This window comes from Flavobacterium sp. 103, assembly GCF_003096795.1.
Lineage (GTDB): Bacteria > Bacteroidota > Bacteroidia > Flavobacteriales > Flavobacteriaceae > Flavobacterium.
In genome coordinates, this window is the sequence record NZ_QENX01000001.1 from 3609558 (window position 1) to 3667228 (window position 57671).

Consider the following 57671-nt stretch of genomic DNA (forward strand, 5'->3'; position numbering starts at 1 on the left):
AAGAGAAGCTAAATTATTTCATTATTTCTGATGAGGAAACCCATTTTAATTTAACCGAAGATTATAAAGCCTTTTGGATTCCTGGTGATTTTGATACCAATGAATATCCTTATAGTGAGACCAAACTTTCTGAAATTGACAATGCAAAATTGGATAAAAATACAGGAATCGGGATGACAACGGATCTTGGTAAAAGCAGAGTTCAAGCACCTTTAATGATGAAATCTCCTTCGGGTTTGTATGTCAATATATTTGAAGCTGCTGTTGTGAACTATCCAGTCATGCATTTGGATGTTGATGTTACCAATTATAAACTTACTTCACATTTGGTACCGAATGCAATTGGCGACAAAGCCTATTTGCAAGCAGCTTGTGTATCTCCTTGGAGAACAATTATGATAAGCAAAGATGCCCGTGACATTGTGGGTTCACAAATGATTTTGAATTTAAATGAGCCTTGTAAATTAGACGATGTTTCATATATAAAACCAATGAAATACGTTGGGATTTGGTGGGAAATGCATGTTGGAATATCAACTTGGGATTATGCAGGTTCACAAAACGCACAAAATTTATCTTCACAAGATTTGATTCCTACAGGTAAACACGGCGCAACAACAGCAAATACCAAAAGATATATTGATTTTGCTGCCAAAAATGGATTTGACGGCGTATTGGTTGAAGGTTGGAATGTAGGTTGGGAAGATTGGGCAGGCAACTGGAAAGAAGAAGTATTTGATTTTACGACTCCTTATCCTGATTTCAATTTGGCAGAGGTTACGGCTTACGCCAAAGAAAAAAACGTAAAAATGATTATGCATCATGAAACTTCGGGTTCTGTGGCTAATTATGAACGTCATTTAGACCGTGCCTTCGATTTGATGAAAAAATACGATTATCCAGCTGTAAAAACGGGTTATGTTGGCAAAATTATTCCTCGTGGTGAATTTCATGACGGACAAACGATGGTGAACCACTTCAACTTTGTGGCCAGACGCGCTGCCGATTATAAATTAATGCTCAATTCACACGAATCATCTCGACCAACAGGTTACAGTCGAACGTATCCAAATTACATTGATGCGGAAGCCGCACGTGGTAATGAATTCAATGCTTGGAGTGTTGGTAATGCACCAAGTCACGAAACCATTTTACCATTTACAAGACTTCTTGGTGGACCAATGGATTATACGCCAGGTATCTTTGAAATCAAAATGAGCTATTATGATAAAAATAAAAAAGAACAAGTTCATACTACATTGGCCAAGCAATTAGCCTTGTATGTAACGATGTATTCGCCTTTGCAAATGGCCGCCGATTTACCAGAAAATTACGAAAAACGTATGGATGCCTTTCAATTTATAAAAGATGTAGCGGTAGATTGGGATGATACTAAAATTCTGGAAGCAGAACCTGGAGATTATTTGACTATTGCAAGAAAAACCAAAGGAAAAGAAACATGGTTCTTGGGCGCAATAACAGATGAAAATGCAAGAAAATCTGAAATAGCATTAGACTTTTTAACCAAAGGACAAAAGTATAAAGTTATTATTTATGAAGATGCCAAAGATGCCGATTGGAAAAATAATCCAATGGCTTACAAAATTAGAACTGTTGAGGTTACTAGCAAGTCTAAATTAAATTTGGTTTTGGCTCCTGGTGGAGGGACAGCCGTTAGTTTTGAACCTATTAAGTAATTAATTTAACTGCGATTTGATTAAATCCTGCAAACTTTTAAAGTGTGCAGGATTTTTTTTTGATTTTAACATCAATTTTATTTTAGAATTTCGAAATTGCACAACGATTAATTAAAACTATAAATTAAGAATAACCCAAAATGAAAAAAAACCTACTTCTTTCTTTACTTTTTGTAAATAGTGTTGCTTTGTTTGCCCAAAACAAAGACGAACAGTTTTTTAAGGAAATTTACAATTCAGCATTAACAAAATCACAATGTTATTCTTGGTTGGATCATTTATCTAATACTGTTGGATCTCGTTTATCGGGCTCAGAGGGAGCTGCAAAAGCGGTTCAATACACCAAAAGTCAAATGGAAACATTAGGTTTCGATAAAGTGTATTTGCAAGAGGTAATGGTGCCTCATTGGGTTCGTGGAGAAAAAGAAACTGCATATATTCAAGATAATAAAACGAAAATCAAAGTACCTATTTGTGCTTTGGGAGGTTCTATTGCAACTCCAAAAAATGGGTTAACTGCCGAAGTGATCGAAGTTCATAGTTTTGATGAAATGAAAGCTTTGGGTGCAGATAAAATAAAAGGTAAAATAGTGTTCTATAACAGACCTATGGATAATGGGGCTATTGAAGCCTTTGACGCCTATTCTGGAGCGGTTGATCAACGATATGCGGGTGCAAAAGAAGCTGCGAATTTAGGAGCAGTTGGAACAATCGTGCGTTCAATGAATTTGCGATTGGACGATTATCCGCATGCAGGAGGACAAAGCTATGGCGATATTCCAAAAGAAAAATACATTCCAACTGCTGCTATTAGTACCAATGGCGCCGAATTGTTAAGTAAGACTTTAAAAAGCAACCCTAATTTGAAATTCTATTTCAAACAATCCTGTCAGCAATTGGAAGATGCTCTTTCATACAATGTTGTTGGTGAAATTAAAGGAACAGAACATCCTGAAAATATTATGGTTGTAGGTGGTCACCTTGATTCTTGGGACTTGGCTGATGGTTCGCACGACGATGGAGCAGGGGTAGTGCAAAGCATGGAGGTGATGAATGTTTTTAAAAATTTAAATTACAAGCCTAAAAACACGCTTCGCGTAGTTCTTTTTATGAATGAAGAAAACGGATTAAGAGGCGGGAAAAAATACGAAGAACTGTCATTGATAAATAAAGAAAAACACATTTTTGCTTTAGAAAGTGATGAAGGAGGTTTTACTCCAAGAGGTTTTTCATTAGAATGTGACGATTCTAATTTTAATAAGATTACAAATTGGAAAACATTATTCGAACCTTATCTAATTCATAGTTTTGTAAAAGGGCATTCAGGATCGGATATTGGTCCATTAACAGGGAAAGGAATTGTGAAAGCTGGGTTAAAGCCAGATTCTCAGCGTTATTTTGATTACCATCATGCAGCAAACGATAAATTTGACGCCATTAACAAAAGAGAATTAGAATTAGGAGCAGGAACTATGGCTGCTTTGATTTATATGATAGACCAAAATGTGGTTGAATAATTTAGATATTTAAACCAAAATAAAGGAAATAGAAAACCTGTAAGTAACTCAAATACTTACAGGTTTTCTTTTGAAAAACAGTCTTATTTATAGTTCTTTTGACGATTTAGTAATTGAAAGAATGAATAGTTATAAATAAATGTGAAATTCCAAATTTTTAAAACGGACTTACTTTTTAATACACAAAATAAATCCTACTTTAGCATTCTATTAAAAGAATGAAAAAATGATTAGTGAAGCGCAGTTTCAAAACGAATTAAATAGCTTAATTGCAAATGCTATTAGAGAAGATGTAGGATCTGGAGATTACAGCTCATTGGCCTGTATTCCTGCAGATGCTCAAGGAAAAGCTAAGTTATTGGTAAAAGAAGATGGTATAATTGCAGGAGTTGCGTTTGCCAAAATGATATTTGAATATGTTGACCCTAAAATGCAAATCGAGACTTTTATGGAAGATGGATCTCCAGTAAAAAAAGGGGATGTTGTTTTTCATGTTTCGGGTAGTTCTCAATCTATTTTAAAATCCGAAAGAGTAGTATTAAACACAATGCAACGTATGAGTGCGATTGCTACCAAAACAAATAGTTTTGTGCAGTTATTGGAAGGTACAAATACAAAAATATTGGATACACGAAAAACAACACCTGGATTTCGTGTGGCCGAAAAATGGGCTGTTAAAATTGGTGGCGGGGAAAATCACCGTTTCGCATTGTATGATATGATAATGCTAAAAGATAATCATATTGATTTTGCCGGTGGTATTACATTGGCTATAGCCAAAACACAAGCCTATCTCAAGGAAAATAATTTAGATCTTAAAATTATTGTTGAAGCCAGAAATCTAGCTGAAATTGAAGAAATTTTAAAAAGTGAAGGAGTTCACAGGATTCTAATTGACAATTTTAATTATGAAGATACTCGCACGGCAGTGGCTTTGATAGGTGACAAATGCCAAACAGAATCTTCGGGTAATATCAACGAAGATACCATGAGGTTTTATGCTGAATGTGGTGTCAATTATATTTCATCGGGAGCGTTAACTCATTCTGTTTATAATATGGATTTAAGTCTAAAAGCAATTTAGAATTATGAGCTTAATAATTGAGGCTAAACTCGAAAAAATCCCTGTTGTAAGAAACTTAATGCGCGTCTTGAAAAAAGTTAAGGTTCCTGGTTTGGGAGGTTTTTCTTTCTATGATTTATTAGAATTGTATTTTGAGGGAATCATCGATGGAGCATTTTCTTATCACGCCAGTGCTGTTGCATTTAGCTTTTTTATGGCTTTATTCCCTTTTGCACTGTTTATTCTAAATTTAATTCCCTACATACCCATAGAAGGATTTCAGGACGATTTTCTTCAATTTGTTAAGGAAGGTGTTCCTCCAAATACTTATGATGCAATTGCTAATATCATAAACGATATCCTTAATAACAGTCACACAGGATTGGTTTCTTCGGGATTTTTGCTTTCTATTTTCTTGATGGCAAATGGTATAAATGGAATTCTTGGGGGATTTGAATCTTCCCGTCATGTAATAGAAAAAAGAGGTTTTTTTAATCAATATTTTGTTGCATTGGGAATTTCACTAATATTATCAATTCTTTTGTTATTGACTGTTTCTATTATAGTTGTTTTTGAAGTTTTTATTCAAAAAACAATTATTCAAGATGTATTAAGTGATCGAATTCCGTTAATTATTTTAGGAAGGTATATTTTCGTAATATTAATGATATTAATTACCTCTTCAATTTTACTGCGATATGGAACAAAACAATCGCATAAACCTCCATTTATTAGTGTGGGTTCGGTTTTTACAACTGTACTTATAATTATTTCTTCCTACTTTTTTGGAATCTGGGTGATTCGGTTTTCAAAATACAACGAATTGTATGGTTCGATAGGGACATTATTAATCATGATGTTTTACATCTGGATTAACTGTATGATTTTGTTGCTGGGATTCGAATTGAATGCTACGATACATAAGCTAAAAAAGACAAAGGAAAATATTAAAGTTTAGCAATATAATGAGATTGTTTAAATGGAATTTTGTATCCTTGTCGAAAGAAATCCAAGCGCTGTTTTTTTGCGGCGATTTGGAATAATAAAAAAGTGAGACAATAATTTAAGAAAAATGAAAAAAAGTATCGTATTTAGTTTAGTTGTGTTTTTTGCAATGATTTTTAATGTCCAAAGCCAAACTGTTTTTGGGAAATGGAAAACCATTGATGATGAGACAGGCCAAGCCAAATCTATCGTGGAAATCTATGAAAAATCAGGTAAAGTCTACGGAAAAATTATAGATGTATTAAATCCAGAAAAAAAGAAATCCCTTTGTACAAAATGTTCTGGTGAAGATAAAAATGCACCAATTATGGGATTAATAATCATCAAAGGTCTTGAGAAAGATGGAGATGAATATAATGGAGGCAAGATTTTAGATCCTTTAAAAGGTGAAGAATATAAATGCTTAATAGCACTTGATGGTAAAGATAAACTGAAAGTGCGAGGTTTTGTTGGTGTTTCTTTGTTTGGAAGAACACAATACTGGTATAGAGTGAAAAATTAATTTCTTAATATATAAAATGCGAAAAATAACAGCGATAATTTTATTTTTCATAGTGCTGTCAAATAGTTTTGGACAATCTAAAAATTCGCCTTTGCAAATAAGTCATCTTATAGGTGACTTTTATGTTTATAAAACTTTTCATGATTATAAAGGAACTCTCATTTCTGCAAACGCAATGTATCTGGTTACAGATAAAGGAGTTGTTTTATTTGACGCTCCGTGGGATAAATCTCAATTTCAGCCTTTGTTAGACAGCATAAAATTCAAACATAATAAAAATATTGTGATGTGTTTTGCAACGCATTCTCATGACGATCGAGCAGGAGGCTTGGAGTTTTTTAGACAAAAAGGAATTAAAACCTATACTATAAAATTAACTGACGAGATTCTAAAAAATAAAAATGAAAAAAGAGCTGAATTCGTAATTCCGAATGATACTATTTTTAAAGTAGGAGAATATAAATTTGAAGTTTATTATCCAGGAAAAGGACATGCGCCTGATAATATTGTAGTTTGGTTTGATAAAGAAAAAGTACTTTATGGAGGATGCTTTATTAAGAGTGCTGATGCAAAAGATTTAGGTTATTTGGGCGATGCCAATGTGAATGAGTGGGAGAACTCTATTAAAAAAGTACAGACAAAATTTAAAAATCCAAAATTTATTATTCCGGGCCATGAAGATTGGACTGATATAGGGTCTTTGGATCATACATTGAAATTGGTTCAGGAATATAAAAAAAATGCATCTGTTGAATTAAATAAAAAGTAATTTTACAGACTATAAAACCTTTACATGTATTTCGTCGAAGTCATTTTACCGCTTTCTTTAGCCAAAACATTCACCTATCGTGTATCTGAAGCTGAGTTTCTTTTTATAAAAAAAGGAATGAGGGTGACGGTACCTTTTGGAAAAAGTAAAATCTATACGGCTTTGGTGATTGAAATTCACAATAACAAACCTACACTATACGAAGCCAAAGAAATTCATCAAATTCTGGACAACAGTCCTATAGTAACCGAATTTCAAATCAATCATTGGATTTGGATCGCCGATTATTATATGTGCGCTCTTGGTGATGTATATCGCGGTGCTATGCCAAGCGCCTTGTTGCTGGAAAGTGAAACAGTGATTACTAAAAAGAACGATTTATTTGTTGATGAAAGTGTACTCTCGGATGATGAATATTTAGTTTACGAGGCTCTGCAAAAACAGAGTTCTTTAAAAGTTCAGGATATTATTTCAATTCTGAATAAGAAGAATATATTTCCTGTTATTCAAAAATTGATTGACAAAAATATTTTAGTACTGCAAGAGGAGGTTCAGGAAATCTACAAACCTAAATTAGTGCGATATGTTCGATTGCATGAAAAATACAATTCGAATGATGGTTTAAAGGAATTGCTTGAAATTCTAAAAAGTGCCAATAAGCAAAAGGAAGTAGTTTTGAATTATTTCCAATTAAGCGCTACTGAAAAAAAGCCGATTACTGTAAAAAAGTTGGTTGACACAGCTCAATCTTCTCCTGCTATTGTTAAAGCATTAGTTGAAAAAGAAATTTTTGAAGAGTATTTTTTACAGGAAGACAGAATCAATTTTGCTGGAAAAGGAAGGGATGGTGAACTTAAATTAAGTGCAGACCAACATATGGCTTTTGTATCCATAAAAGAAAATTTTGAACAAAAATCAGTATGTCTTTTGCATGGAATAACCTCAAGCGGGAAGACTGAAATTTATATTAAACTTATAGAGGAGTACTTAGCGACTGGGAAACAAGTATTGTATTTGTTGCCTGAAATTGCTTTGACTGCGCAATTGGTTTCAAGATTACGGGCTCATTTCGGAAATAAAGTAGCTGTTTTTCATTCGAAGTACAGTAATAATGAAAGAGTCGAAGTTTGGAACCAGGTTTTGTTAAATGCAGAAAAAGCCCAAATTGTAATTGGAGCCAGATCGGCTTTGTTTTTGCCTTTTAATGATTTGGGGTTTATTGTTATTGATGAAGAACACGAGCAGACTTTTAAACAATCTGATCCTGCTCCTCGCTATCATGCGCGTGATGCGGCTATTGTTTTGGCAAATGCACATCAGGCCAAAGTGCTTTTGGGCTCAGCTACGCCAAGTATTGAAACCTATTATAATGCAGTATCGGGCAAATTCGGTTTTGTTGAAATTTTGAAACGTTTTGGGAATGTAAGTTTGCCTGAAATTGAATTGGTGGATTTGAAAGACAAATACTTTCGAAAAAAAATGAATGGTCATTTTAGCGACGTTTTAATCGATGAAATTACGGCAGCTTTGTCTTTAGGTGAGCAAGTGATTTTGTTTCAAAACAGAAGAGGATATTCGCCAATTATCGAATGCATAACCTGTGGGCATGTTCCTCATTGTCAGTCGTGTGATGTGAGTTTGACATATCATAAACACAAGAATCAATTGCGTTGTCATTATTGCGGTTATGCTATTGCAAATCCTACTCATTGTCATGCTTGTTATAGTGTTGACTTGACAACCAAAGGTTTAGGAACGGAGCAAATTGAGCAAGAATTATTGACTATTTTTCCTAGTGCAAAAATTGGTAGGATGGATCAGGACACGACGCGAGGAAAATTTGGTTTTGAGAAAATTATCGATAGTTTCAAGAATAGGGAATTTGATATTTTGGTAGGAACTCAAATGCTTGCCAAAGGATTGGATTTTGACAATGTTAATTTGGTGGGCATTATGAATGCTGATACAATGTTGTATCATCCAGATTTTCGTGCTTTTGAAAGAAGTTTTCAAATGATGACTCAAGTAGCAGGACGTGCAGGAAGATCTGAGAAAAAAGGAAAAGTAATTATTCAGACTTATAATCCGAACCATAATACCATACAGCAAGTTACTAATAACGATTATGCAGGAATGTATAAGGAGCAATTGTATGACAGGCAAATTTATAAGTATCCGCCATACTTTAGAATTGTAAAATTAACCTTGAAACAACGTGATTTTGATAAGCTAAAGGAAGGCGCTATGTGGTTGTATCAAGTGTTGAGCCAAAATTTGGCTATGCCGGTTTTAGGTCCGGAAGAACCTGCAATCAGCAGAATACGAAATGAATACATTAGAACTATAATTATTAAGATACCTCAAAATACGTCAATTGTGAACACAAAAAAAACTATTCAGAAAATTCTAAATAGTTTTGAGGCTGTTTCACAATACAGAGCTATAAAAGTTACTGTAAATGTTGATTTTTATTAATGAGTAATTTTCTAAGAATAGGCAAGTGCTTTTACTAAATCTTCTTTTTTGTTTCGGCTCAAAGGAATTTTTGTTACTCCGATTTCGGCAAATTTACTGTTGAAACGATCAATCTTGTCAATATTTACAATGTAGGATTTGTGGACCCTTATAAATTTATCTTTTGACAAATCATTCTCAAATGATTTCATTGTCGAAAGCACAAGATTACTGTCGTCTTCCGTAACTACTTTTACATAATCACCAAAAGCTTCAATCCACTTAATCTTAGAAGTAAAAACTTTTAATTTCTTCAAGTTACTTTTGATAAATATATGTTCGCCTTCATCTTCTTTGTTTTCTTTCTTAAGAAGGTAGTGATCAATTGCTCTACGAACTGAGGCATTAAAACGCTCAATAGAAATAGGCTTTTGTAGATAATCTGTGGCATCATAGTCAAAGGCTTTCATTGCGTATTCGGCTTTTGAGGTGATGAAGATAATCTGGGGCTTGGTTTTTAAACCATCAAGGAAATCAAAACCACTAATAACAGGCATCTCAATATCAAGAAATATTAAGTCTACCGTATGAACAGTCATACAACTTTTGGCTTCTATTGCATTAGAAAAATCACCAATTAAATTTAAGTTAGTGTGATTATTAACTAACTTTGCAATAATCATTCTTTGTATTGAACTATCATCTACGACTACACAGTTTAGTTTCATAATTTCAAATTTTTGATTTGGTCAAGTAAAAATAGCTTTTTTTTTTTATAAAACTAAAAAAAGCAAATCTTTTTTTGTCATACGTCGATTATAGTATTTTTGTACTTGCATGTTCAAAAAAAAAGATTACTTTTGCAGCCAATTTAACAAATAAATAAATTTTTTATGAATCATTATGAAACTGTTTTCATTTTAAATCCCGTTTTATCTGAAGTTCAGGTAAAGGAAACAGTAAGCAAATTTGAAGATTTTCTTACTAGTAGAGGAGCAGAAATGGTGTCGAAAGAAGATTGGGGCCTTAAAAAAATGGCTTACGAAATTCAAAACAAAAAAAGTGGATTTTACCACTTGTTCGAATTCAAAGTATCAGGAGAAGTTCTTATTGCTTTTGAAACTGAATTTAGACGTGACGAAAGAGTTATGCGTTTCTTAACTGTAAGTCTTGACAAACATGCTATTTCTTGGGCTGAAAGAAGAAGAGCAAAACTTAAATCTCAAAAAGCTTAATTATCATGGCAACATTACAACAATCTGCTTCAGGAAAAAAAGACGGGGATATCAGATATCTTACGCCTTTGAATATAGAAACTAACAAAACTAAAAAGTATTGTCGTTTCAAAAAATCAGGTATCAAATATATCGATTATAAAGATGCTGATTTCTTATTGAAATTCGTAAACGAACAAGGAAAAATTCTTCCTCGTCGTTTAACTGGAACTTCATTAAAATACCAAAGAAAAGTGTCTGTAGCTGTAAAAAGAGCGCGTCACTTAGCTTTAATGCCATACGTGGCCGATTTATTAAAATAATTAAAAATTAACAGTTGTTGGTTTTCTGAAATATGAAACCTAACTTCTCAAATAAAGGACAACAACATGGAACTTATTTTAAGAAAAGATGTTCAAAATTTAGGATTTAAAGATGATGTAGTAACTGTAAAAAACGGATACGGTCGTAACTTCTTGATTCCTCAAGGATTCGCTCATTTAGCTACTTCTTCTGCAAAGAAAGTATTGGCTGAAAACCTAAAACAAAGAGCTCACAAAGAAGCTAAAGTTGTAGCAGATGCTAAAGCATTGGCTGAAGCTTTGAAAGCTATCGAAATTAAAATTTCTGCAAAAGCAGGTGGTGAAAAATTATTTGGTTCAATCACAAACATTGATATCGCAGAAGCTTTAGCTAAAGGAGGTCAAGTAATTGACAGAAAATTTATCACTTCAGGGATTGTAAAACGTATTGGTAAATATAGCGCTTCTGTAAGATTACACAGAGATGTTATTGTTGAATTACCTTATGAAATTATCGCTGAAAAAGCATAATCTCTAAATTATTATATCAAAATCCCGATGAAAGTCGGGATTTTTTTGTTTAACAAAAAATAATTCGTATTGCTTGTACTTTTTTAGAATAAAGTTTGAGCAGTTCAAATGCTAAGTGTTTAATTATGAAATACACCAGACTTACAAAAGAACAATTTGAAGAGTTAACACAGGAATTTACTAATTTTTTGGCAACTCAGGCAATTGATAAAACGGAATGGGACAAAATCAAAGCCGAAAAACCAGAGGTGGCAGAACAAGAATTGGATGTTTTTTCAGATTTGATTTGGGAAGGGGTACTTACAAAAGCTACCTATCTAGAGTTTTTCTCCAAAAACCATATTTTCCTTTTTCATTGTTTTGACACACATATAAAATCGATTGTTTTAAAATCTTTGGTTCCGGAAACTGATTTTTTGACAAAAGAAGGTTTGGAATGGCTTAGCGATAATATGTTTACAGAAACAATTGAAATGAAAGTGGGTAAAAAAGAATTTACTGAAGAGCGAAATCTTTCTATTTTTCAATTGATACAACAAGGCTCCTTTTTGAGTGATGGTCAATTATACAATCAAATTAATTCGATTATCGAGGGATAAATTTGATTTTTACAGTTTAAATTGGTTATTTTAGTAGATTATTTAATACACTAAAATAGCCAATTTTTTGTTTTATGGATATACTGCAAACCATCCAAACACTTAGGGAAGAACTCAATCTACACAATCATAATTATTATGTGTTGGATAAACCAACATTGTCTGATTTTGAGTTTGATATGAAATTAAAGGAACTTCAAGATTTAGAAAATAAACATCCCGAATTTTTTGATGCCAATTCTCCAACACAGAGAGTAGGTGGAACAGTGACTAAAAATTTTGAAACTATTCCGCATGAATATCGCATGTATTCGCTAGACAATTCCTATTCCAAAGAAGATTTGATTGATTGGGAAAATCGAATTCAGAAAGTTTTGGGTGATGTTCCATTAGAATATACCTGCGAATTGAAATATGACGGAGCATCGATAAGCATCACTTACGAAAATGGAAAATTAAAGCGGGCTGTGACTCGTGGAGATGGTTTTCAAGGAGATGATGTGACCAATAACATAAAGACAATAAAATCTATTCCTTTGCAGTTGAAAGGAAATTATCCTGAGCAGTTTGCTATTCGGGGTGAAATTATTTTGCCTTTTGCCGGATTCGAAAAAATGAATCAGGAATTAATTGAAATTGGCGAAACACCTTATTCTAATCCCAGAAATACTGCGTCCGGAAGTTTAAAATTACAGGATAGTGCTGAAGTGGCAAAACGCCCTTTGGATTGTTTGCTATATTTTTTAATTGGACCAAATTTACCTTTTAACACTCAATTTGAAGGACTGGAAGTTGCCAGAAAATGGGGATTCAAAGCTCCGACCGAAGCAAAGTTGTCAAAGAGTCTAAATGAAGTCTTTGAGTTTATTGACTATTGGGATGTACATCGTCATGAATTGCCTTATGAAACGGATGGTGTGGTTATAAAAGTAAATGATTTTCGCCATCAGGAAGAGTTAGGATATACTGCCAAATCTCCACGCTGGGCAATTGCATATAAATTCAAATCAGAGCAAGTTGCTACAAAACTAAATTCTATATCCTATCAAGTTGGAAGAACCGGAGCTATTACTCCAGTAGCAAATCTTGAACCGGTACAATTAGCTGGAACGATTGTGAAACGCGCTTCATTGCATAATGCCGATCAGATTGAAAAGTTGGATATTCGAATTCATGATACCGTTTTTGTTGAAAAAGGAGGGGAGATCATTCCCAAAATTATAGCGGTTGATTTAAGTAAACGTCCCGATAATTCAGAACCTACACAATATATAACCCATTGTCCTGAATGTGAAACCGAATTAGTACGGGGTGAGGGAGAAGCGAATCATTATTGCCCTAATTTTTATGGTTGTCCTCCGCAAATTATTGGTAGAATTCAGCATTATATTTCACGAAAAGCTATGGACATAGAAGGTCTTGGAGGCGAAACTGTGGCATTGCTATTCAATAACGGATTGGTTCACAATTATGCCGATTTGTATGAACTGAAAGTTGAGCAAATTCTGCCTTTGGAGAGAATGGCCCAGAAATCAGCTGAGAATTTAGTGAAGGGTGTTGAAAATTCAAAAAATATTCCTTTCGAAAGTGTTTTGTTTGCTTTGGGGATTCGATTTGTCGGGGAAACAGTTGCCAAAAAGTTGGCTAAGCATTATAAAAATATTGATGCATTGCGACAGGCAACTCTTATGGATTTGATTTTGGTAGATGAAATTGGAGAAAGAATTGCGCAAAGCGTAATTGACTTTTTTGAAAATAATGAAAATAAAATCATCATCGAAAGATTAAAAAGTTATGGCGTACAATTTGAAATTGTTGAAAAAGTAAATCCAAATGCAACGGAGAAATTCTTAGGGAAAACATTTGTCGTTTCTGGTGTTTTTTCTACTTTTTCTAGGGATGAATTAAAAAAGGCCATTGAAGACAACGGAGGAAAAGTGGGAAGTTCTATATCGGCCAAGACAGATTTTGTTGTTGCTGGAGATAATATGGGACCTGCTAAACTTGAAAAAGCCAACAAACTCAGCATAGCAATAATTTCTGAAGATCAATTTATAACCATGTTAAATGAAAGCTAGTACTCCATCACTTATATTGTTTTTTGTTACTTCAGCATTGGTCGTGCTATTTAAGTTGTTAGACTATGAAGGGTTGGTGCTATGCGGTAAGTCAATTATAATTCCCTCTTTGTTTATCTATTATTTGGTATCGAATAATTATAAAATTACCTTCTTCAAAGGATTGATTTTCTTGCTGCTTTTTGTGAGGGATATTTTTACCACACTAAATATTAGTGAATCTGCAATGGGTTCTTTTTTATGTGTATTGGCAGTTTATGTTTTACTTTTATATTTAGCCCAAAAAGATTTTAAATATCTGAAATTTAGTTATAGGGATAGTCTTTCGATTTTTATTTTGATTCTAGGTATTGGGAGTATTTGCTATTCCGTTTTAAACTTAGAGCTTGAAAACTTAGAGCTCGATTTTTCATTGTATGTGGCTTTTGGTATAATTCTAAGTATTTTGAGTATCGTTTCTATTATAAACTACATTAAAAGTGGTAGTTATGCTCTTTTTAATGCTATGCTAATGTGTATTTGTTTTATAATAACGGATATCTTTTTTGTGTTGTATAAATTTTATTTTTACAATTATGCTTTTATTCTGCTTAGTATTGTTACTCAATTTTTATCCTATTTCTTTATGGTAAATTATTTATTGGAAAAAGATAAAGTTTTAGATGATTTAAAAGAAGATTAATTTTTTTTACTTAAATCAAAAACATAAATAATGTTAAGAATATAACAAAAAGTTTTAAAAAGTCGTTATAGTTTTTTAGATTTGCCATCTCAAATGTAACTTAAATAATTAAATTTGTAATCTTTTAAAAGTGATATGTTTTTAAACTATATAAAGAGCTTTATATTAAAAAAAACTTTAAAAAAGAGTCTGCGTAATGTCAAGGATGAGTCATTAAACTCGGCTATTACTATGGTTGGTTTGATTGTTGATGAAAGCAATTTTTTGGAAACAGCAGCTTTGAAACAGGAAATTATTTCCAATGGAGTTTTAGAAAATAATATTAAAGTTATTGTTTTTCGAGACCTTTTAAAAAGTAAAGAAGTTTATCTAGAACCTACATTTGGGTTAAAGGATTTGAATTTAAAAAGTGAATTTACACAACAGCCAATAAATGAGTTTATTTCTGAAGAATTTGATTTATTGATTAATTATTATAATGAGGAGAAGCCCTTTTTGTTGCTTTTAACGAATAGTTCCAATGCAAAATTTAAGGTTGGTTTTTCAACTGTCGATAAAAGATTAAATCATTTAATGATAAATATTGATCCAGAGAATTACAAGGGATTTACAAAGGAGCTATTTCGGTACTTAAAAATATTAAACAAAATATAATTTAAAATATGCAATCATTAATAGGAACAGGTGTTGCCCTAATCACACCGTTTAAAGACGATTTTACAATTGATATTGATGCTTTAAGAAGAGTTGTGAATTTTTCAATAGACGGAGGAATCGAATATCTTGTTGTTTTAGGTACAACAGCCGAAAATGCAACCTTGTCTGAAGAAGAAAAAGAGCTTGTAATCGCAACAGTAATTGAAGTGAATGCAGGTAGATTACCTTTAGTTCTTGGTGTGGGAGGAAATAATACTTTAAATGTTGTTGAAGAATTACGTACTAGAGATTTATCCGATTTTGTGGCTATTTTGTCTGTTTCTCCTTATTATAATAAACCTAGTCAAGAAGGAATATACCAACATTTTAAAGCCGTTTCTGAAGCGTCGCCTATTCCTGTGATTTTATATAATGTTCCGGGAAGAACATCCAGTAACATGCTGCCGTCAACGGTTCTTAGATTGGCAAATGATTTTGATAATATAGTAGCAATAAAAGAAGCAGCTGGCGATTTAGTCCAAGCTATGCAGTTATTGAAAAATAAACCTAAAGATTTTTTGGTTATTTCTGGTGATGATATGATTGCTTTGCCAGTAGTTTTGGCTGGAGGTGCGGGAGTAATTTCGGTTATTGGACAAGGTTTTCCAAAAGAGTTTTCAGAGATGATTCGATTGGGTTTGAATAGAAAAGTAGATGATGCCTTTAAATTACATTATTTATTGGCGGATTGTATTGATATGATTTTTGAGCAAGGTAATCCTGCAGGTATAAAAGAAGTATTCAGTATTCTGGGTATTACGGAGAATGTTGTTCGTTTGCCATTGGTTTCTGTAGATGAATCTTTGGCAAGCCGATTGGATTCTTTTGTAAAGAAAATGGTTAAAAACTCATAAATAGCTGTCGTTTTTTTTAAATAAAGAAATATTTTGTAATAGCTAAATTAATAACTAAATTTGCCACCTAACTTTGGTGGCTTTTATTGCATATAATATTATGCTGTAAAAATAAAATCAGTGAATAAAATGAAGAAAATAATATCTGTATTGCTTGTTGCTCTCTTTTTGTACTCTTGTAGTGATTATCAAGCAGCATTGAAGAACGAAGATGTTGCAGCAAAGTTTGACGTTGCAACCAAAATGTACGAAGCTGGGAAATATACAAAAGCGATTCGTCTTTTTGAACAGTTGGCACCAGCATATAGAGGTAAACCATCAGGGGAAAAATTGTTTTACATGTATGCTCAATCATGTTACAAAACCAAACAATATTATTTGGCAGGATATCAATTCGATAGTTTTGTTTCCGGTTATCCTAAAAGTGAAAAATTAGAAGAATGTGCTTATTTAGGAGCTCAAAGTTATTCAATGTTATCGCCAGTTTACAGTATTGATCAAACAGATACGTTTAAGGCAATAGAAAAGATTCAAGGTTTTATTGATCGCTATCCAAATTCTAAATATATTGCTGAGGCCAATGCGACTTCTAGAAAGTTAAATGATAAGATTGAACGTAAAGTTTATGAAAATGCATTAGAATACAATAGAATTTCGAACTATAAATCGGCTATTATTGCTTTTGATAATTTTATAGCAGATTATCCAGGAACTCCTTTAAAAGAAAAAGCGTTGTATTATAAATTGGATTCTGCTTATTCATTGGCAATAAATAGTGTTCCTTCAAAAATGGAAGAGCGATTGATTACAGCCAAAACGAGTTACAATAATTTGGTTAAATTCAAACCAAATACAGAATACAAAAAGAAAGCTGACGAAATGTTAGCACAAATTGATGTTGAATTGCAAAAATATAATAAATAAATAAAGTCATGGATTTAAAAAAGACAAATGCTCCAGTAAATACAATAACTTACAATAAAACAGTTATTGAAGCACCTACTGGAAATGTGTATGAGGCGATAACAATTATGGCTAAAAGAGCAAATCAAATTAATTCTGAAATTAAAAAAGAATTAACTGAAAAATTAGAGGAATTTGCTACTTATAATGATAGTTTAGAAGAAGTTTTTGAAAATAAAGAGCAAATAGAAGTTTCAAAATTCTACGAGAAACTTCCAAAACCACACGCTTTAGCGGTTCAAGAGTGGTTAGACGGTAAAATTTACCACAGAGAAGCAAACAAATAATCAATCTAATGTCAGTTTTAAGTGGAAAAAAGATTTTGCTGGGAATTTCTGGCGGAATCGCTGCATATAAAACGGCTTCATTAGTTAGACTCTTCATAAAAGCAGGTGCACATGTCCAAGTGATAATGACACCTGCTTCTAAGGATTTTATAACTCCACTTACCTTATCTACTCTTTCCAAGAATCCCGTTTTTTCTGAATTTTACAATAAAGATGAAAAAAATGAGGAATGGAACAGTCATGTAGAATTGGGTCTTTGGGCTGATATAATGGTTGTTGCGCCTGCAACTGCCAATACTTTATCAAAAATGGCAAATGGGTTATGTGATAATCTTTTAATTGCCTGTTACCTATCGGCTAAATGTCCTGTTTATTTTGCGCCAGCAATGGATTTAGACATGTATATTCATCCTTCTACGCTTGAGAGTTTTAAAACTTTAAAGGAATTCGGAAATACAATGATACCAGCCGAAAATGGAGAATTAGCCAGTGGTTTATCTGGAGAAGGACGAATGGCAGAACCTGAAAATATTATTGCTTTTTTAGAAGCTGATCTCGAAAGTAAATTACCTTTAAAAGGTAAAAAAATACTAATTACCGCTGGGCCTACCTATGAAGCAATTGATCCAGTTCGTTTTATTGGAAATCATTCTTCTGGTAAAATGGGATTTGATATTGCCCAAAGTGCAGCTAATCTTGGTGCGTCAGTAATATTGATTTCGGGACCTACTCATTGTAAAATAAATCATCCTTTAGTTCAAGTAATTCCAGTGGTTTCTGCTCAAGAAATGTATGAAGCTTGTTATCAGTATTATCAAGAAGTGGATGTGGCAATTGCGGCTGCTGCCGTAGCTGATTATAGACCAAAGAATGTCGCTCTGCAAAAGATAAAAAAAGCGGCAGATGATTTTACTATTGAACTTGAGAAAACCAAAGATATTTTGGCTTCATTAGGAGAAGTTAAGAAAAATCAGTTTTTAATTGGCTTTGCCTTAGAAACTGAAAATGAAATTGAAAATGCTAAAGCGAAAATTCAGAAAAAAAACTTAGATTTGATAGTTCTTAATTCGCTGCAGGATGAAGGTGCAGGATTTGGGAAAAAGACCAATAAAGTTACCTTTATAGATAGTGCATTTCGAATTGAGCCAATGGATTTGAAATCTAAAGAGGCTGTGGCCGATGATATTTTAAACAAAGTAATAGCACATTTTTATGGTTAGATTTGTTTTGTTTTTATTTTTTAGTTGTGGCTTTATTCAGGCCCAACAGCTGAATTGTACCGTGACTTTAAATACCCAAAAAATAAGCAATGCCAATCAGCAAGTTTTTAAAACACTGCAAACTGCAATAAATGAATTTGTCAATAAAACAGATTGGACTGGACAAACCCTTTCACAAAAGGAAAAAATCAGTTGTTCAATGTATATTACCATTTCTAGTTATAGTTCTGATCAATTTGTAGCCAATATTCAGGTGCAATCTTCCAGAAATGTTTACAATTCGACCTATTCCTCTCCGGTAATAAATATAAATGACAAAGATTTTACCTTTAATTATACTGAATTTGAGAATTTAACTTATATACCAACAAGTTATGATTCAAATCTGGTTTCGGTATTGTCATTCTATAGTTACATAATTTTAGGAATGGATGCCGATACTTTTATTCCATTATTTGGAGATCGCTATTATAAAGAGGCATTGAATATTTCTAATTTGGCACAACAAGGTGGGTACAAAGGATGGAATCAGTCCGATGGTACATTGAGCAGATTTGTTTTGATTAATGATTTAATGTCGCCAACTTATAATGAAATACGACAATCCAGCTTTCAGTATTATTTAGGTTTGGATACGATGCACCAAGATCTTAAAAAAGCGAAAGAAATTGTGAAAGGCTCTTTAATGAATTTGTCTAAATTGAATAGCACTAAACCTAATTCCTATTTATTGCGAGTTTTTATGGATTCCAAATCAGATGAAATTGTTTCTATTTTTTCAGGAGGACCCAGTATTGCAATAAATGATATGGTCGATAGTTTAAACAAAACATCTTCATCAAACTCTGGTAAATGGCAATTGTTAAAATATTAGTCTTTTTATAATTTCTTTTATTTAATCCAACCTACTCGTAAAATTTCAAAAATGATAACTTCACTAGCTATAAAAAACTATGCTTTAATCGAAAAATTGACAATCGATTTTTCGAAAGGATTTTCAATAATTACTGGGGAAACAGGAGCTGGGAAATCTATAATATTAGGAGCTTTAGGTTTGGCTTTGGGGAAAAGAGCCGATTTGACTTCGCTTAAAAATAAAGAAGAAAAATGTGTGATTGAGGCCCATTTTGATATATCCAAATACAATTTGCTGCCTTTTTTTGATGCCAATGATCTGGACTACGAACCAGAAACAATCATTCGAAGAGAAATTTTACCTTCCGGAAAATCCAGAGCTTTTATAAATGACAGCCCTGTTAATTTGCAGGAGTTACAAGAGTTGAGTTTGTATTTAATAGATATTCATTCACAACAGCAAACTCAAGAGTTGTCTGATGAGAATGTTCAATTCAAAATTATTGATGCTATCGCTGGTAATTTAGATACAATTGTGACTTATCAATCGATCTTGAAAAACTATAAGGCGAATAAGTCCAAATTAAATGCCTTAACCAAAAGAAAATCTGAAGCCTCAAAAGAGCAAGAATACAATACTTTTCTTTTGGAAGAATTAATGTCTGCCAAACTAAAATCGGGTGAGCAAGAATTTCTGGAGGAAAATTATGAGCAATTGAATAATGTAGAAATTATCAAAGAAGCACTCGATAAATCGTTGGCTATTGCCAATGAAGAACAAATTGGGGTCTTTCATAATTTGAACGAAATAAAAAATGCGATTCAGAAAATTGCTCTTTTCTCTGCTGATTATAATTTGCTATTTGAAAGGATAACAAGTTTGAAAATCGAGTTTGAAGATATTACAACTGAGCTTAATCGCTGTTCCGAAAAATTAATAAATGATCCTGAGCAATTAAATTTGATTAATCAGAAATTGCAGTTGATTTATAATTTACAAAAGAAACATCAGGTAAAAACTGTGGATGAGTTATTGGACATTCAATCCAAATTGGAAAACTCAGTATTGGAATTGGGGAATATTGATGAAGAGATCGCAAAACTAACCGAATTGGTTGATGGTAATATCAAGGAACTAGACCAAATTTGTGACACTATACATAAGAATAGGTTGGAAGCGATTCCACTTTTGTCACAAAAATTAATATCCATTTTAGAGACCTTGGGAATGCCTAATGTGCGTTTCAATATGGAATTAAAAAGCACTTCAACATACTTTGAAAATGGAAAAGACGAGTTACAATTTTTAATTTCTGCCAATAAAGGAACTGATTTTGGGCTGTTGAAAAAAGTGGCTTCTGGTGGTGAAATGTCTAGAATTATGCTTGCTGTGAAGGCAATTTTAGCTCAATATTCAAAATTACCAACATTGATTTTTGATGAGATTGACACAGGTGTTTCCGGGGAGATTGCCAATAGAATGGGAGAGATTATGAAAGAAATGAGTACTCAGATGCAAATATTTGCCATAACCCATTTACCTCAAATTGCCGCTAAGGGTAATGAGCATTTTAAAGTGTTTAAATCTACTGTTGGAGATGATACTCAATCAGAATTGAAATTATTGACAGTCGATGAACGAGTTGTGGAAATTGCACAAATGTTGTCTGGAACTGTTATTTCAGATTCGGCCTTAAATCACGCAAAAGCCTTGTTGAACTAAATAATTGGACTATATTTGCCCATTCAATTTTAAAAGCTTTAAACGATTCAATTAATTGAAAATATATAATATAAATTAACGTACAGACTAATATGATTATAGAACCAAGAATGAGAGGATTTATTTGTTTGACAGCCCAACCAAAAGGATGCGAACAAAGTGTTAAAAATCAGATTGAATATGTAAAATCAAAAGGAACTATAGCCGGAGCTAAGAAAGTATTGGTTATCGGTGCTTCAACTGGTTTTGGTTTGGCTTCAAGAATTACAAGTGCTTTTGGTTCTGACGCCGCTACAATTGGTGTATTTTTTGAAAAAGAACCTGCAGAAGGAAAAACAGCTTCACCAGGATGGTACAATTCGGCTGCTTTTGAAAAAGAGGCTCAAAAAGCTGGTTTGTATGCAAAAAGTATTAACGGAGATGCTTTTTCAAATGAAGTAAAAAGACAAACCTTAGATCTTATTAAAGCTGATTTAGGTCAAGTTGACTTAATTATATACAGTCTTGCTTCACCAGTAAGATTAAATCCAAACACAGGTGTTTTACACCGTTCAGTTTTGAAACCTATCGGAAGTACTTTTACAAATAAAACGGTTGATTTTCATACTGGAAAAGTTTCTGATATTTCTATAGAACCTTGTACTGATGAAGATATTGCCAATACGGTAGCGGTAATGGGTGGTGAAGATTGGGCTATGTGGATTGATGCTTTGAAAGCTGAAAATTTATTGGCTCCAGGCGCTACAACTGTTGCTTATTCATACATCGGGCCATCATTAACTGAGGCTGTTTATAGAAAAGGAACAATTGGTCGTGCCAAAGATCACTTGGAAGCTACAGCATTCACGATTACTGATAGTTTAGCGGATATCAACGGTAAAGCTTATGTTTCTGTGAATAAAGCTTTGGTAACCCAAGCAAGTTCCGCTATTCCGGTTATTCCATTGTATATTTCTTTATTGTATAAAATAATGAAAGAAAAAGGAATTCACGAAGGATGTATCGAACAAATTCAACGTTTGTACCAACAAAGACTATATACAGGAGAGCCAATGATTACTGATGAAAAAGGAAGAATCCGTATAGACGACTGGGAAATGCGTGAAGATGTTCAGGCTCAAGTGGCAAAACTTTGGTTGGAAGCTACAACTGAGAATCTAGCTGAATTAGGAGATTTAGAAGGATACAGAAGTGATTTCTACAATCTGTTTGGTTTTGGATTTGATGGTGTGGATTATAAAGCAGACACAAACGAAATGGTTGCTATTCCAAGTATTGGGTAATTAGCAAACAATATTTATAATTTTCAAAAACACCTTATTACTTGATGGTTTAAAATCAAGAGAATAAGGTGTTTTTTATTGAGTAGATTCTAAGTTTCTAAGAGGCTAAGTCACTAAGATTTATTAGGAATTTAGAAAGACAAATTAATTATCTGGAGACTTGAGAATTTATATGCAAAAGTTTAGAAAAGTATGACTTTTTTCTAAGCTTAGAATCTTAGTGACTTAGTCTCTTAGCAACTATTAAAAAATCATTTATGTATAATTTATTAAAAGGAAAAAGAGGAATTATTTTTGGTGCTTTAGACGAAAATTCAATAGCTTGGAAAACAGCCGAACGTATTCATGAAGAAGGAGGGGTTTTTGTTTTGACAAATGCTCCTGCAGCAATGCGATTGGGAAATATTGATTCATTGGCAGAAAAAATTGGATGCCAAATAATTCCAGCTGACGCAACTTCGGTTACTGATTTAGAAGTATTGGTTGATAAAGCGGTTGAGATTTTAGGAGGTAAAATTGATTTTGTTTTGCACTCGATAGGTATGTCGGTTAATGTTAGAAAAGGAAATCATTACACGAATCAAAATTATGAGTATACCGAAAAAGGCTGGAATGTTTCTGCGGTTTCTTTTCATAAACTGATGCAGGTATTGTATAAAAAAGATGCCATGAACGAGTGGGGTAGTATCATTGCTTTATCCTATATGGCTGCGCAGCGTGTTTTTCCAGATTATAATGACATGGCAGATAATAAGGCTTTTCTAGAATCTATTGCTCGTAGTTTTGGGTATTTCTTTGGAAGGGATAAAAAAGTGAGAGTAAATACCATTTCGCAATCGCCAACTGCCACTAGAGCTGGACAAGGAGTTAAAGGATTTGGAGGTTTTATTGCTTTTGCTGATAAAATGTCTCCTCTAGGCAATGCAACAGCTGCAGAATGTGCAGATTATATAGTTGTTATGTTTTCGGATTTGACTAGAAAAGTAACTTTGCAAAACTTATTGCACGACGGTGGATTCTCCAATATGGGAGTTAGCCAGGAAGTTATGGAAATGTTTGAATAGGGATATAAACAGTTTGTAGTATAAAAACCATCATTATTTATTTGATGGTTTTTTTATTGATAAAGAGTACCTTTGCCCAAAAATTAAATTAAACGAATAAAAAAATAATAACCCAATTACTATTATGTTGTTTTCATTGATCATTCCCGTTTATAATCGCCCTGATGAAGTAGATGAATTATTAGAAAGTTTAGCAAAATCAACCTATGAAGAAATTTTTGAAATTGTATTGATAGAGGATGGTTCTACAATTCGATGTCAAGACGTTGCAAAAAAATATGGTGATAGACTGGATATTTCATACTACTATAAAGAAAACTCTGGTCCAGGCGATTCCAGAAACTACGGAATGAATAAGGCTAGGGGGGATTATTATATCATTTTCGATTCTGATTGCATTATACCCAGTAATTATTTGAATGAAGTTGATAAAGCCTTAAAAGAAAATTATGTGGACTGTTTTGGTGGTCCGGATAAAGCTTTGGATAGTTTTTCGGATATTCAAAAAGCCATCAATTTTGCAATGACCTCTTTTCTTACTACGGGAGGAATCCGAGGCGGTTCGGAAAAAATAGGAAAATTTCAACCCAGAAGTTTTAATATGGGAATTTCGCGTAAGGCATTCGAAGTTTCAAAAGGCTTTGGTAATATTCATCCTGGAGAAGATCCAGATTTGTCAATCCGTTTGTGGAACTTAGGTTTTGAAACCAGACTTTTTTCGAAAGCATTTGTTTATCACAAAAGGAGAATTGATTGGGAAAAATTTTCTGTGCAAGTAAATAAATTTGGTAAAGCCAGACCAATACTAAATAGTTGGTATCCAGAATATAATAAATTAACTTTTTTCTTCCCAACGGTTTTTATAATAGGATTTTTTGTATCTTTAGTATTGTTGGTTTTTAATCAAGATATTCTGCTTAAATTTTATTTTGGCTACTTTTTGGCATTATTTTTGTTATCTTCTATTCAGAATAAAAGTGTTAAAATTGGCTATTTATCAATTATTGCAGTTTGGAAACAGTTTTATGGATATGGTATTGGATTTTTAAAGTCTTATGTTAAAGTAATAATTTTAAAACAAGACCCAAAGGAAGCTTTTCCTGAATTGTTTTTTAAAATATAATATGACTAAAATAATTGGTTTAACTGGAGGTATTGGGAGCGGTAAAACTACCGTTGCCAATGAATTTTTATCTCTTGGAGTTCCAGTTTATATTACAGATCTGGAGGCCAAAAAATTGATGCAGTCTGATTCTGTTTTGAAACAAATTAAAGAAGAATTTGGAAGCGCAGTTTTTGATAAAGGTGTTTTGCTTAGGGATAAACTATCCGAAATTGTTTTCAATGATGACAAAAGATTAGGAAAGCTTAACAGTATTGTGCATCCTGCAGTGAAACAACATTTCAGAGAATGGCTTTTGGAACATCAAAATAATCCGTTTGTTATTTACGAAAGTGCAATTTTATTTGAAAGCGGCAGTTATAAAGAGTGTGACTATATTATAAATGTTGTAGCTCCTCTTGAAATTAGGATTCAAAGAGTTATTGAAAGAGATAAAACGACACGCGAAAAAGTTTTGGAAAGAATAAAAAATCAATGGAATGATGAGGAAAAATCATCAAAAAGTGATTTTATTATTAAAAACACTAGTATGGAGGCGATAAAGCCTGAAATTGTTAAAATTCTTAAATTTTTAGGAATTAAACAAATGAAGTCTTAAATGTTAATCTTTGGTTAATGCTTTATCTATTATATTGTTAAAATACTAATTTTGCTTGAATGAATAAATTATTTTTTAGATTACTTGTATTGTTAATGAGTTTATCCTTGATAGGGATAATTCTTGTGCAGGTATATTGGTTTAATACTTCATTTAAGAATAATGATGAACAATTTAAGTTTCATGTTAAGCAGGTAATTGGTAATGTTGCTGAAAAACTGCAGAATCGAGAAGCTTATAGTTTTTATGATAAGTACAACCATTATAAAGATAGTACGGGTAAAATTCCTAAAAGGGATGATTTATTAGAATTTTATTATGTTCAAAAAAATCCAAAGACTAATCAGACTATAATTTATTCGAATAGTATAATATCCGAAGACTTTAAAATTTCTGCAGGACTTTTTGATAAAAAATTTGACACTGAAAGTTTTAAAAACTTCAATTCTAGAAGGGTTACTGAAGTTTATAATAAAAACAGCCTTGATAATTCCGGCATACAGCAGAGCTTGATTCCGGATGTGAAAATTGAAAAATCGGGTAATTTAGACATATTGGATAATGCTCAATTTGAGATTTTCTTTAAAGATATTGCTTCTGCAATGCCTCTTCAAGAAAGAATTTCAAAGGAAGTTTTAAGAGAAATCATTAAAAAGGAATTAGAAGAATATGGTGTAAAAACCAAGTTTGAGTTTGGAATTTTAAGTAATGGAATACAAACTAAAGTAAAATCTGATAATTTCATGTATGTTAAGGATGCCACTTATTCGATTCCAGTTTTCACAGATAATGAGGGAAATGAAAAATATAAATTATTGGTTTATTTCCCACACAAAAAGAAGTTTTTACTGTCTGAATTGGTAAGTATTACGATTTTGTCCATCATATTTACGTTAATTATTATAATCGCTTATACCACTGCTTTAAATCAGTTGATTCGTCAAAGACAAATTTCTGAGATTAAGACTGATTTTATCAATAATATGACGCATGAGTTTAAAACACCAATTGCAACAATAAATCTTGCTTTAGACGCGATTCGAAATCCGAAGATCATTGAAGACAAAGAGAAAGTGTTTAAGTACCTCGAAATGATTCGGGACGAAAACAAACGAATGCATGCCCAAGTAGAAAATGTATTAAGGATTTCTAAATTAGAAAAGAAAGAATTAAATATTATAAAGGAATCAAGTGATATCGAAGAAGTTATAAATGATGCTATTGAACATGTTAACTTGATCTTAGAAGATAGAGAAGGAACTATTGATATTCATTTTGGAGCTATAAGAAAAACAGTTTTACTGAATGATGTCCATTTTACGAATGTAATAGTCAATATTTTGGAAAATGCCATAAAATATACTCCTGGTATTCCTAAAATTGACATTTATACTGAAAATATCAAGGACATGGTTCTTATTAAAATAAAAGATAATGGCGTGGGTATGAGTAAAATTGCTCAAAAAAGAATTTTTGAAAAATTTTATAGAGAACATACCGGAGACATACATAATGTAAAAGGACATGGTTTAGGTCTAGCTTATGTAAAAAGAATTGTAGACGACCATAATGGTCAAATATATGTAGAAAGTGAAAAGGGAAAAGGAAGTACCTTCATTATAAAATTACCTTTAATAAATTAGAGTATGGAAAACACAAATAAAAAAATACTATTAGTAGAAGATGACCTTAATTTTGGTGCAGTTCTAAAAGACTATTTAATGCTAAATGATTTTGATGTTGTTTTAGCTAAAAATGGTATGGAAGGTTTTGAAAAATTCAAGAAGGATTCCTATGATTTATGCATTCTTGATGTGATGATGCCATACAAAGATGGGTATACTTTAGCAAAAGAAATAAGAGAAAAGAACAATGATGTGCCTATCATTTTTCTTACTGCAAAGTCAATGAAAGAGGATGTGTTGAAAGGCTATAAAGCTGGTGCAGATGATTATTTGAACAAACCTTTTGATTCTGAAGTTTTATTGATGAAAATTAAAGCCATCATACAAAGAAAAGCATCTGATGTAAAAACAGAAGCGGTTCAATTTGAATTTAATGTTGGTAAGTTTCATCTTAATTCGAAACTTCGTTTCTTAACGTTTAATAACGAAGAACCTATTAAGTTGTCTCCAAAAGAGAATGAACTACTTAAAATGTTGATTTTGCATGAAAATGATTTGATGCCAAGGGAATTGGCTTTAACAAAAATATGGAGAGATGATAACTATTTTACTTCTAGAAGTATGGATGTTTACATCGCCAAACTAAGAAAGTATTTAAAACAAGACGAGGATGTTGAAATTTTGAACATTCACGGTGAAGGATTCAGATTAGTTGTGAAAGGGAAACAATAGGTCTTGTTAATTCATAAAGAAAAGCTTCGATTAATTTCGAAGCTTTTTTTTATTTCCAATTGAGTTGCAAAGCAAAGCATGTTTTGTCTTCTTTCGTGATGCTAAAAACAACATCATTATCATTTATGCATTCATGAATGATAACTTTATCTTTTAGCGAAAGTTCTTTTAAAAAGTTCATCTCAAAGCTTTTTATTTGTTGGGATAGTATTTTGTTTTCATCGACTAAATCCAAACACCATTCCAAATATTTTACATTGTTGGCGTGATTGACAATGTCTAAATCGGACATGAAAACGGTTCTTTCAAAAATCATCTCTTTTTCTTGGGGTAGATTTATTTTTGAAAAACCCATTTCTGTGGCTTTGTTTTCAGGATACAATTCAAAATGTTGATACGGAAGTGCCAAAGGTTCTGGCCTGCGGGCTTTGGTGTTGAAAACAGCCCAAAAGGTTTCGGATCCCACTATTTTTTTGCCATTGACATGCATTTCTAGTGCACGTACAGAACGGGAATTTTCTAGGGAATTAATCCAGGTTTTTATGGTTACAACGTCTCTCCATTTGGGTAATTCGGTAATTTCAACTCTCATTCTGCTCAAAACCCAAGCTTGGTTAAATTCCTGCATATCTGTAAAGCTAATTCCTCCCACTTCGGAGTGAGCAGCAGCTGTTAATTGCAAAAGATTGCATAAATCAGTGTATTTTAAATAGCCATTTGGAGTACATTGGGTAAAATTGATTTCCCAATCTTTACTCAATATGGAAGTGAAATTTGGATCTATTGGCATGGAAATTTAAGATTTAAGATTGCAGAATTAAGATTTTAGAAAAAAGAAAATAGAATTTAGATTTTTGTTTGATTATCTATATATTCAATTATTTCCTTTCGTTCCGTTAAATAGTCAAACCATTTGGTGTTTTCTTTACGTTTGAACCAAGTGAGTTGGCGTTTTGAAAATCGGCGGGTGTTTTTTTTGATTTCTTCAATAGCAAAAGGGAGTGTAAATTCTCCATCAAAATATCCGAATAATTCTCGATAGCCAACCGTTTGCAAAGCGTTTAATTCTTTGTGTTCGTATAAAGCTTGAGCTTCGGCCAAAACTCCTTGATTAAGCATTATATCTACCCTTTGGTTTATTCTTTCGTAAATCACGTTTCTGTCTGCTTCAAGGCCAATGATGATAGGCATGAAATTTCGATTGTTTTTCTTTTGATTTAAAAAAGAGGAATAGGGTTTTCCTGTTCCAAGGCAGACTTCTATAAATCGCATCATACGTTGCGGGTTTTGCAAGGTTTGTGGGTTTTCGGAAGTTATTTTTTGAAAATAGATTGGATCAAGAGTTTCTAATTGTTTTTGTAAATATTCAATTCCTTGATTTTCATAATTTAAATTCACGTTTTCCCGAATGGAGGAATCTATGGTTGGAAATTCATCAAACCCTTTTAAAATGGCATCTACATATAATCCAGAACCGCCAACAAGAACTACGTAATCATTGTTTTGGAATAATTCTTCTATTTTTAATAGTGCTTCTTTTTCAAAATCACCTACAGTGTAATTATCAAAAATGGATTTGTTTTGAATGAAATGGTGTGTTGCTGATGCCAATTCTCCTGGATTGGGCACAGCTGTTCCAATAGTCATTTCTTTGAAAAACTGTCGGCTGTCGCAGGAAATAATTTGACAATTATAGTGTTTGGCCAGGTCGATGCTTAAGGCTGTTTTTCCTATGGCTGTTGGTCCGACGATGGTAATTAAGTATTTCATATTTTTTTTGATAGCCCAGATGGTAACGAAAACCCCGGAGTTATTCCAGTTTGTTTTTCTTGGTATAAAAGAGCGACTGAAAGAAGCTCCTTTTATTCCTTAGAAAAACTGCTGGAATAATGAGGAGTTGTAGTGTACAGCTGGATTAGCTCCTAATTATTATTGTTTAATTTGTTTCCGCAACTGTAGCAAAATTTAGCTTCTTTATTTAGAGTGAATGTGCCACATGATGAACAAGCAGTTTTAATCGTGTCTAAGTCTGTTTCTTGATTGGTATTTCTTTTTGCAAATTCGGCAGTTACAATTCCGGTAGGAACGGCAATGATTCCATATCCTAGTATCATAACCAATGCGGCTAAAAATTGACCTAGGGGAGTTTGAGGGGAAATGTCACCATAGCCAACGGTTGTTAAGGTTACAATAGTCCAGTAAATACTCATGGGAATACTTGTAAAACCACTTTCTTTGCTTTCTACAATGTACATGATTGATCCAATTATAATGGTGCTGATAAGTACAAAATAAATAAAGACTATAATTTTTCCTCTACTGGCATTGAGAGCCTCTTTCATGTGTAAGGATTGGCTTGTAAATTTGGGGTGATTGAGGATTTTGAATAACCGTAATAATCGCAATGCCCGAATTACTGACAATATTCTTGTTCCAGGGAAAAATAGAGATAAATACATTGGTAATGTCGCAATTAAATCTATTAGGCCGTAAAAACTGAATATGTATCTTATAGGTTTGTCAATAGAAATTATTCGTAAGATGTATTCAAGAGTGAAAAAAATGGTAATGACCCATTCAAATAAAACAAGTTGATTGTGGTATTTTGCATCAAAACCTTCTACTGTTTCCATCATTACTAAAAAGACACTCAATAGAATAACTCCTAAAAGAATCAAATCAAATAATCTACCAGCTCTTGTGTTTGTTCCGTAGATTATAATTTGAGTTTTTTGTCTGAAAACACCATATTTTGACTTTACTTTTTCCAATTATGATTATTAAAAACTAATAATTTTCATTACTCTATGTTTTCTTAAATAACCTTGAATGTAAGTTCGGGTGTTTCTGTTATTTGGTATTGGGACCAGGATGTTTTTTAGGATTTCGGGGTTTATGATTTGATAATTTAAATCATAAAATGCGTATCCTTTGCAAATTCCTTTTTCTATTAATATTGCACTGTGTTCACCTGTTTTTCTTCCTCTGTCAATGATAATCATGTTTTTGTTGTCGAAAAGGTTTTTGTCGATGAAAACCTGAACTCTTGAATTGTATTCTTCGGATGTTATTTGTCCGAAACAAGCGCCATCACATTGATTGTTTTCATGTTGGGTGCAAGGAGTTTTTGAATTGGAAAGACCGGTAAGTTTTGGGCACAGTTGATAGCTTTCTGTAATGCGATTGAGAGCGTTTTTTCCTTCCTGTTGGTTGGCAAATGCCGTTATTTCTTTTTTACGGCCATCGGCTTTTTGAAGTTTTAAATTCAAATATCCATTTGGATCTTTTTCAGCATAAATAGCCCATGAGAAAGTATTCTTGCGAGCCATTCGGTTATATATGGGACTATTTTTCTTTATTTCCTCGGATTCTTTTAATAATGCAATCAATTCACTTCCAGTTTCCTCAAAAGTAACTGTGAATACTTCTGCTTGGATTTTCTTGGAACTTTTGGTTATACCTGTAAAATGCTGATTGACTCTTTTTTTGATGTTTTTGCTTTGTCCAATAAATATAATACTGCCATCTTCGCGATGAATGTAGTAAATTCCGGTTTTGGAAGGTAGGCTTTCGATAATATCCAATAATTTTGGAGATACTCCTTTGATAACTTCAAACTTGATTAGCTCTTTGGTGATGGTTTTTTCGAGGTCTTTGTCCAAAAGCATCTTGAAAAGTTTAACTGTCGCCATGGCATCACCGCTAGCCCTGTGTCTGTCGGCCATAGGAATTCCTAGTGCACGTACCAGTTTGCCTAAGCTATGTGAGGGCTGTTCCGGTAATAGACGTTGGGATAATTCTACGGTACAAAGGGTTTTAATGTTGAAATCATACCCGAGACGACGAAATTCGGTACGTAGAATTCGATAGTCAAAAGAGGCATTGTGTGCAACAAGTACGCAGTCGTTTGTCATTTCAATAATGCGTTTGGCCACTTCAAAAAACTTTGGAGCGCTACGAAGCATTTCATTGTTTATGCCAGTGAGTTTGACTACAAACGGCTGAATGGGAATTTCTGGATTGATTAAACTGATGAACTGGTCTACGATTTCATGTCCATCAAATTTATAGATAGCAATCTCCGTTATCCCTTCTTCGTTGAATTGTCCTCCTGTGGTTTCTATGTCGAGTATTGCGTACATGTTAAATATCAAAAATCAATTACAATATCAAAAATCAATCTTAAATTTTTTAATTGATTTTACATTCTCTTATTATTCATCATTTTTGAAGAAATAGCTATTAATTCTTCAACTTCAGTTAATAAATCATTTCTTTCATCTTCAATTCCAGCCTTTATATAATCAAGAATTTTTAATGAATTTCTAGATTCTTTAAGTTCTTTTATACTTAATGAAATTTTAAAAATAAAATCTTTGTCAGTAATCGTACCTTGAGCTTCACCATAATTTAAGGAAGAACTGCCTGATGATCTAATGAGTTGATTTTTATAGTAATCATGTTCAAATGTTTTTTCTAATTTACGACTAAAAATAATGCACTCTCCAGCAAATCTTACTAATCGGTCTTCAAAATTGAATATTTTAGGAAATTTTGGTTTATTGATATTCATTTTTTAAAATTGATTTTTGCTATTGCCATTGATTTTTGCCATTGTATAATTTTATCGTCCTCCAAAGATACTACTTCCAATCCGAACCATTGTACTGCCACATGCAATTGCTAATTGATAATCGCCAGACATTCCCATTGAAACAGTTTGTAGTTTGCAGTTTGCAGTTTGCAGTGATTGCAATCCATCAAAAATTGATTTCAAATGCGTAAATTCTTTTTTGATTTGGTTTTGATTATCGGTGAAAGTCGCCATTCCCATTAATCCCATAATTCGGATGTTTTTCATTTCTTTAAAAGTGGGTGAGGCTAGTAGTGTAGAGAGTTCTTCTTCGTCAAGACCAAATTTTGATTCTTCTTCGGCGATGTATATTTGTAGCAAACAATCAATAACTCGATTGTTTTTTAAGGCTTGTTTATTGATTTCTTCCAATAATTTCAAGCTGTCCACCCCGTGAATCAAACTCACGAAAGGAGCCATAAATTTGACCTTATTGGTTTGTACATGTCCAATCATGTGCCATTGGATATCTTTTGGCATTTGCTCCCATTTATCGACCATTTCCTGAATTTTGTTTTCGCCAAAAATGCGTTGACCAGCATTATAGGCTTCCATTAAATCGGGAACGGGTTTGGTTTTGGAAACAGCTACCAAAGTAACATGCTCCGGAAGAGTCGATTTTATATTTTGCAAATTAGATTGAATGCTCATCTATGTTAGTTTAATTTCAGTTCTTAATTTTTCAGCAAGTTGAAAATTTTCATTTGCCCTTAATTCATTATTTCCAAATTTTAAAAATCGTCTTTTTAAATCATAAACACCAGGAAAGCTAGCTATTATTCTGTCTTTTAATGAATCACAAGGCACAATATGAATATGACAATGAAAGACTGATTGTCCTGCTTCTTTATTTACAGCAGTCCAAATTCTGAGACCTTTATTTTTAAAAGCACTTTGCATCGCTTTACTTACCAGATTTAATATAGGAACTAATCTTGCAGAATGCTCATCAGTAAGTTCTAATATGTTTTTTAAATGCTTTTTAGGTATTAATAAACAAATTGACCCAACTGCTGTTTTTCTATATTTATCAGTCAGAATGATAAAGTCGTTATCCTCATAAATGATTTCCTCATTTATTCGGTCACCTTTAATTATCTGGCAAAAACGACATTCTTCCATTTGCAGAGCAAAATTAAAATAAAGAGATTAAACAAACTGTTTCGAAATCTTTTCAGCTTTTTTACTTTCGCTATAGTCATAGAAACCTTCACCTGATTTCACTCCTAATTTTCCTGCTCTCACCATATTTACCAATAACGGACAAGGAGCATATTTTGGATTTTTGAAACCGTCGTACATTACATTTAAGATGGCAAGACATACATCAAGACCAATGAAATCGGCTAGTTGTAAAGGTCCCATCGGATGTCCCATTCCCAGTTTCATAACGGTGTCAATTTCATAAACACCTGCAACTTTGTTGTATAAGGTTTCGATTGCTTCATTAATCATTGGCATCAAAATTCTATTGGCAACAAAGCCCGGATAATCGTTCACTTCTACGGGAACTTTGCCAAGTTTTTCGGATAGCTTCATGATGATGTTCGTCACCTCGTCACTTGTGTTGTAACCACGAATGATTTCTACCAATTTCATAATTGGCACTGGATTCATAAAGTGCATTCCTATTACACGTTCTGGATGTGCTACTACGGCTCCAATTTGAGTAATCGAAATAGATGAAGTATTAGTCGCTAAAATAGTATTGTGAGAACAAGCTTCGTTTAATTGCTTGAAAATGTTTAGTTTTAATTCTACATTTTCGGTTGCGGCTTCAACTACCAAATCAACACCAACAACACCATCTTTTATATCGGTATACGTAATAATATTGGTAATTGTTTTGGCTTTATCATCTTCGGTTATAGTTCCTTTTGAAACCATTCGATCTAGATTGGCTGCTATTGTTGCCATTCCTTTATCTAACGATTTTTCTGAAACATCAATTAATTTTACGGTGAAACCACTTTGTGCAAAAGTATGAGCTATTCCGTTACCCATTGTTCCTGCTCCGATTACAGCTATAATTTTCATTTTTTTGTATTTAAAAGTTAAAAAAGTTTAAAATTTAAAGACCGATGATTGACTTTAAACTTTAAACTTTCAATGTGTATTTTTTTAGTTTCTATTTTTTAAAACAATCTATAATTTGATAGGCAACTCTCAAAGCTTCTGTAGCTTGTTCCAAAGTAACTACTGGTATAGTATCGTTATTGATAGCATCAGCAAATGATTCCAATTCGTCAAGTATCGCGTTGTTTTGTTCTACATCAGGATTTGAGAAATAAATTTGTTTTTTTACTCCCTCGGCATTTTGTAAAATCATATCAAAATCACCAGGAACTTCTGGAGCATCTTTCATTTTTACCACTTCACATCTTTTTTCCAGAAAATCAACTGAGATATAGGCGTCTTTTTGAAAAAAGCGAGATTTACGCATGTTTTTCATTGAAATTCGGCTCGCAGTTAAATTAGCAACACAGCCATTTTCGAATTCAATTCTGGCATTGGCAATATCCGGAGTGTCACTTATTACAGAAACTCCACTGGCATTTATGTTTTTTACTTTTGATTGAACTACACTCAAGATGGCGTCAATATCGTGTATCATTAAATCCAAAACGACAGGAACATCAGTTCCACGAGGATTGAATTCAGCCAATCGGTGTGTTTCGATAAACATTGGGTTTTCAATCATATTCTTGGTTGCAATAAATGCTGGATTGAACCTCTCAACATGCCCAACTTGTCCTTTTACATTATATTCTTTGGCAAGGGCAATGATTTCTTCGGCTTCTTCAACCGTATTGGAAATGGGTTTTTCTATAAAAACGTGTTTACCCGATTTGATGGCTACCTTGGCACATTTATAATGGGAAAGTGTAGGGGTGACAATATCAATAACATCAACTGCGTGAATTAATGTTGCTATAGTACTGAAATTTTTATATCCAAATTCTTTGCTTATTTTTTCAGCGTTTTCTTGATTGGGGTCATAAAAACCGACTAATTCATACTTCTCAGATTGTTGTAATAAACGCAAATGTATTTTACCTAGATGCCCAGCACCCAATACTCCAATTTTCAGCATAATAAAGTTGTTTCCACAAAAATAGTAATAAATTAAGAAATTCCAATTTATAAAAATACTAAATTCAGCTGATATGTATTATTATTTAGATTGTGAATTAGGTTTTATTTTGGATTGGAAATTGATTTAGTTTTCTATTTTTGTTCTATAATAAAACCTTAAATTTTGAAAGATACAGCCAAGCATCAAGGACTTCGAAATCAATTAGTAACCGTTTTGCAGAAAAAGGGTATTATTGATAAGAATGTCTTGGAAGCTATTAAAAAAATCCCGCGTCATTTATTTTTAAATTCAAGTTTTGAAGATTATGCCTATCAGGATAAGGCTTTTCCTATTGCTGCAGGTCAGACTATTTCCCAACCTTATACAGTTGCTTTTCAAACTCAGTTATTAGAAATAAAAAAAGGGCATAAAGTTTTGGAAATTGGGACAGGTTCTGGTTATCAAACGGCCGTTTTGTGTTTGGTGGGTGCTCAGGTATTTAGCATAGAAAGACAAAATGAATTGTTCAAACAAACATCAGCTTTATTACCTAAACTTGGCATTCGTCCCAAACATCTTTCTTTTGGTGATGGTTATAAAGGGCTACCTAATCACGCTCCTTTTGACAGTATCATTGTTACTGCGGGTGCACCTATTATCCCACAACCGCTAATGGCACAGCTCAAAATAGGAGGAAGGCTCGTTATTCCATTGGGAGAGGATATTCAAATTATGACACTGTTAATTCGAATCAATGAAACGCAATTTGAAAAACACGAATTTGGAGAGTTTCGTTTTGTTCCTTTATTAGAAGATAAAAATTAAAAAAGTACACCATATAAAAAAAAGCAACACTAAATTTTCAGTGTTGCTTTTTTTTTCAATCCTTTTTAGGAAAAAGAACTATATTTTATTTTGATTTAGGAGCCATATAACCATCAGCTCTCATTTGTTGCACGCAAGCTTCCATGATTTCATCAACGGTAGTGTTTACATCAGATACATCAAGTGATTTTGTAGTGGCACTCCAAACTAATTTATTGTTTTTCAAGTCGAAAATATTGGTTTCGATGTAGTAATAAGTGTTTTCTTGATAGTATCCAGGGGAGTAATAAGCTGGAGCATAAGCACCATACCATCCACCAAATCCTGCACCATAGCCCATGCCGTAACCACCTACATAGCCATATCCCATACCAGGATATCCCATACCGCTATAGTAGTTTGTTGTTCCAGGAACATATTGTGTTTCTTTATCAGCTTTAATGAAACGCATAGTAATAGCTCCGTCAAAACCTTCAGATTGAACAATGCTTATTTTCTGTTCTTGAGTAAGGTTTAAATTTTGCTGATTTAAATAATTATAAGAGGGGTTTAATACCGATGGGTTTATGGAAGCAATTCTATTTTCTGTAGACCTTCTAGTGCTTTCGTCTTTTGCTAATGCAACTACCAATACTTTTTTGAATTGTTCTTTAGCAAGTGTCGCATTAGGATCTCTCCAACTGGATACAATTGATGTATTACTTCCGCAACTTGCTAAGCATACACTGATTAAAGTGATAAATAATTTTTTCATAGTTTGTTTGTTTTTCGTTATAATGTAAGTAAAAGTAATTATAATTTGAAAATAAAAACTATGAAAAGAGGTTAAATTTTAATCCGAATTGCTCTAATATGCTTTTTTTATTCTGTCTAAGTCTCTTTTAGTGTCTTGTTCCTTAAGTGATTCTCTTTTGTCGTATGTTTTTTTACCTCTGCAAAGTCCGATTTGTAGTTTGGCTAAGCCTTTTTCGTTAGTAAACAGTTTCAACGGAACTATGGTAAGTCCTTTGGCTTGTACACTTCGAGCCAGTCCTTTTAATTCTCTTTTGTTTAAAAGTAGTTTACGCTCACTTCGAGCTGCATGATTGAATTGATTTCCAAAACTATATTCTTCAATGTAAGTATTGATGGCAAAAAGTTCATTGTTGCTAAATTCGCAGAAGCTTTCGGTGATATTTGCTTTTCCTAATCGAATGGATTTTATTTCGGTTCCAGCCAAAACAATTCCAGCGGTATAGGTTTCAAGGATTTCATAATCGAAACGAGCTCTTTTATTGAGTATGTTGACAGTTTTTTGCATAGTTGGGCAAATTTAGGAACTAATTAATGAAAGACCAATTGTTTTTAGGAAAATGCTATAAATTTGCATCATGGAAAAACAACAGTCAAAAGATCCGCTTCACGGAGTCACACTTCAAAAAATAGTGGAAACATTAGTGGAATATTATGGATTTGATACCTTGGGAGAATTGATTAAAATAAAATCGTTCAATGAAAATCCGAGTGTGAAATCAAGCCTCACCTTTTTGCGAAAAACAGATTGGGCCAGAAAACAAGTCGAGGAACTGTATCTAAAAACCATTCCAAAAATACAATCCAAATAATTAGAAGCTATTTCCAGCTGTCCACTATATCTGTTGTCCCAAACCCTGGGACAACAGGATGCCGTTTCCATCTGGGCTAGGGGATTGGTTTTCATAAGAAAGATTAGTGTATTGTAACGAGTAATTATTTTCTACCTATTAATTGAAATCCATTAGCAATATTACCATTCATTGTTTTTACAATTAGAGGCTTTTCTATTAAAGTTTCAAAATCTTTGGTCAATATTTTAATCCACTCTTTTGTGTGATGACGAAACGTGGCTCCTTCAGGAAGTTTGAAAACACCATAATTGTTTTCGTCTCCATTTAAATATTCATAGCGTTCAACTTCAACTGATTTTTCTTGTATATAGTAATCGCTTATGTAGATTATGCCACCTTTTCTAAGTTTAGACAATAGTAAATTTATCAAACTACTTTGTCCTGCATTGGAAGGTATGCAAGTTAAAACAGCAAAAAGAATGATGCAGTCAACAGAATTATCTTTAAGTTTCAGATCAGTCGGATTTTCAATATGGTGAAGAGAAAGATTATTTTCGGATATTCCTCTGGCAATTAATTCTTTTGAAGTGTCAAACCCAGAAACATTTTCAAAACCTAAATCCGACAACTCTTTTACAATTCTGCCATATCCACATCCAAAGTCAACAATTATGCTTTGTTTGTTTAAAAATTGATTTATTAATTCGGTGTCTATCGGATGTGTAAAAGTTTTGATTTCGGCTACTTCGTCCCAATATTCTTTTTGATTGTCTAAATCCATTTTGGATGTTTTTTGATACGTTACTCTAAAGACTCATTTCCATAATTGGCATAAACCTGTTTTTTATTGAAGTTTCGAATTCGCCAATTTTTTTGAATCCAATTTTTAGATAAAAATTTTCTGCATTTGGTTCAGAATCTAGAGTTATCTTTTCAAATCCCTCATTTTTCATTCGATCTAAAAAATCGGTCATCAAGTATTTCCCAAATCCTTTTCCAATATATTCTGGTAAAATAAATAAGTTGTCAAGTATTACATTCTTTTCCTCTTTTATGATATAAGAATAATAACCAATTATTTTATTGTCATTTACCAATGTGAAGACACAATTGGTTTCAATATAGGCAGCGGAAATGGTCAGGTTGTTATTCCACTTTAAAATTTGCTCTTCAGAATATCCCCAATATGCTTTTGACTTTTTTGTTATTTCTGTCAAAATTTCATTGTCATTTATACTTGCTTTCTTGATTTTCATTTTTTTAAATTAAAGCAATTATACTTTATCAGACATTTAAAATTATTTATTCAAAAGTGAATAGATCATCGAATCAAGAAAACGACCTTCGTAATATTCATTTTCAATCAGGTGCGCTTCTTTTACAAAGCCATTTTTTATTAAAACCTTTTCGGATCCTTTATTTTCAGGATCCAAAACAGCTTCTATGGAATGCAGTTTCATATCCTTAAAACCATATTCTACGACCCTTTGTAATGCTTCCGATACGATTCCTTTTCCATTGTATTCCGGAAATAGCATATAGCCTACTTCAGCTCTGTAATGTTCCGGTTTCATTCGGTAATAACCAATGATTCCTAAAAGTTTTTCCGGCTCTTCCAGAAAGTAAATCCCCCAGTTGATACCAATTCCACTTTCTATTTTGTCATCAAACATAGCTATGAGTTGCAAGGCATCTTCTTTGGTTTTAAGATAAGGTCTCGGAATGTATTTCATAACTTCATCATTCGAACGTAATGATAAAATTGCGTCAGCATCATTTGCTTTTACTTGTCTTAATGATAAACGTTTAGTTTCAAGATTTGGAAAAGGTGAAAAGTTTATATCTAACATTATTCGGTTTTATTTAAAAATTCAACAACTTTTTTATTTGTATTTTCAGATTGATCAATGGACATAAAATGGCCTGCATTTTTGATAACTGCAGTTTCTACATTAGGGATAAATTTGTGTGCTTTAGTAAGTGTTTTTTCGTTATTCACAATATCATGATCACCAATCAAAATCAAGACAGGAATCTTCAGCGACTTCAATTCTTTTTTGGAAAACGGCATCATGTTTAATAAACGGGGTTTGCTATTGCCATATTTGTAAGCAAGATAAAGCTGATTTTTGAATACAGAGCTAATTCCATCAGGATAATAGGAAAATGCGTTAAAAAATCTATCTGTGCTTTTTGGGCTTGGAAACATTTTAAGATTTATTCCGGTAAGGACTTTTCCTAAGTTTGCAACTCCGCCAAAAGTTTGCGCGGGACTTAACAGAATTATTTTTTTTATTAAGTTGTTGGGCTGTATGGCTAAATAGGTCGCCATCCACCCGCCTCTTGACACTCCTAATAAATTAATATTTTCCATTTTAAAGTGCTTAAAAATCTCGTTGTAAAATAAAGCGGCCTGTTTATTGGTTAATTTTATGGAATTTGAAACTGACTTTCCTGCTTCCAAAGGGAAGTCAATGGCATAAACTCTATATGTTGCACTAAATTCTTTTACATTCGGATACCACATTGTGGAACTTGCATCTGTACCATGAAATAAAATCAAAGGCTCGCCTGTTTTTGGACCACTAACGATGATATGAGCACTACCATAATTTGTTGCGACATCTAATTCTTCAAACGGGACATCCCATAATTTTAATGTTTCGTCGTATGATTTAATATATAACTCTTTTTTATGTAAAGAATCAAACACATAATCAGGTACTATTTTAAAACTGGAACAACCTACTAATAAGAATATAGTGAGCGATAAAAAAATGAAATTACGCATGGATTTTTAATTACGAATTTCGGTTGTTTGATTTTATTTAAGTATTATAGTTTTATAAATTTCTTATATAATTATGATACTGAAAAGAGAATGAAAAATACCGTTTGCTTCCAATATTTGGATGCCTTCTTTTTCGAAAAGATTGCCTGATTTATCAATGGTGTCAGAATAGCCAAACCAAGGTTCTATACATATAAAAGGCGCATTCGATGGAGTCCAGATTCCTAAATCCGGAAAATCAGAATAGCTTACTTTCAAAAACGGTTTGGATTTTTCCAAAATAGTTATCGATTTGGAGGCTATTTTTTTGAAAACCAAAGCATCGTTAGCAAACAATTCGTAATTCAAATGCAATTCATTTTCATCCAAATGCAATTCATCGGTAGTATCCGAAATCAAGCCATCTTTCAATAAATAATAGTTTAAGGTTTCGTTTTTCTCGAAAACCAAACTGTAATTTTCAAAATTTCCAGGCAAATCAAATGCTGGATGAGCTCCAATAGAAAACGGCATTTTTGTTTCACCATTATTGAATACTTTGTACTCTATTTTTAAGGATTTGTTTTCCAAAGTATAAATTAAGTGTAAATCAAAATCGAATGGATATTTCTCCTTGGTTTCTGGAGATGAAACTAATGAGAAAGTGGCACTGGTTTCTTGTTTGTCAATCAATTCAAATTCCATTTCACGGGCAAAACCGTGACGGGATAAGTGATATTGAATATTGTCATGTTGGTATGAATTGTCTTTTAGAGTACCTACAATTGGGAATAAAACAGGAGAATGTTTTCCCCAAAATTCTGGGTTTCCACTCCAAATGTATTCTTTGTTGGAATTGTCTTTTAAGGAACATAATTCGGCTCCAGTATGTTTTATTTGAGCAGTTAAATAGGAGTTGGATATAGTTGTGGTCACAATAATAGTTGTTTTTTGATGTTAAAATTAGTGTTGTAAAGATATTTTATAATTCTTGTTTTAAGAAAGAAAACAGAGATTATATTTGGAACATAAAATCAATCAAATTCTTAATTTTAAGCGGAAATCTGATTTTTTTTCCATTAATTTGCTTTAGAAACACAAATTTTATGAAATAAGCATAAAGAAAGTGGTTTTAAATATCAATTGCAGAGATACTAATTATGTAATACCCCAATAGAAATCAATAAAAATTACCTTATGAGAAATAATTGTATTAGAGCCCTGTTTCAACTGACTTTATTAATCGTGTTTAGTACTTCATGGAGTCAAGATGCTCCTGTAACTAGCACATCTACTGCCAATCCAGTTTCAAAGTATGATTATCATGATGCCTTTGGACCATTTTTTTATGTAAATAACGGTACATCTACAAGGTCAGCTAGCGGAGAACCGGGTCATGAATATTGGCAAAACAGAGCAGACTATAAATTAACTGCCAAGCTAAATGAAAAAACGAATGAAATTGTTGGAACAGATATAGTTACCTATACAAACAACAGTTATGATAAAATGTCCTTTGTATGGATGAATTTGGACCAAAACTTATTCAAATCTGATTCTAGAGGTAATGCACTTATACCATTAAATGGAAGCCGTAATGGGGCCAGAGGCGAAATTTTTGACGGAGGTCATAAAATTAAATCGGTAAAAATTGTCACTACTTCCAAAGGAAAATCGGTTGAGAAAGAAGCAAAATATATAATCACCGACACTAGAATGCAAGTTTTTCTTCCAGATGATTTGAAAGCGAGAGGCGGAGTTGTGAAAATAAAAATTGATTTTTCATTCATTTCACCAAAAGAAGGTTCGGATAGAATGGGAGTTTTAGATACCAAAAATGGTAAAATTTTTACTATAGCACAATGGTATCCTCGTATGTGTGTGTATGATGATTTGAGAGGCTGGAATACTAATCCGTATTTAGGAGCTTCTGAGTTTTATTTAGAATATGGTGATTTTGATGTGAATATTACTGTACCTTCAAACCACATTGTAGTTTGTTCGGGTGAGTTGTTGAATTCAACTGCGGTTTATTCTGCTGAAGAGCAAAAAAGAATTGCCCAAGCCAAACAAAGCGAAAAAACAGTAATGATTCGTACTGCCGAAGAAGTGGCAGCTAATGCATCAAAAGCAGGAACTACATCTGAAAAAACATGGCATTTTAGAATCAAAAACGCTCGTGATCTTTCTTGGGCATCTTCACCTGCATTTATATTGGATGGAGCAAGAATTAATTTACCTAGCGGTGCAAAATCACTTGCATTATCTGCTTATCCAGTTGAAAGTGCTGGAAACGAAGCTTGGGGACGTGCTACAGAATATACTAAAACTTCGATTGAGAATTATTCCAAAAGATGGTTTGAATATCCTTACCCTGTTGCAACAAACGTAGCCGGAAATGAAGGCGGAATGGAATATCCAGGGATTGTATTTTGTGGATGGGAATCCAAAGGAGAAGATTTATGGGGAGTTACTGATCACGAATTTGGTCATGGTTGGTTCCCAATGATTGTGGGTTCTAATGAGCGCTTATTTGGTTGGATGGACGAAGGATTCAATACTTTTATTAATTCAATTAGTTCAGTTGATTTTAATAATGGTGAATATAAAGCTAAGCCAACTGATTTTCATAAAAATGCGGAATACTTTACCGACCCAAAGAATGAACCAATAATGAGTTCTCCGGATAATATGAAGGAAAGAAATATTGGTCTATTGTGTTATTTCAAACCAAGTTCTGGATTGATTACTTTAAGAGAACAAATATTGGGGCCAGAACGTTTTGATTTGGCTTTTAGAACTTATACAGAACGTTGGGCATTCAAGCATCCATCTCCAGATGATTTTTTCAGAACAATGGAGAATGTGGCGGGTGAAGACCTAAGCTGGTTTTGGAGAGGTTGGTTTGTGAATAACTGGCGTTTGGATCAAGGAGTAAATTCTGTTAAATATGTAAAAAATGATCCAAGTAAAGGAGCTGTAATCACTATTGAAAACTTTGAAAAAATGGCTATGCCTGTTGTTTTGGACGTAAAAACCAAAAGCGGAAAAGTAACCCGTGTTAAATTGCCTGTAGAAATTTGGCAACGTAATATAGATTGGTCTTTCAAGGTTAATACTACTGAGGAAATCGAGAGTGTCGTTATCGATCCAGATCATGCATTTCCTGATGTGAATGAAAGTAATAACACTTGGAAATCGGGTAGTGGAGCAGTTGAAAAAGATATTATTTTAGACGGATATCTTGGTAAATTTTCTTCTAAGGTTTCAAAATATAAAATTGAATTTACTGAGAAAAACAGTGTGCTTTTTGCTGAAATTACCGATTATCCAAAATTTTCACTAGAACCAAGTGGTAAAGATAAATTTGAATCCAAAGAAGCAGGAGTTACATTTGAGTTTAACGAAGCTAAAAACGGATTTGATATGATTATTAGTTCAAATCAAAAGATACCATTTACAAGAGACTAAAAGCTTTTGTTTCAATAATAAAAAAGACTTGTAGAAAATAATCTACAAGTCTTTTTTTATTTAAAATCAAATGAGTTTAGCTTTCTTTTGTTATGATAATTTTATTCTGGAATTTGTTGACTCAAGCAATGCAACGTTCCAAATCCCCAAATAAAATCAATTGCACTGATTCCGATGATTTCTCGATCAGGGAAACATTCGGCTAAAATATTTAAGGCAGCTCTATCATTTACATCATTAAAAGTTGGAACCAAAACACAATTGTTCAAAATCAAGAAATTAGCATAACTTGCAGGTAAACGCAAATCTTCAAAATCAATTCTTTTTGGCATTGGTAATGCTACTACAATTGGAGCTTTTCCATTTTCTAGTTTAGCATTTTGAAGTCTTTTCAGATTATCTTGCAATGGTTTGTAATTGTTGTCATTTGGATCCAATTCTACTATTGTTACAATAGTATCTTCGTTTACAAATCGACATAAATCATCGATATGTCCATGCGTATCATCGCCTTCAATTCCATCGCCCAACCAAATTACGTTGGTAACTCCCAAATATTCTTTAAAAACGGCTTCGTAATCTTCTTTGGTAAATCCTTGATTTCGAACCTGAATATCGGGATGCATCAAACATTCTTCAGAAGTTAACAATGTTCCTTTTCCATTTACGTCAATAGCTCCACCTTCAACAATTACGGGTTTCCCTTTGTAAGTTACTTGGGTTACGGGAATATTTAGAAACTCACCCACTTTGGCAGGAACATGTTTGTCTAAATTGATATTTTTATATTTAGCCCAACCGTTAAAATTGAAATTTAAAGCTTCTCTTTTTGTACCATTTTTTACAATGATCGGTCCAGAGTCACGCATCCAGCTGCGATTGGTTTTATGTATAATGAAAGAGACATTGCTCGTTTTTACATGAGCTGTTTCTAGCATTTCGGCTACTTTGTTTTTTTGATTTTCATCGGCAACGACCAAAAAAACTTGCTCGTAAGTAGCAACTTTCTTGATGAATTCAACAAAAGCCCATTGAACGGCTTCGTATTTTCCCGGCCAATCTTTTCCGTTATGAGGAAAACACAATAAAATCCCTTGTTGCTTTTCCCATTCCGCTGGAAATCTTCTACTGTTTGCACTCATGATTAGTCGATTGCTCTTTTGGTAATATCTCCGAAGGCATCAATTCTTCTGTCTCTAAAGAAAGGCCAGTTCTGACGTACATTTTCCTGTAGATCCAAGTCCACTTCGGCAATCAGTATTTCTTCTTTATCATGTGAGGCCTGCGCCAAAATTTCACCTTGTGGTCCCGCAATAAAAGATGATCCCCAAAATTGGATTCCAGCTGTTCCTTCAATATATTGTTCCAAACCAATTCTGTTGGCGGCTGCTACATACACACCATTGGCAACGGCATGACCTTTCATCACGTTCATCCAAGCGCCATGTTGGTTTTCACCGTATTGTTCTTTTTCAAGTGGGTGCCAACCAATTGCTGTTGGGTAAAACAACACATCAGCACCTTGCAGTGCTGTTAAACGAGCCGCTTCCGGGTACCATTGATCCCAACAAATTAAAGTTCCTATTTTTCCTTTTTCGGTAGGGAAAGCTTTGAAACCTAAATCACCTGGTGTAAAATAGAATTTTTCATAGAAATGTGGATCGTCCGGAATGTGCATTTTGCGGTACAATCCTGCTTCCGATCCATCAGTATTGATGATATAGGCGCTGTTGTGGTAAATTCCTGCCATTCTTTTTTCGAAGAAAGGAACAATGATTACCACTCCCAATTCTTTTGCCAAAGCACTAAAAGCTATAAATGAAGTGCTGTACAATGGTTCTGCCAAAGCAAAATTGTCTACATCTTCACTTTGACAAAAATAATGACTGCTGTATAACTCAGGCAACGAAATCACCTCAGCTCCTTGATTGGCGGCATCACGTACCCAACTCAAACATTTTTTAAGATTGTTTTCGGCAACATCGTTTAGATTCAATTGAATCACCGCTATTTTGTATTTCTTCTTTGACATGGTAAAAAAATTAGATTGCAAAAATAGTTATTTTTTAAAAGAGTAGCGGTACTGACTTTTGGATTTTTTAAAAAGTTAAATCGACTATCTTTTTGTGTTTAGGCTAAAGAAAAATGCCTCCAAAAAGGTCTTAGCTTTTTGGAGGCATTTTAAATTGTATTTTTTAAAGTGTTGTTTTATTAATTGACAACTTTAATGCTGAAAGTTCCCATTGTGACTCCCCAAATTTTCCACCACAATTGGAGCATTGCTTCTGTGCCTCTAGAGCCAGTAATATCGCCCAAATCCACAATGGCTTCTTCTTTCCAACCGATTTCTTTTAGTAAATTTTTTACTATGTTTTTGGCTTCCTCATCATTGCCGCATATAAAATTGGTATGGTCTCCATCTTTCAGCATGGATGGAATCATCATCAGAGTGCTCCACATGGTGTTTAGGGTTTTTACCACTTTAGTAGTTGGAAAGACTTTTTGGATCTCTTCTCCCAATGAATTGGTGTTGCAAAGTTCAGGAATTAAACAAAATGACATCCCTTTGCTAGTATCGATAGGGTTAGAAATGTCAATGAGAATTTTATTGACGATTCCATTGCCAGCTTGCTTTAATGCTTCAATTGTAAATTGTCCTTTGACGCAATTGAAGATGATTTCTCCAAAAGTTGCCGCTTCTTCAAAAGTGCCATTACTGGCATTATGGTCAAATTTATTTACAAATTCAATTGCTCTTTCGTTGGTTTTACTTCGGGAACCTATCATTACCTGATGACCCAATTCAATCAATTTGGTGGCTATGGTTGTGCCAACGGCTCCAGTACCTAAAACTGCTATTTTCATTACGTTTTTTTATAAATTATTGAATTATAAAGTTAAAAAAATAAAGCAAATGGGCAAGGGAAATGCTAAATTTATTAAGAGGTATTCTATTGTTTGCAAGCCGTCTTAAGCAAGTCGCAAAATCTTTTCCATTTTACGGCCTTTCGCCAATTCATCCACCAATTTATCCAAATATCTCACCTGTTGCGTCAACTTGTTTTCTATTTCTTCTATTCGGTAGCCACAAATTACGCCAGTAATCAGGTGTGCATTAGGATTTATGGAAGCGAATGTCATTTTGGCGATTCGCTCATAATGATGGCTGGTATCGTTCATATACTTGTGTTTTAACTTGGGACTTTTAGTTTATTTCAGCCTTTCTAATTGCCCTTTTCTTTTCACTATATTTTTATAGTCCCACTGAATGTCCCTTGATTTTTTCAGCCAACGTTTTAAATCGTTCCTATCGATTTCCAAAACACTATTGTAGTATACTGAAGCATCTTTAAATTTTTGACCTCTTACGCTTAAAGATTCCTCTTCAAAGTCAGCTCCACTCCAAAACATTAGTCGTATTCCCGCTTTTTGTTTGCTGTAGCCAACAATTGGGTTACCGTCTAAAAACCAAACAGGGTGCGCGTGCCAAATTTTGCTTTCGGCTTCAGTTAGTTCGTTGTCAATACCTGTAGCAAGCTGGTCGCAAATTTCTTTGTCACCCAAAGTTTGTTTTTCGTTGTATACTTTAATTTCCTGATTCATTTCTGTCTTGATTATGTTGTACTGTTTTGTAATAGTTTAACATATCTTAAAAACATGTTGTAAGCAGTTGGGTTTATTCCAATTTGGGTTTTTGGTGGCAATAGATTAGTGTATGTAAGTGGGACAAAAAACGTCTCTTAAGAGTGATAGCGCGGATTTGCAATCCCTGCCCGCAAAGTATGTAAAAAAGTCTCTCCTCATCGTTTTAGATTGTCGATATACTGTATGGGCACGGATTGCAAATCCGCGCTATCGGGGTTTACTTTTAATAGTGAGATTGCTTCGTTCCTCGCAAGGACTTTGATTGCGATTATGTATTGCTTGATCTGCGTGGGGGACGAAGTCGGGAGACTTCGTAGAGCGGTGCCAATACAAAATATTGAATTTGTGACCATCTGGATCAGCAAAGCAAAAAGTATAACCTTTTTCATAATCTTGTGATGCTGCGAAGATTGTTCCACCCGCCGATTTTACTTTTTCAACCCAATTATTTACTTCTTCTTTGCTGCCTGCAGAAAGGGAAAATATTATTTCGTTCTCTTTTGGAATAGCAATATTACCATTTACATTTTTTTTCAGTCTTAGTTCTGTAAAGAAATTGATAACAAATTTGTTTTGCCCAAAGAAAAAACTAGTTCCTTCATCCATTTTTCCATTTGGCTCAAAACCTAATGCTGAATAAAATTGGATTGTTCTTTTCAGGTCGCTTGAGGCTAAGTTTGCCCATATAAATTTTGGTTCCATGACTTTTATTGTTTTGAAAAGATGCAGTTAAAGTTATGAAAAACTCTATTTTAAAGAATCAAAAAATGTGGTTTTTTCAGCGGTAATGGATTAGTGTTCGCGAGCAGAACGATAGGATTCTGATGAGTTCTTTTTTAAGGTCTTTGAGAGGCACGAAGCAATCTCTCTTGCTATATTTTATTTAGTAATTTGCAAGATTTACTTTGATAGTGTAATTGCTTCCTTCCGCGCAAAGACTTTGATTACTTTTATATATGCTTGCTAAGGGTTTATGACTACGTCGGGAGATTTGGCCGAGCGGGGGTAACACAAACACAAATGTTAACTGCTGTTTTATTCTTTTGTGAATAGGAATTGTTGTCCTCCTTGTTTTAAAGTCATTGTTTTTTCTACGGGATTAAATTCCATAATAACGCCTGCCAGTTCGAATGAAAACTTGTCTTTATCAGTTGCAACGAGTTCACTGGTAGATTGGCCTGTAGCTTGTGCTATCAAGGTGTTACTGTTTTTAGTGAATGTAATTTTTATAGGGATGTCTTTGCTTGAATAAATTCCTAAGTATTTATCTAATTCCTCAGTGGTAACCGCTATCGTTTTAAATGATGGCACTTCATACGGCTGATTATATACTGCACTTAATAACGCAATTGAGATATTGTTATTATTGAAAACCGAGCCATTACTTGTAAGTGCAATTGTTACATTTTGGTCGTCAAAATGAGAAAAAGCTGAAGTAAAATTATCTATTCCTCCAGTATGTCCATAGCCTTTTTTTTCATTAAAGGGGACTTGAAATAAACCCATTCCGAAGTCGTCTTTTAATGTTTTCATTAGTTCAAGATTTTGGCTTGAAACTAATTTGCCATTAAATAATGCATCTGAAAATAGAGTTAAGTCGCTAGGCGTGGACACGATTGCACCAGCTCCCAAGGGGATAGACATATCTGTTTCTGTATGTTTTACCCAATTGCCATTTTGGAGTGAATAGGAAAAACTTTCATTGTCTTTTATACTGGAAGGTTTTCCTAAATAGGTATTCATTAGATGTAATGGCTGGACAATTTGTTCATTCAATAAAAGGGCGTAATCCTTTTTATAAATCTTTTGCAGTATCCATGTTAAAAGCACATAATTGGAATTACTATATGAAGCTTTGGCATCAGGTTTAAAATCGCTTCCTCCCTTTATGATAGTGGTTAGTAATTCCTTTTCAGATGTCTTTTTTGTATCCCATTTTGAATACTCTACATCATCCGTAAAATTGTGGATTCCGCTTCGATGGTTGAGCAAATTGCTTATGGTTATTTCATTGGCATTTGGGACTTCGGGGATATATTGATCTAGCTTGTCGGTCAATTTTAGTTTATTAGCTTCGATCGCTTTAAAAACTAAAACAGTAGTAAAGGTTTTTGAAATAGAACCAATTCTGTATTTAGTATTTTCATTAGGTTTTACTTTATTTTCGATATCGGAAAATCCAATTTGCTTTGTATAAATGATTTTTCCATTTTGAAAAATTGCCGCACTTCCCATAAACTTGTTATTCGTTTCAAGCACATTGAAGTATTCGTCCAATTTGGTTTTGTCAAGGTTTTGAGCGAATCCAGTTTGGAATAAAAGTCCAGTTGCCAATAGTGTAAAAAGGAAATTTTTCATGTTTTTTGTTGTCATTTTTGTTATTTACTTACTTTGTCAAAATAGCCTCCATCTTATTTATTTGTGCGAACAATGCAGCCCATCGTATCTAAGTTAGTTGGTTTTTGAATTATTATTGTAGTAAATATATGTATTTAATTTAAGAAACAAAATCTTACTAATCACATCTCAACATCACTTCAACTGAAAAACTAAACTTCTCGCCTAGCCCCGATGGAAGCAAATATCCTTTTGGGCTGGGGTTCAGCCCAAAAGATATTGTGGACAGCGGGAGTGAAGTTGATAGAATGACAAATACTTCTGCTCCTAAATAATTGTAAGAAACTCGGTTTAAATATTATAATTGAATTAACATCTCAACATAAATACCCTAAGTGGTAATGATTAAATTTGTGCAAACTTATAATGAATATGAAAACCTCAATTCCGATTTCCTTACTAGAGTTAGCGATAATTACGCAGGACAGCGATGCCAGCGAAACGATGCAAAAGACCAAAGAATTGGCGCAACTTGCCGATGGTTTGGACTATAAAAGGTTTTGGTTGGCCGAACACCATAATATGGCTCATGTTGCGAGTACGGCAACGGTTGTTCTGATTGGTTTTATTGCGAGCCAGACGCAGAATATTCGGGTAGGATCGGGTGGAATTATGTTGCCCAATCATTCGCCATTGATTATTGCCGAGCAGTTTGGGACTTTGGGGATTTTGTATCCTGAGCGAATTGACCTTGGTTTGGGAAGGGCTCCCGGAACCGATTCGCTGACCGCACAAGCCATTCGACCTGATTTTATTGCCGAATCGCAACGGTTTCCGCAGAATGTAAAAGCGTTGCAGGACTATTTTTCGGAAGCGAATGCGGAGGCCAAAGTTCGTGCTTTTCCGGCTGAAGGGACAAATGTTCCCATTTGGATTTTGGGTTCGAGTATGGACAGCGCTTCGTTGGCGGCGGCTTATGGATTGCCGTATGCTTTTGCAGGACATTTTGCGCCAAGACAAATGATTCAGGCTTTTGAGTTTTATAGAGAAAATTTTAAACCTTCGGTATATTTGGACATGCCAAAAACAATGGCCTGCGTGAATGTAATTGCCGCCGATTCGGATAATGAAGCCGAAGTTTTATCGACGAGTTTGTATCAAATGTTTCAGAATTTGGTTCAAAATACTAGAAAACCGTTGCAGCCTCCAGTGGCTTCCCTGTCTGATCTCATGAATAATATGAGCGAAGAAGCTCGTTTTCATGTTAACCAAATGACAGCTGGTTCGTTTATAGGAAGTAAAGAGACTTTGGCGAAAGAATTAAAAGAATTTATTAATTATTCCCGTGTGGATGAATTGATGATTACCAGTCCGATTTTTAATCATCAGGATAAACTGAAGAGTTTGAAAATAGCTAAGGAGGTTATTGATGGGATTAATGAGAATGTGCATTTTTTAGGATAAAAGTCAAAAAAACAAACACGAATTGCACGAATTTACACGAATTCGTTCGTGAAATTATTACACAAACTATAATAACCGCATAGATTCGTGTAAATTTGTGTAATTCGTGTCCATAAATTTGAAATACAATTATTTACTAGGCTGATTTTCTCTTTTCTTCTGTTCCGATAAAATGCCGTTTAAGTAGGGCTTTGTTATGTTTTCTATTTCGGCTACTGAAATATTCAATGCTTTAGGATTTTGAATCAATTGCAGCCAGGGTTTTGGTTCACCAAAAGGATAGGAACCAAAAACAATCACAGGAGTTCCTTTCATGAGTACATTTTCATCATCCTGCAAAATCCATTGATCTGCCCAAGTGTAAAGGTATTTGGCGTCTTTTTCCTGTAGTCGCAAACAGGAATGCGAAGCAGGATAGCCGGGCAATTCATATTGATGCCAACCAACTCCTAATTTGTTGGCAATATTAAAGTTCCAACGTAGATCCCACTCATCATTGAAAGTGCTTGTTGTTTTTTCGGCTTTCCAGTTGGTGTAAAAAAGGCCGGTAGGTGTGGGGTCTTTTTTTCGTCCCATATTGGTAGGGCCGGTATAGATCAGGTCGCCGTTTTCGTAAGCGGCAAAAGTTTGCGTAGGATACGAAAAGAAGATGACTTTATTGATGTCTTTCAAATAAGGAACCTCTAGCGGAAATGGAAGATAAAACTCAATATCACCAGTTAAATCGCCAGGAATAAGGATAGAATCCATTTTAGCAATATTAGTTTTGTCAGTTCTATTAACGGCAAGAACGATTCGAAATTGCGCACTATCTTTGGTCTTTTCGAGCCATTGTTTGGTCTTTTCGAAATGAAACGAAATACTTTTGGGATGTTTTCGAATTATTGTTTTTTTGGATACCACATTATCCTGATTCTGTTGTTTACACGAACAGAAAATGACAAGTAGCAATAATATGAGGACTGACTTTTGCATAACTAATTTCTTTTTGTAAAAATGAAAATTTAAACAAGGGAAATTGTTATATAATAACGGGAATTTGTTGTGTTATTATTAGGTTAATTTTAATTTTTTGAAGCCAATAGTTGTAGTTTTGTATTTTAATTTTAGAAAAGTACATGAAAATATTATATACCTACATCAAAGAACACAAGTCCCTGTTATTTTTAGCTTTATTTTTAGCGGCTATCAACCAATGTTTTTCCCTATGTGACTCCATTATTATTGGTAAATTATTGAATCAATGTGGTGTTGGCGTTGCTGGGTTCCATCACAATTTTGCACTCTTCACCAAAGCCGTTCTGGGTTGGCTGGCACTGTCTTTAGGAGCCGCGATGATGTCAAGAATTGCCAAAAATTTTCAGGATTATTTCACCAATATCATCATTCAGAGAACAGGTGCAAAAATGTATACCGACGGTATTCAAAAAGCGCTTGAATTACCATTTCAGGATTTTGAAGATCAGCGAAGCGGTGAAACACTCGGAAAACTTCAGAAAGTAAAAATAGATTGTGAAAAGTTCATCACTTTATCCATTTCGCTAATTTTTCAAACGCTTATCGGGATTGTTTTTGTGATGGCCTATGCGATTAATATCCATTGGCTGTTGGGGCCTATCTTTTTGGCAACCGTTCCCGTTATTGCTTTTATCAGTTCCTTTTTGGGTACAAGAATCAAAAAAGTGTCCAAGGAAATTCTTGGCGAAACAACCGCTTTGGCAGGTGCTACCACCGAATCGTTGCGGAATATCGAATTGGTAAAAAGTTTGGGTTTAACGGAGCAAGAAGTGAATCGTCTAAACAGTACCACGATAAAAATATTGGGTCTTGAGCTGAAGAAAGTTAGATTTATCCGTTCACTAAGTTTTATACAAGGAACTACGGTTCATTTTATGAGAACTGGATTGGTTTTTGCATTATACATGTTTATTTTTCAAGGAATCATTAAGCCGGGGGATTTGATTACGTTAATGTTTTTCTCTTTCTTTTTGTTTAATCCACTGCAAGAACTTGGAAATGTTATTGCGACTTATAACGAAACAAAAGCCTCGATGGATAATTTTGGTGATTTAATGAATTCCAAAAGCGAGGAAAGACCTTTGTTTCCAAAAACGATTGGTTTTATTAATAATTTGAGATTTTCAAATATTTCGTTCAAGCACCAAACTGCCACTTCTTACGCCGTCAAAGATATTTCTTTTGAAGCCAAAGCAGGGGAAACCATTGCTTTTGTCGGCCCTTCGGGAAGCGGAAAAACGACTTTGGTAAAAATGTTGGTTGGATTATATACTACAGACGAAGGCGCTATTTTTTACAATGAAAAAAATGCCAAAGAGATTGACTTAACCGAGTTGCGCCAGCAATTGGGATTTGTGACCCAAGATGCTCAACTGTTTTCGGGCACGATAAAAGACAATTTACTCTTTGTGAAACCCAATGCAACCGATGAAGAGATAAATGATGTTCTACAAAAATCGGCTTGTCAAAATTTATTGTCTCGTGCTGAAAAGGGATTGGATACGACTATCGGTGAAGGCGGAATTAAAGTATCTGGTGGAGAAAAACAGAGATTATCGATTGCAAGGGCATTATTGAGAAATCCAAGATTATTGTTATTTGATGAAGCGACCTCGGCTTTGGATTCCATCACAGAAGAAGAGATTACACAAACCATTCGTAGCATCTCTTCTAAGCAAGACCAGATTACAGTATTGATTGCACACCGTTTGTCAACCATTATGCACGCTGACAGAATATATGTATTAGAGCAGGGAGCTATTATAGAACAAGGAAAGCACCAAGATTTATTGAATGAAAAAGGTTTGTATTATGCCATGTGGAGACAACAAATAGGGGAGCGAAAAATAGTGGAAGTATAAAAATAAAAGCCAAACCCAATAATTAGTCATTATTGGGTTTGGCTTTTTTATTTGCCATTTCCTCTAGGAGTTTCTCAGGAATTGGTCTGCATTTGCAATTCTTTTCGTGCTCCAAATGCCATGCAACTCTTTGTTCGAAAGTTGGTTTTTTGGGCATTTTGTTTTCCAAATGCCATTCTCGATTTATTTTCATGACTTTATCTGTTAAAAATGTTTTCCTTACTTTTTCCCTAACACCTTTTTACATACGTTTACAATTCCTAAAACAATCAATCCTATTATAAGTCCGATGATAAATTCTTTTAAGAAGGAAGGCAATTGAGGCAATAAATGATGCAAGAAATCAATATTGTGTACAAATATACCACCAGCCACTAGAATCAAGGCTATAGTACCGATTACCGCTAAACTTTTAATGACTTTTGGAAGTGCTTGTACCAATATGTTACCGATAATTTTTAACGGGCTGTTTTCTTTGTTGCTCATCCCAATAAGTTTGAAACCCAGTTCATCCATTCTTACAATAATCGCTACGATTCCGTAAACACCTACGGTAGCCAATATGGCAATAAATGAGACAACGACAATCTGAGATGTTAGAGTTTCCTCAATTACGGTTCCAAGCGCAATAATTACGATCTCCACCGATAAAATAAAATCAGTTATTATCGCGGATTTTATTTTTTCTTTCTCAAATGCCAGAATTTCGGTTTCGGTGAACTCTTGGATTTTGGTTTCCGTTGTTGGATTTTTATGAGGGAACAGGTATTCGTATATTTTTTCGGCGCCTTCATACGCTAAAAAAAGACCTCCAAGTACCAAGATTATTATAATTGCCAAAGGAAAAAAAGCACTTAGCAGAAAGGCAATAGGTAAAATAATTAATTTATTGATGAAAGAACCTTTTGCAATTGCCCACAATACAGGAAGTTCTCTTGAGGAAACAAATCCGGAAGCTTTTTCGGCATTAACGGCCAAATCATCGCCCAAAATACCAGCTGTCTTTTTGGCTGCAATTTTACTCATTACTGCAACATCATCCATAAGTGCTGCGATATCATCCAATAGTGCGAAAAAACCTGATGCCATTATATTTTGTTTTTAAGGAGTGTATTGATTTTGATATAGCTTTGCCAAATTCAATCAATGCGTTTTGATTGTTTATTTATACGAAATTACTACTTTTTGAATGATTTTATTCGTGTAATTAGTGTTTTGAAATACTAAATTTCTGGTTTAGTCCCATAGAAGTGAAAATCCTTATAAGCCAGTGTTTGGCTTATAAGATTGAAGCGGACAGCGGGAGTAAAGCCGTTATGAAAAACCATTGTTGTGCTCCTAAAAAAAAAACACCAGCCTTTCGACCGATGTTTAGTTTAAAATCATTTATTGAAAATAACATTCTCTTGTTCCAGCACTCGAATAAAGGTGGTTCTTTTGGTCAATTCTTTCAATTTGGAAGCGCCTACGTACGTGCAAGTGCTTCTTAATCCGCCAAGAATGTCTTTTAAGGTATCGATGACATCCCCTTTGAACGGAACCTGAACCGTTTTTCCTTCGCTTGCTCTGTATTCGGCGACACCGCCAACGTGTTTGTTCATGGCCGTCTCCGAACTCATTCCGTAGAATTTTTTAAATTTTTCACCGGCAATTTCAACCATTTCGCCACCGCTTTCGTTATGTCCTGCAAGCATACCACCGAGCATTACGAAATCTGCACCGGCACCAAATGCTTTGGCTACATCGCCTGGAGTGGCACATCCGCCATCGCTTATAATATGACCTCCTAAACCATGAGCCGCATCCGCACATTCGATAATGGCAGAAAGTTGGGGATAACCCACACCTGTTTTTACCCTTGTGGTGCAAACCGATCCTGGACCTATTCCCACTTTTACGATATCGGCACCGGCTAGTAATAATTCTTCGACCATTTCGCCGGTAACTACATTGCCGGCAATAATTACTTTGTCTGGATATTTTTCGCGTGCTTTTTTCAGGAAACTCACAAAATGTTCGGAATAGCCGTTAGCAACATCAATGCAAATGAATTTTAATTGGGGGCTTTGTTCAAATATTTCACCTATTTTCTTGAAATCATTTTTTCCGGTTCCTGAGCTCACTGCGATATAATCCTGAATATTTTCGGGTGCATTTCTCATGAATTCATCCCATTGCTCAAGAGAATAATGCTTATGGATTGCTGTGAAAAGTTTTTCTTTGGCCAATGCCAATGCCATTTCAAAAGTTCCCACCGTATCCATATTGGCTCCCATGATGGGAACTCCTGACCAAGCGATGGAACTATGTAAAAACTTGTATTCCCTCTCTAGAGAAACCTGTGATCGACTCTTCAAAGTAGAGCGTTTGGGTCTGATCATTACATCTTTAAATCCTAATTTAAGTTCGGTTTCTATTCTCATGATTTTAAAATATGGTTACCTAACAAATGTATCGATTTAATGAAAAAGCAGATACAAATATGAGTTAAATATTTACTGGTTTTTATTGATAAATATTACTTTTTGATAATTAATTTGAAGTCTAATTTTAATTCTTAATTTTACAAAGGCAGATTTTAAAATAGTGATAACTTAAAGACTTATAGGTGATTATGAAATTAAAAAATATATACCGATTTGTTTTATTCATAACTGTTGTGGTCGCAACTTTTGTTTCCTGTAGTAATGATGATAGTAAAAATACGGTCGACGACGTCAGCGATACTATAAAAGACGGAACATGGAAGGTTAGTTATTTTTACGATTCCGGAAAGGATGAAACTTTGAATTATGCGGGTTATGATTTTGTTTTTGGAAGTAATGACGTATTGACCGCAACCAAAGAAACAAATTCCTATATAGGTATGTGGTCGGTAGCCAAAAGTACCAGTGATAATGATCTTTTCAGCACGATTTTTAAAATTTCAATGAATCCCGTAGATATCTTTCAAGATTTAAATGGGGATTGGAAGGTAATGGAGAATACAGGTACTTCTGTGAAACTAAAGGATGACAGCAAGGGTGAAACCGCTATTGATTATTTGACTTTTGAAAAAATAGTACAATAAAAAAGTAGCTTATTTTTTCTTTAGAATTAGTCCTGCAATTAAAGAAATTACAATGCCAATTGGGAAAATTTCCATATAAGTAAGCAAGATTACCATTAAAGGGCTTTTATACCATTCCTTCATTTGGTATATTTCGGTAGTTTTGGCTGCAAGATCTTCGGGTTTGGCATTTTTTAAGACCATTTCACCATATCTATCCATAAAATCAGGAAAAAAGTTATAATAAATAACCAGCCAGACCAAAACGTAAATGGTTGCAATGACAAATGAAATTCCCAATCCTGTCAGGAAGGCGCTTCCAAAAGTGATTTTACCATTATTGATTTCGCGTTGTCGCTTGATACCCAATATCAGGAAGGTAAAAGCTAAAAGCATACTGATAAAACTTATAATTGAATTGGGCTCCTCTCCCGGATTGGCTTTCATATAAAATACCATCGAAGCCATAACAATTGCAGCAATTATTCCTCCTAAAATTC

General features: G+C 33.7%; 61 protein-coding genes (2 of these 61 cut by a window edge). 32 read left to right on the forward strand and 29 right to left on the reverse strand.

Annotated elements, in window-relative coordinates; all coding sequences use genetic code 11:
- The 7 genes from C8C85_RS15295 to priA all read left to right on the forward strand — a co-directional run.
- Nucleotides 1-1697: the 3' portion of a glycoside hydrolase family 97 protein gene (locus C8C85_RS15295; RefSeq protein ID WP_116797839.1), read on the forward strand. 403 nt of this gene lie to the left of the window's left edge; only the last 1697 of its 2100 coding nucleotides appear in the window; the start codon falls outside the window, past its left edge; its stop codon occupies nt 1695-1697.
- Between the two features lie 140 nt (nt 1698-1837).
- Nucleotides 1838-3214: a M28 family peptidase gene (locus tag C8C85_RS15300; protein ID WP_116797840.1), complete on the forward strand. Its 1377-nt coding sequence runs from the start codon at nt 1838-1840 to the stop codon at nt 3212-3214.
- A 226-nt stretch (nt 3215-3440) separates the two neighbouring features.
- A complete protein-coding gene (nadC, locus tag C8C85_RS15305; RefSeq protein ID WP_116797841.1) occupies nt 3441-4298 on the forward strand; it encodes a carboxylating nicotinate-nucleotide diphosphorylase in 858 nt (285 codons plus the stop codon).
- Nucleotides 4299-4302: 4 nt separating this feature from the next.
- Entirely contained in the window at nt 4303-5235 is a 933-nt protein-coding gene (locus tag C8C85_RS15310) for a YihY/virulence factor BrkB family protein (RefSeq protein WP_116797842.1), read from the forward strand.
- A 114-nt stretch (nt 5236-5349) separates the two neighbouring features.
- On the forward strand, nt 5350-5784 hold the full coding sequence (locus tag C8C85_RS15315; protein ID WP_116797843.1) for a DUF2147 domain-containing protein: 435 nt from the start codon (nt 5350-5352) through the stop codon (nt 5782-5784).
- A 16-nt stretch (nt 5785-5800) separates the two neighbouring features.
- On the forward strand, nt 5801-6553 hold the full coding sequence (gene bla-B1-FLAV, locus C8C85_RS15320; protein WP_116797844.1) for a subclass B1 metallo-beta-lactamase: 753 nt from the start codon (nt 5801-5803) through the stop codon (nt 6551-6553).
- A gap of 24 nt (nt 6554-6577) precedes the next feature.
- Nucleotides 6578-9028, forward strand: coding sequence for a primosomal protein N' (priA, locus tag C8C85_RS15325; protein ID WP_116797845.1), 2451 nt, complete (start codon nt 6578-6580; stop codon nt 9026-9028).
- A gap of 11 nt (nt 9029-9039) precedes the next feature.
- Here the strand turns inward: priA and C8C85_RS15330 are convergent, their stop codons facing one another.
- On the reverse strand, nt 9040-9735 hold the full coding sequence (locus C8C85_RS15330; protein WP_111408723.1) for a LytR/AlgR family response regulator transcription factor: 696 nt from the start codon (nt 9733-9735) through the stop codon (nt 9040-9042).
- Between the two features lie 165 nt (nt 9736-9900).
- Here C8C85_RS15330 and rpsF point away from each other — a divergent pair, with 165 nt between their 5' ends.
- The 19 genes from rpsF (at nt 9901) to C8C85_RS15425 (ending at nt 27436) form a co-directional block, all read left to right on the forward strand.
- Nucleotides 9901-10242, forward strand: a complete 342-nt coding sequence (gene rpsF, locus C8C85_RS15335; RefSeq protein ID WP_077370382.1) for a 30S ribosomal protein S6 — start codon at nt 9901-9903, stop codon at nt 10240-10242.
- 5 nt (nt 10243-10247) lie between these two features.
- Nucleotides 10248-10544, forward strand: coding sequence for a 30S ribosomal protein S18 (gene rpsR, locus C8C85_RS15340; RefSeq protein ID WP_007138295.1), 297 nt, complete (start codon nt 10248-10250; stop codon nt 10542-10544).
- Between the two features lie 66 nt (nt 10545-10610).
- Nucleotides 10611-11054, forward strand: a complete 444-nt coding sequence (gene rplI / locus C8C85_RS15345) for a 50S ribosomal protein L9 (RefSeq protein WP_116797846.1) — start codon at nt 10611-10613, stop codon at nt 11052-11054.
- 125 nt (nt 11055-11179) lie between these two features.
- Nucleotides 11180-11653, forward strand: coding sequence for a DUF6495 family protein (locus tag C8C85_RS15350; protein WP_116797847.1), 474 nt, complete (start codon nt 11180-11182; stop codon nt 11651-11653).
- A gap of 74 nt (nt 11654-11727) precedes the next feature.
- Entirely contained in the window at nt 11728-13731 is a 2004-nt protein-coding gene (gene ligA, locus C8C85_RS15355; protein WP_116797848.1) for an NAD-dependent DNA ligase LigA, read from the forward strand.
- A complete protein-coding gene (locus C8C85_RS15360) occupies nt 13721-14413 on the forward strand; it encodes a hypothetical protein (protein ID WP_116797849.1) in 693 nt (230 codons plus the stop codon). The genes ligA and C8C85_RS15360 overlap by 11 nt, the downstream gene beginning before the upstream one ends.
- A gap of 135 nt (nt 14414-14548) precedes the next feature.
- Nucleotides 14549-15067 carry a DUF6913 domain-containing protein gene (locus tag C8C85_RS15365; protein WP_116797850.1) on the forward strand — a complete coding sequence of 173 codons (519 nt, stop codon included), beginning with the start codon at nt 14549-14551 and terminating at the stop codon, nt 15065-15067.
- Between the two features lie 8 nt (nt 15068-15075).
- On the forward strand, nt 15076-15963 hold the full coding sequence (gene dapA / locus C8C85_RS15370; RefSeq protein ID WP_116797851.1) for a 4-hydroxy-tetrahydrodipicolinate synthase: 888 nt from the start codon (nt 15076-15078) through the stop codon (nt 15961-15963).
- Between the two features lie 129 nt (nt 15964-16092).
- Nucleotides 16093-16887: an outer membrane protein assembly factor BamD gene (locus C8C85_RS15375; protein WP_116798508.1), complete on the forward strand. Its 795-nt coding sequence runs from the start codon at nt 16093-16095 to the stop codon at nt 16885-16887.
- Between the two features lie 8 nt (nt 16888-16895).
- On the forward strand, nt 16896-17213 hold the full coding sequence (locus C8C85_RS15380; RefSeq protein WP_111408714.1) for a DNA-directed RNA polymerase subunit omega: 318 nt from the start codon (nt 16896-16898) through the stop codon (nt 17211-17213).
- A gap of 8 nt (nt 17214-17221) precedes the next feature.
- Nucleotides 17222-18433: a bifunctional phosphopantothenoylcysteine decarboxylase/phosphopantothenate--cysteine ligase CoaBC gene (gene coaBC, locus C8C85_RS15385; protein ID WP_116797852.1), complete on the forward strand. Its 1212-nt coding sequence runs from the start codon at nt 17222-17224 to the stop codon at nt 18431-18433.
- Nucleotides 18426-19307 (forward strand): DUF4835 family protein, encoded by an 882-nt coding sequence (locus C8C85_RS15390; RefSeq protein ID WP_116797853.1) that lies wholly within the window; start codon nt 18426-18428, stop codon nt 19305-19307. Before coaBC ends, C8C85_RS15390 begins: the two co-directional genes overlap by 8 nt.
- A 51-nt stretch (nt 19308-19358) precedes the next feature.
- Nucleotides 19359-21011, forward strand: a complete 1653-nt coding sequence (gene recN / locus C8C85_RS15395) for a DNA repair protein RecN (protein WP_116797854.1) — start codon at nt 19359-19361, stop codon at nt 21009-21011.
- A gap of 92 nt (nt 21012-21103) precedes the next feature.
- Entirely contained in the window at nt 21104-22294 is a 1191-nt protein-coding gene (gene fabV, locus C8C85_RS15400; RefSeq protein ID WP_116797855.1) for an enoyl-ACP reductase FabV, read from the forward strand.
- 257 nt (nt 22295-22551) lie between these two features.
- A complete protein-coding gene (locus C8C85_RS15405) occupies nt 22552-23358 on the forward strand; it encodes an enoyl-ACP reductase (RefSeq protein ID WP_116797856.1) in 807 nt (268 codons plus the stop codon).
- 124 nt (nt 23359-23482) lie between these two features.
- On the forward strand, nt 23483-24481 hold the full coding sequence (locus C8C85_RS15410; RefSeq protein WP_116797857.1) for a glycosyltransferase: 999 nt from the start codon (nt 23483-23485) through the stop codon (nt 24479-24481).
- A gap of 1 nt (nt 24482) precedes the next feature.
- Nucleotides 24483-25079 carry a dephospho-CoA kinase gene (coaE, locus tag C8C85_RS15415; RefSeq protein WP_116797858.1) on the forward strand — a complete coding sequence of 199 codons (597 nt, stop codon included), beginning with the start codon at nt 24483-24485 and terminating at the stop codon, nt 25077-25079.
- Between the two features lie 59 nt (nt 25080-25138).
- Nucleotides 25139-26722 (forward strand): sensor histidine kinase, encoded by a 1584-nt coding sequence (locus C8C85_RS15420; RefSeq protein ID WP_116797859.1) that lies wholly within the window; start codon nt 25139-25141, stop codon nt 26720-26722.
- 3 nt (nt 26723-26725) lie between these two features.
- Nucleotides 26726-27436, forward strand: coding sequence for a response regulator transcription factor (locus tag C8C85_RS15425; protein WP_116797860.1), 711 nt, complete (start codon nt 26726-26728; stop codon nt 27434-27436).
- Between the two features lie 49 nt (nt 27437-27485).
- Here the strand turns inward: C8C85_RS15425 and C8C85_RS15430 are convergent, their stop codons facing one another.
- The 9 genes from C8C85_RS15430 to C8C85_RS15470 form a co-directional block, all read right to left on the reverse strand.
- Nucleotides 27486-28226: an acyl-[acyl-carrier-protein] thioesterase gene (locus tag C8C85_RS15430; protein ID WP_116797861.1), complete on the reverse strand. Its 741-nt coding sequence runs from the start codon at nt 28224-28226 to the stop codon at nt 27486-27488.
- A gap of 56 nt (nt 28227-28282) precedes the next feature.
- Nucleotides 28283-29206 (reverse strand): tRNA (adenosine(37)-N6)-dimethylallyltransferase MiaA, encoded by a 924-nt coding sequence (gene miaA / locus C8C85_RS15435; RefSeq protein WP_116797862.1) that lies wholly within the window; start codon nt 29204-29206, stop codon nt 28283-28285.
- A 152-nt stretch (nt 29207-29358) separates the two neighbouring features.
- Nucleotides 29359-30207 carry an ion transporter gene (locus tag C8C85_RS15440; RefSeq protein WP_116797863.1) on the reverse strand — a complete coding sequence of 283 codons (849 nt, stop codon included), beginning with the start codon at nt 30205-30207 and terminating at the stop codon, nt 29359-29361.
- Between the two features lie 9 nt (nt 30208-30216).
- Nucleotides 30217-31578 carry an exonuclease domain-containing protein gene (locus C8C85_RS15445; RefSeq protein WP_116797864.1) on the reverse strand — a complete coding sequence of 454 codons (1362 nt, stop codon included), beginning with the start codon at nt 31576-31578 and terminating at the stop codon, nt 30217-30219.
- Between the two features lie 59 nt (nt 31579-31637).
- Entirely contained in the window at nt 31638-32009 is a 372-nt protein-coding gene (locus C8C85_RS15450; protein WP_116797865.1) for a four helix bundle protein, read from the reverse strand.
- Nucleotides 32010-32060: 51 nt separating this feature from the next.
- Nucleotides 32061-32720 carry a YggS family pyridoxal phosphate-dependent enzyme gene (locus tag C8C85_RS15455; RefSeq protein ID WP_116797866.1) on the reverse strand — a complete coding sequence of 220 codons (660 nt, stop codon included), beginning with the start codon at nt 32718-32720 and terminating at the stop codon, nt 32061-32063.
- A complete protein-coding gene (locus C8C85_RS15460; protein ID WP_116797867.1) occupies nt 32721-33191 on the reverse strand; it encodes an HIT family protein in 471 nt (156 codons plus the stop codon).
- 27 nt (nt 33192-33218) lie between these two features.
- Nucleotides 33219-34106 carry a 3-hydroxyacyl-CoA dehydrogenase family protein gene (locus C8C85_RS15465; protein WP_116797868.1) on the reverse strand — a complete coding sequence of 296 codons (888 nt, stop codon included), beginning with the start codon at nt 34104-34106 and terminating at the stop codon, nt 33219-33221.
- A gap of 91 nt (nt 34107-34197) precedes the next feature.
- A complete protein-coding gene (locus C8C85_RS15470) occupies nt 34198-35163 on the reverse strand; it encodes a Gfo/Idh/MocA family protein (RefSeq protein WP_116797869.1) in 966 nt (321 codons plus the stop codon).
- Nucleotides 35164-35328: 165 nt separating this feature from the next.
- On the opposite strand from C8C85_RS15470, the gene C8C85_RS15475 reads away from it, so the two are divergent.
- Nucleotides 35329-35970, forward strand: coding sequence for a protein-L-isoaspartate(D-aspartate) O-methyltransferase (locus C8C85_RS15475; protein ID WP_116797870.1), 642 nt, complete (start codon nt 35329-35331; stop codon nt 35968-35970).
- 85 nt (nt 35971-36055) lie between these two features.
- Here the strand turns inward: C8C85_RS15475 and C8C85_RS15480 are convergent, their stop codons facing one another.
- Nucleotides 36056-36724 carry a hypothetical protein gene (locus tag C8C85_RS15480; protein WP_116797871.1) on the reverse strand — a complete coding sequence of 223 codons (669 nt, stop codon included), beginning with the start codon at nt 36722-36724 and terminating at the stop codon, nt 36056-36058.
- Nucleotides 36725-36817: 93 nt separating this feature from the next.
- A complete protein-coding gene (gene smpB, locus C8C85_RS15485) occupies nt 36818-37270 on the reverse strand; it encodes an SsrA-binding protein SmpB (protein ID WP_116797872.1) in 453 nt (150 codons plus the stop codon).
- Between the two features lie 70 nt (nt 37271-37340).
- On the opposite strand from smpB, the gene C8C85_RS15490 reads away from it, so the two are divergent.
- Nucleotides 37341-37574, forward strand: a complete 234-nt coding sequence (locus C8C85_RS15490) for a VF530 family DNA-binding protein (protein WP_116797873.1) — start codon at nt 37341-37343, stop codon at nt 37572-37574.
- 124 nt (nt 37575-37698) lie between these two features.
- Here C8C85_RS15490 and C8C85_RS15495 read toward each other — a convergent pair whose 3' ends face one another.
- The 5 genes from C8C85_RS15495 to C8C85_RS15515 all read right to left on the reverse strand — a co-directional run bounded on the left by C8C85_RS15495 (nt 37699) and on the right by C8C85_RS15515 (nt 41262).
- Entirely contained in the window at nt 37699-38337 is a 639-nt protein-coding gene (locus C8C85_RS15495) for a class I SAM-dependent methyltransferase (protein WP_116797874.1), read from the reverse strand.
- Between the two features lie 25 nt (nt 38338-38362).
- Entirely contained in the window at nt 38363-38812 is a 450-nt protein-coding gene (locus C8C85_RS15500; protein ID WP_116797875.1) for a GNAT family N-acetyltransferase, read from the reverse strand.
- A 42-nt stretch (nt 38813-38854) separates the two neighbouring features.
- A complete protein-coding gene (locus C8C85_RS15505; RefSeq protein ID WP_116797876.1) occupies nt 38855-39406 on the reverse strand; it encodes a GNAT family N-acetyltransferase in 552 nt (183 codons plus the stop codon).
- Nucleotides 39406-40347 carry an alpha/beta fold hydrolase gene (locus C8C85_RS15510; RefSeq protein WP_116797877.1) on the reverse strand — a complete coding sequence of 314 codons (942 nt, stop codon included), beginning with the start codon at nt 40345-40347 and terminating at the stop codon, nt 39406-39408. Before C8C85_RS15510 ends, C8C85_RS15505 begins: the two co-directional genes overlap by 1 nt.
- 63 nt (nt 40348-40410) lie before the next feature.
- Nucleotides 40411-41262 (reverse strand): aldose 1-epimerase family protein, encoded by an 852-nt coding sequence (locus C8C85_RS15515; RefSeq protein WP_116797878.1) that lies wholly within the window; start codon nt 41260-41262, stop codon nt 40411-40413.
- Between the two features lie 261 nt (nt 41263-41523).
- Between C8C85_RS15515 and C8C85_RS15520 the strand changes: the two genes are divergently transcribed.
- Nucleotides 41524-43797: a M1 family metallopeptidase gene (locus tag C8C85_RS15520; RefSeq protein WP_116797879.1), complete on the forward strand. Its 2274-nt coding sequence runs from the start codon at nt 41524-41526 to the stop codon at nt 43795-43797.
- A 101-nt stretch (nt 43798-43898) separates the two neighbouring features.
- On the opposite strand, the gene C8C85_RS15525 is transcribed toward C8C85_RS15520, so the two are convergent.
- From C8C85_RS15525 to C8C85_RS15555, 7 genes are all read right to left on the reverse strand, one after another.
- A complete protein-coding gene (locus tag C8C85_RS15525; protein WP_116797880.1) occupies nt 43899-44939 on the reverse strand; it encodes an agmatine/peptidylarginine deiminase in 1041 nt (346 codons plus the stop codon).
- 2 nt (nt 44940-44941) lie between these two features.
- Nucleotides 44942-45829, reverse strand: coding sequence for a carbon-nitrogen hydrolase (locus C8C85_RS15530; protein ID WP_111408688.1), 888 nt, complete (start codon nt 45827-45829; stop codon nt 44942-44944).
- Between the two features lie 179 nt (nt 45830-46008).
- Complete coding sequence (locus C8C85_RS15535; protein WP_116797881.1) at nt 46009-46662, reverse strand: NADPH-dependent F420 reductase; 654 nt, start codon at nt 46660-46662, stop codon at nt 46009-46011.
- A 105-nt stretch (nt 46663-46767) separates the two neighbouring features.
- Nucleotides 46768-46977 carry a DUF2200 family protein gene (locus tag C8C85_RS15540; RefSeq protein WP_116797882.1) on the reverse strand — a complete coding sequence of 70 codons (210 nt, stop codon included), beginning with the start codon at nt 46975-46977 and terminating at the stop codon, nt 46768-46770.
- A gap of 30 nt (nt 46978-47007) precedes the next feature.
- Nucleotides 47008-47400 carry a DUF1801 domain-containing protein gene (locus C8C85_RS15545; protein ID WP_116797883.1) on the reverse strand — a complete coding sequence of 131 codons (393 nt, stop codon included), beginning with the start codon at nt 47398-47400 and terminating at the stop codon, nt 47008-47010.
- Between the two features lie 249 nt (nt 47401-47649).
- Entirely contained in the window at nt 47650-48144 is a 495-nt protein-coding gene (locus tag C8C85_RS15550; protein ID WP_116797884.1) for a VOC family protein, read from the reverse strand.
- A gap of 333 nt (nt 48145-48477) precedes the next feature.
- Nucleotides 48478-49815, reverse strand: a complete 1338-nt coding sequence (locus tag C8C85_RS15555; RefSeq protein ID WP_207786938.1) for a serine hydrolase domain-containing protein — start codon at nt 49813-49815, stop codon at nt 48478-48480.
- Nucleotides 49816-50211: 396 nt separating this feature from the next.
- Between C8C85_RS15555 and C8C85_RS15560 the strand changes: the two genes are divergently transcribed.
- On the forward strand, nt 50212-51243 hold the full coding sequence (locus C8C85_RS15560; RefSeq protein ID WP_116797885.1) for an LLM class flavin-dependent oxidoreductase: 1032 nt from the start codon (nt 50212-50214) through the stop codon (nt 51241-51243).
- 129 nt (nt 51244-51372) lie between these two features.
- Here the strand turns inward: C8C85_RS15560 and C8C85_RS15565 are convergent, their stop codons facing one another.
- Nucleotides 51373-52218 (reverse strand): L,D-transpeptidase, encoded by an 846-nt coding sequence (locus C8C85_RS15565; RefSeq protein WP_116797886.1) that lies wholly within the window; start codon nt 52216-52218, stop codon nt 51373-51375.
- A 143-nt stretch (nt 52219-52361) separates the two neighbouring features.
- Here C8C85_RS15565 and C8C85_RS15570 point away from each other — a divergent pair, with 143 nt between their 5' ends.
- Entirely contained in the window at nt 52362-54122 is a 1761-nt protein-coding gene (locus tag C8C85_RS15570; protein ID WP_116797887.1) for an ABC transporter ATP-binding protein, read from the forward strand.
- A gap of 22 nt (nt 54123-54144) precedes the next feature.
- Here the strand turns inward: C8C85_RS15570 and C8C85_RS18485 are convergent, their stop codons facing one another.
- From C8C85_RS18485 to C8C85_RS15580, 3 genes are all read right to left on the reverse strand, one after another.
- The gene (locus C8C85_RS18485) at nt 54145-54315 is read right to left on the reverse strand and encodes a hypothetical protein (RefSeq protein ID WP_165818129.1); all 171 of its coding nucleotides are present in this window, start codon (nt 54313-54315) and stop codon (nt 54145-54147) included.
- Between the two features lie 26 nt (nt 54316-54341).
- Nucleotides 54342-55211 (reverse strand): DUF808 domain-containing protein, encoded by an 870-nt coding sequence (locus C8C85_RS15575; protein WP_116797888.1) that lies wholly within the window; start codon nt 55209-55211, stop codon nt 54342-54344.
- Between the two features lie 293 nt (nt 55212-55504).
- Nucleotides 55505-56545, reverse strand: a complete 1041-nt coding sequence (locus C8C85_RS15580; RefSeq protein WP_116797889.1) for a GMP reductase — start codon at nt 56543-56545, stop codon at nt 55505-55507.
- 191 nt (nt 56546-56736) lie between these two features.
- Here C8C85_RS15580 and C8C85_RS15585 point away from each other — a divergent pair, with 191 nt between their 5' ends.
- Complete coding sequence (locus C8C85_RS15585) at nt 56737-57192, forward strand: hypothetical protein (RefSeq protein WP_116797890.1); 456 nt, start codon at nt 56737-56739, stop codon at nt 57190-57192.
- A 9-nt stretch (nt 57193-57201) separates the two neighbouring features.
- Here the strand turns inward: C8C85_RS15585 and C8C85_RS15590 are convergent, their stop codons facing one another.
- On the reverse strand, nt 57202-57671 hold the 3' portion of the coding sequence (locus tag C8C85_RS15590) for a DUF4199 domain-containing protein (RefSeq protein ID WP_116797891.1). The gene runs 25 nt beyond the window's last position; the window shows 470 of its 495 coding nt (coding positions 26-495); its start codon lies beyond the right edge, outside the window — the gene reads right to left on this strand; the stop codon is at nt 57202-57204.

Coding starts and splice junctions, on each gene's coding strand:
- C8C85_RS15450 (WP_116797865.1), bottom strand. CDS start 32,009: ATGAATATCAATAAACCAAAATTTCCTAAAATATTCAATTTTGAAGAC.
- C8C85_RS15365 (WP_116797850.1), top strand. CDS start 14,549: ATGTTTTTAAACTATATAAAGAGCTTTATATTAAAAAAAACTTTAAAA.
- C8C85_RS15480 (WP_116797871.1), bottom strand. CDS start 36,724: ATGAAAAAATTATTTATCACTTTAATCAGTGTATGCTTAGCAAGTTGC.
- coaBC (WP_116797852.1), top strand. CDS start 17,222: ATGTCAGTTTTAAGTGGAAAAAAGATTTTGCTGGGAATTTCTGGCGGA.
- bla-B1-FLAV (WP_116797844.1), top strand. CDS start 5,801: ATGCGAAAAATAACAGCGATAATTTTATTTTTCATAGTGCTGTCAAAT.
- C8C85_RS15380 (WP_111408714.1), top strand. CDS start 16,896: ATGGATTTAAAAAAGACAAATGCTCCAGTAAATACAATAACTTACAAT.
- C8C85_RS15560 (WP_116797885.1), top strand. CDS start 50,212: ATGAAAACCTCAATTCCGATTTCCTTACTAGAGTTAGCGATAATTACG.
- C8C85_RS15310 (WP_116797842.1), top strand. CDS start 4,303: ATGAGCTTAATAATTGAGGCTAAACTCGAAAAAATCCCTGTTGTAAGA.
- rplI (WP_116797846.1), top strand. CDS start 10,611: ATGGAACTTATTTTAAGAAAAGATGTTCAAAATTTAGGATTTAAAGAT.
- C8C85_RS15360 (WP_116797849.1), top strand. CDS start 13,721: ATGAAAGCTAGTACTCCATCACTTATATTGTTTTTTGTTACTTCAGCA.
- C8C85_RS15490 (WP_116797873.1), top strand. CDS start 37,341: ATGGAAAAACAACAGTCAAAAGATCCGCTTCACGGAGTCACACTTCAA.
- rpsR (WP_007138295.1), top strand. CDS start 10,248: ATGGCAACATTACAACAATCTGCTTCAGGAAAAAAAGACGGGGATATC.
- C8C85_RS15570 (WP_116797887.1), top strand. CDS start 52,362: ATGAAAATATTATATACCTACATCAAAGAACACAAGTCCCTGTTATTT.
- fabV (WP_116797855.1), top strand. CDS start 21,104: ATGATTATAGAACCAAGAATGAGAGGATTTATTTGTTTGACAGCCCAA.
- smpB (WP_116797872.1), bottom strand. CDS start 37,270: ATGCAAAAAACTGTCAACATACTCAATAAAAGAGCTCGTTTCGATTAT.
- rpsF (WP_077370382.1), top strand. CDS start 9,901: ATGAATCATTATGAAACTGTTTTCATTTTAAATCCCGTTTTATCTGAA.
- C8C85_RS15465 (WP_116797868.1), bottom strand. CDS start 34,106: ATGAAAATTATAGCTGTAATCGGAGCAGGAACAATGGGTAACGGAATA.
- C8C85_RS15525 (WP_116797880.1), bottom strand. CDS start 44,939: ATGAGTGCAAACAGTAGAAGATTTCCAGCGGAATGGGAAAAGCAACAA.
- C8C85_RS15500 (WP_116797875.1), bottom strand. CDS start 38,812: ATGAAAATCAAGAAAGCAAGTATAAATGACAATGAAATTTTGACAGAA.
- C8C85_RS15555 (WP_207786938.1), bottom strand. CDS start 49,815: ATGACAACAAAAAACATGAAAAATTTCCTTTTTACACTATTGGCAACT.
- C8C85_RS15350 (WP_116797847.1), top strand. CDS start 11,180: ATGAAATACACCAGACTTACAAAAGAACAATTTGAAGAGTTAACACAG.
- C8C85_RS15505 (WP_116797876.1), bottom strand. CDS start 39,406: ATGTTAGATATAAACTTTTCACCTTTTCCAAATCTTGAAACTAAACGT.
- C8C85_RS15425 (WP_116797860.1), top strand. CDS start 26,726: ATGGAAAACACAAATAAAAAAATACTATTAGTAGAAGATGACCTTAAT.
- C8C85_RS15580 (WP_116797889.1), bottom strand. CDS start 56,545: ATGAGAATAGAAACCGAACTTAAATTAGGATTTAAAGATGTAATGATC.
- C8C85_RS15550 (WP_116797884.1), bottom strand. CDS start 48,144: ATGGAACCAAAATTTATATGGGCAAACTTAGCCTCAAGCGACCTGAAA.
- ligA (WP_116797848.1), top strand. CDS start 11,728: ATGGATATACTGCAAACCATCCAAACACTTAGGGAAGAACTCAATCTA.
- miaA (WP_116797862.1), bottom strand. CDS start 29,206: ATGAAATACTTAATTACCATCGTCGGACCAACAGCCATAGGAAAAACA.
- C8C85_RS15405 (WP_116797856.1), top strand. CDS start 22,552: ATGTATAATTTATTAAAAGGAAAAAGAGGAATTATTTTTGGTGCTTTA.
- recN (WP_116797854.1), top strand. CDS start 19,359: ATGATAACTTCACTAGCTATAAAAAACTATGCTTTAATCGAAAAATTG.
- C8C85_RS15455 (WP_116797866.1), bottom strand. CDS start 32,720: ATGAGCATTCAATCTAATTTGCAAAATATAAAATCGACTCTTCCGGAG.
- C8C85_RS15575 (WP_116797888.1), bottom strand. CDS start 55,211: ATGGCATCAGGTTTTTTCGCACTATTGGATGATATCGCAGCACTTATG.
- C8C85_RS15470 (WP_116797869.1), bottom strand. CDS start 35,163: ATGCTGAAAATTGGAGTATTGGGTGCTGGGCATCTAGGTAAAATACAT.
- C8C85_RS15460 (WP_116797867.1), bottom strand. CDS start 33,191: ATGGAAGAATGTCGTTTTTGCCAGATAATTAAAGGTGACCGAATAAAT.
- C8C85_RS15535 (WP_116797881.1), bottom strand. CDS start 46,662: ATGAAAATAGCAGTTTTAGGTACTGGAGCCGTTGGCACAACCATAGCC.
- C8C85_RS15420 (WP_116797859.1), top strand. CDS start 25,139: ATGAATAAATTATTTTTTAGATTACTTGTATTGTTAATGAGTTTATCC.
- C8C85_RS15430 (WP_116797861.1), bottom strand. CDS start 28,226: ATGCCAATAGATCCAAATTTCACTTCCATATTGAGTAAAGATTGGGAA.
- C8C85_RS15520 (WP_116797879.1), top strand. CDS start 41,524: ATGAGAAATAATTGTATTAGAGCCCTGTTTCAACTGACTTTATTAATC.
- C8C85_RS15315 (WP_116797843.1), top strand. CDS start 5,350: ATGAAAAAAAGTATCGTATTTAGTTTAGTTGTGTTTTTTGCAATGATT.
- C8C85_RS15540 (WP_116797882.1), bottom strand. CDS start 46,977: ATGAACGATACCAGCCATCATTATGAGCGAATCGCCAAAATGACATTC.
- C8C85_RS15330 (WP_111408723.1), bottom strand. CDS start 9,735: ATGAAACTAAACTGTGTAGTCGTAGATGATAGTTCAATACAAAGAATG.
- coaE (WP_116797858.1), top strand. CDS start 24,483: ATGACTAAAATAATTGGTTTAACTGGAGGTATTGGGAGCGGTAAAACT.
- C8C85_RS15300 (WP_116797840.1), top strand. CDS start 1,838: ATGAAAAAAAACCTACTTCTTTCTTTACTTTTTGTAAATAGTGTTGCT.
- C8C85_RS15565 (WP_116797886.1), bottom strand. CDS start 52,218: ATGCAAAAGTCAGTCCTCATATTATTGCTACTTGTCATTTTCTGTTCG.
- C8C85_RS15390 (WP_116797853.1), top strand. CDS start 18,426: ATGGTTAGATTTGTTTTGTTTTTATTTTTTAGTTGTGGCTTTATTCAG.
- C8C85_RS15410 (WP_116797857.1), top strand. CDS start 23,483: ATGTTGTTTTCATTGATCATTCCCGTTTATAATCGCCCTGATGAAGTA.
- priA (WP_116797845.1), top strand. CDS start 6,578: ATGTATTTCGTCGAAGTCATTTTACCGCTTTCTTTAGCCAAAACATTC.
- C8C85_RS15495 (WP_116797874.1), bottom strand. CDS start 38,337: ATGGATTTAGACAATCAAAAAGAATATTGGGACGAAGTAGCCGAAATC.
- C8C85_RS15545 (WP_116797883.1), bottom strand. CDS start 47,400: ATGAATCAGGAAATTAAAGTATACAACGAAAAACAAACTTTGGGTGAC.
- dapA (WP_116797851.1), top strand. CDS start 15,076: ATGCAATCATTAATAGGAACAGGTGTTGCCCTAATCACACCGTTTAAA.
- C8C85_RS15585 (WP_116797890.1), top strand. CDS start 56,737: ATGAAATTAAAAAATATATACCGATTTGTTTTATTCATAACTGTTGTG.
- C8C85_RS15445 (WP_116797864.1), bottom strand. CDS start 31,578: ATGTACGCAATACTCGACATAGAAACCACAGGAGGACAATTCAACGAA.
- nadC (WP_116797841.1), top strand. CDS start 3,441: ATGATTAGTGAAGCGCAGTTTCAAAACGAATTAAATAGCTTAATTGCA.
- C8C85_RS15375 (WP_116798508.1), top strand. CDS start 16,093: ATGAAGAAAATAATATCTGTATTGCTTGTTGCTCTCTTTTTGTACTCT.
- C8C85_RS15510 (WP_116797877.1), bottom strand. CDS start 40,347: ATGCGTAATTTCATTTTTTTATCGCTCACTATATTCTTATTAGTAGGT.
- C8C85_RS18485 (WP_165818129.1), bottom strand. CDS start 54,315: ATGAAAATAAATCGAGAATGGCATTTGGAAAACAAAATGCCCAAAAAA.
- C8C85_RS15530 (WP_111408688.1), bottom strand. CDS start 45,829: ATGTCAAAGAAGAAATACAAAATAGCGGTGATTCAATTGAATCTAAAC.